The 45,214-nt window shown below is 52.5% G+C and carries 49 protein-coding genes, 1 tRNA gene and 3 pseudogenes; 45 read left to right on the forward strand and 8 right to left on the reverse strand.

What is annotated here, in order from left to right:
- Window positions 1-74: 74 nt before the first annotated feature.
- Window positions 75-638 (forward strand): annotated as a pseudogene (locus D1841_RS09595) (recombinase zinc beta ribbon domain-containing protein); the annotation flags it as partial.
- Window positions 639-923: 285 nt separating this feature from the next.
- Here the strand turns inward: D1841_RS09595 and D1841_RS09600 are convergent.
- The gene (locus tag D1841_RS09600) at window positions 924-2,837 is read right to left on the reverse strand and encodes an S-layer homology domain-containing protein (protein ID WP_160642924.1); all 1,914 of its coding nucleotides are present in this window, start codon (window positions 2,835-2,837) and stop codon (window positions 924-926) included.
- A 459-nt stretch (window positions 2,838-3,296) separates the two neighbouring features.
- Here D1841_RS09600 and gdhA point away from each other — a divergent pair, with 459 nt between their 5' ends.
- Window positions 3,297-4,628: an NADP-specific glutamate dehydrogenase gene (gene gdhA, locus D1841_RS09605; RefSeq protein ID WP_160642925.1), complete on the forward strand. Its 1,332-nt coding sequence runs from the start codon at window positions 3,297-3,299 to the stop codon at window positions 4,626-4,628.
- Window positions 4,629-4,851: 223 nt separating this feature from the next.
- On the opposite strand, the gene D1841_RS09610 is transcribed toward gdhA, so the two are convergent.
- The 3 genes from D1841_RS09610 to D1841_RS19805 all read right to left on the reverse strand — a co-directional run bounded on the left by D1841_RS09610 (window position 4,852) and on the right by D1841_RS19805 (window position 8,061).
- Window positions 4,852-5,109, reverse strand: coding sequence for a hypothetical protein (locus D1841_RS09610; RefSeq protein ID WP_160642926.1), 258 nt, complete (start codon window positions 5,107-5,109; stop codon window positions 4,852-4,854).
- 37 nt (window positions 5,110-5,146) lie between these two features.
- Window positions 5,147-6,076, reverse strand: a complete 930-nt coding sequence (locus tag D1841_RS09615; RefSeq protein WP_160642927.1) for a hypothetical protein — start codon at window positions 6,074-6,076, stop codon at window positions 5,147-5,149.
- A gap of 77 nt (window positions 6,077-6,153) precedes the next feature.
- Complete coding sequence (locus tag D1841_RS19805; RefSeq protein WP_160642928.1) at window positions 6,154-8,061, reverse strand: HIT domain-containing protein; 1,908 nt, start codon at window positions 8,059-8,061, stop codon at window positions 6,154-6,156.
- Window positions 8,062-8,365: 304 nt separating this feature from the next.
- On the opposite strand from D1841_RS19805, the gene D1841_RS09625 reads away from it, so the two are divergent.
- From D1841_RS09625 to D1841_RS19810, 4 genes are all read left to right on the forward strand, one after another.
- Window positions 8,366-8,719 (forward strand): winged helix-turn-helix domain-containing protein, encoded by a 354-nt coding sequence (locus tag D1841_RS09625; RefSeq protein WP_160642929.1) that lies wholly within the window; start codon window positions 8,366-8,368, stop codon window positions 8,717-8,719.
- Between the two features lie 173 nt (window positions 8,720-8,892).
- Window positions 8,893-9,732: an NYN domain-containing protein gene (locus D1841_RS09630; RefSeq protein WP_160642930.1), complete on the forward strand. Its 840-nt coding sequence runs from the start codon at window positions 8,893-8,895 to the stop codon at window positions 9,730-9,732.
- 147 nt (window positions 9,733-9,879) lie between these two features.
- Window positions 9,880-10,380 carry a hypothetical protein gene (locus tag D1841_RS09635; RefSeq protein WP_161879978.1) on the forward strand — a complete coding sequence of 167 codons (501 nt, stop codon included), beginning with the start codon at window positions 9,880-9,882 and terminating at the stop codon, window positions 10,378-10,380.
- Window positions 10,381-10,392: 12 nt separating this feature from the next.
- Window positions 10,393-11,592 carry a sigma-70 family RNA polymerase sigma factor gene (locus tag D1841_RS19810; RefSeq protein ID WP_160642932.1) on the forward strand — a complete coding sequence of 400 codons (1,200 nt, stop codon included), beginning with the start codon at window positions 10,393-10,395 and terminating at the stop codon, window positions 11,590-11,592.
- Window positions 11,593-11,861: 269 nt separating this feature from the next.
- On the opposite strand, the gene D1841_RS09645 is transcribed toward D1841_RS19810, so the two are convergent.
- Both D1841_RS09645 and D1841_RS09650 read right to left on the reverse strand, forming a co-directional pair.
- On the reverse strand, window positions 11,862-13,199 hold the full coding sequence (locus tag D1841_RS09645; protein WP_166554253.1) for a DUF4368 domain-containing protein: 1,338 nt from the start codon (window positions 13,197-13,199) through the stop codon (window positions 11,862-11,864).
- A 100-nt stretch (window positions 13,200-13,299) separates the two neighbouring features.
- Window positions 13,300-13,812, reverse strand: a complete 513-nt coding sequence (locus D1841_RS09650) for a CHC2 zinc finger domain-containing protein (protein ID WP_237076282.1) — start codon at window positions 13,810-13,812, stop codon at window positions 13,300-13,302.
- Between the two features lie 263 nt (window positions 13,813-14,075).
- Here D1841_RS09650 and D1841_RS09655 point away from each other — a divergent pair, with 263 nt between their 5' ends.
- The gene (locus D1841_RS09655; protein WP_160642935.1) at window positions 14,076-14,960 is read left to right on the forward strand and encodes a hypothetical protein; all 885 of its coding nucleotides are present in this window, start codon (window positions 14,076-14,078) and stop codon (window positions 14,958-14,960) included.
- A 257-nt stretch (window positions 14,961-15,217) separates the two neighbouring features.
- Here D1841_RS09655 and D1841_RS09660 read toward each other — a convergent pair whose 3' ends face one another.
- A complete protein-coding gene (locus D1841_RS09660) occupies window positions 15,218-15,592 on the reverse strand; it encodes a TnpV protein (protein ID WP_135977009.1) in 375 nt (124 codons plus the stop codon).
- 189 nt (window positions 15,593-15,781) lie between these two features.
- Between D1841_RS09660 and D1841_RS09665 the strand changes: the two genes are divergently transcribed.
- The 22 genes and pseudogenes from D1841_RS09665 to D1841_RS09765 all read left to right on the forward strand — a co-directional run bounded on the left by D1841_RS09665 (window position 15,782) and on the right by D1841_RS09765 (window position 34,509).
- Window positions 15,782-15,858, forward strand: a tRNA-Arg gene (locus D1841_RS09665).
- A gap of 287 nt (window positions 15,859-16,145) precedes the next feature.
- Window positions 16,146-16,988: a hypothetical protein gene (locus D1841_RS09670; RefSeq protein ID WP_160642936.1), complete on the forward strand. Its 843-nt coding sequence runs from the start codon at window positions 16,146-16,148 to the stop codon at window positions 16,986-16,988.
- Between the two features lie 30 nt (window positions 16,989-17,018).
- The gene (locus tag D1841_RS09675) at window positions 17,019-17,318 is read left to right on the forward strand and encodes a DUF4314 domain-containing protein (RefSeq protein WP_160642937.1); all 300 of its coding nucleotides are present in this window, start codon (window positions 17,019-17,021) and stop codon (window positions 17,316-17,318) included.
- 9 nt (window positions 17,319-17,327) lie between these two features.
- Window positions 17,328-17,660, forward strand: a complete 333-nt coding sequence (locus D1841_RS09680) for a hypothetical protein (protein ID WP_160642938.1) — start codon at window positions 17,328-17,330, stop codon at window positions 17,658-17,660.
- 35 nt (window positions 17,661-17,695) lie between these two features.
- The gene (locus D1841_RS19815; protein ID WP_334466954.1) at window positions 17,696-18,148 is read left to right on the forward strand and encodes a DNA (cytosine-5-)-methyltransferase; all 453 of its coding nucleotides are present in this window, start codon (window positions 17,696-17,698) and stop codon (window positions 18,146-18,148) included.
- The gene (locus tag D1841_RS19820; protein ID WP_334466956.1) at window positions 18,127-18,921 is read left to right on the forward strand and encodes a DNA cytosine methyltransferase; all 795 of its coding nucleotides are present in this window, start codon (window positions 18,127-18,129) and stop codon (window positions 18,919-18,921) included. Before D1841_RS19815 ends, D1841_RS19820 begins: the two co-directional genes overlap by 22 nt.
- Window positions 18,906-19,616, forward strand: a complete 711-nt coding sequence (locus tag D1841_RS09690; protein WP_160642939.1) for a hypothetical protein — start codon at window positions 18,906-18,908, stop codon at window positions 19,614-19,616. The genes D1841_RS19820 and D1841_RS09690 overlap by 16 nt, the downstream gene beginning before the upstream one ends.
- Complete coding sequence (locus tag D1841_RS09695; protein ID WP_201751275.1) at window positions 19,613-19,993, forward strand: hypothetical protein; 381 nt, start codon at window positions 19,613-19,615, stop codon at window positions 19,991-19,993. Before D1841_RS09690 ends, D1841_RS09695 begins: the two co-directional genes overlap by 4 nt.
- 124 nt (window positions 19,994-20,117) lie before the next feature.
- The gene (locus D1841_RS09700; RefSeq protein ID WP_334466959.1) at window positions 20,118-21,002 is read left to right on the forward strand and encodes a DNA adenine methylase; all 885 of its coding nucleotides are present in this window, start codon (window positions 20,118-20,120) and stop codon (window positions 21,000-21,002) included.
- 12 nt (window positions 21,003-21,014) lie between these two features.
- On the forward strand, window positions 21,015-21,266 hold the full coding sequence (locus D1841_RS09705) for a hypothetical protein (protein ID WP_160642940.1): 252 nt from the start codon (window positions 21,015-21,017) through the stop codon (window positions 21,264-21,266).
- Entirely contained in the window at window positions 21,263-21,607 is a 345-nt protein-coding gene (locus tag D1841_RS09710) for an AbrB/MazE/SpoVT family DNA-binding domain-containing protein (protein WP_201751276.1), read from the forward strand. Before D1841_RS09705 ends, D1841_RS09710 begins: the two co-directional genes overlap by 4 nt.
- A gap of 159 nt (window positions 21,608-21,766) precedes the next feature.
- Window positions 21,767-22,549 (forward strand): hypothetical protein, encoded by a 783-nt coding sequence (locus tag D1841_RS09715; protein ID WP_166554254.1) that lies wholly within the window; start codon window positions 21,767-21,769, stop codon window positions 22,547-22,549.
- Window positions 22,550-22,624: 75 nt separating this feature from the next.
- Complete coding sequence (locus tag D1841_RS09720) at window positions 22,625-27,823, forward strand: VaFE repeat-containing surface-anchored protein (RefSeq protein ID WP_160642941.1); 5,199 nt, start codon at window positions 22,625-22,627, stop codon at window positions 27,821-27,823.
- The gene (locus tag D1841_RS09725; protein ID WP_160642942.1) at window positions 27,820-28,161 is read left to right on the forward strand and encodes a DUF4406 domain-containing protein; all 342 of its coding nucleotides are present in this window, start codon (window positions 27,820-27,822) and stop codon (window positions 28,159-28,161) included. Before D1841_RS09720 ends, D1841_RS09725 begins: the two co-directional genes overlap by 4 nt.
- A complete protein-coding gene (locus D1841_RS09730) occupies window positions 28,158-28,490 on the forward strand; it encodes a DUF3852 domain-containing protein (RefSeq protein WP_160642943.1) in 333 nt (110 codons plus the stop codon). Before D1841_RS09725 ends, D1841_RS09730 begins: the two co-directional genes overlap by 4 nt.
- A 120-nt stretch (window positions 28,491-28,610) precedes the next feature.
- Complete coding sequence (locus D1841_RS09735; protein ID WP_201751277.1) at window positions 28,611-29,489, forward strand: conjugal transfer protein TrbL family protein; 879 nt, start codon at window positions 28,611-28,613, stop codon at window positions 29,487-29,489.
- 12 nt (window positions 29,490-29,501) lie between these two features.
- Window positions 29,502-29,762, forward strand: coding sequence for a hypothetical protein (locus D1841_RS09740; protein ID WP_160642944.1), 261 nt, complete (start codon window positions 29,502-29,504; stop codon window positions 29,760-29,762).
- Between the two features lie 5 nt (window positions 29,763-29,767).
- On the forward strand, window positions 29,768-30,355 hold the full coding sequence (locus D1841_RS09745; RefSeq protein WP_201751278.1) for a hypothetical protein: 588 nt from the start codon (window positions 29,768-29,770) through the stop codon (window positions 30,353-30,355).
- A complete protein-coding gene (locus tag D1841_RS09750) occupies window positions 30,336-31,139 on the forward strand; it encodes a class B sortase (RefSeq protein WP_160642945.1) in 804 nt (267 codons plus the stop codon). The genes D1841_RS09745 and D1841_RS09750 overlap by 20 nt, the downstream gene beginning before the upstream one ends.
- A gap of 16 nt (window positions 31,140-31,155) precedes the next feature.
- Complete coding sequence (locus tag D1841_RS09755) at window positions 31,156-32,988, forward strand: VirB4 family type IV secretion system protein (protein ID WP_160642946.1); 1,833 nt, start codon at window positions 31,156-31,158, stop codon at window positions 32,986-32,988.
- Between the two features lie 479 nt (window positions 32,989-33,467).
- Window positions 33,468-33,947 (forward strand): annotated as a pseudogene (locus D1841_RS19135) (CHAP domain-containing protein); the annotation flags it as partial.
- Entirely contained in the window at window positions 33,910-34,509 is a 600-nt protein-coding gene (locus tag D1841_RS09765; protein WP_160642948.1) for a DUF6329 domain-containing protein, read from the forward strand. The pseudogene D1841_RS19135 and the gene D1841_RS09765, both read left to right, overlap by 38 nt.
- On the opposite strand, the gene D1841_RS09770 is transcribed toward D1841_RS09765, so the two are convergent.
- Window positions 34,502-34,687: a hypothetical protein gene (locus D1841_RS09770; RefSeq protein ID WP_160642949.1), complete on the reverse strand. Its 186-nt coding sequence runs from the start codon at window positions 34,685-34,687 to the stop codon at window positions 34,502-34,504. The two genes, D1841_RS09765 and D1841_RS09770, sit on opposite strands and share 8 nt — an antisense overlap.
- 37 nt (window positions 34,688-34,724) lie before the next feature.
- Between D1841_RS09770 and D1841_RS09775 the strand changes: the two genes are divergently transcribed.
- The 16 genes and pseudogenes from D1841_RS09775 to D1841_RS09845 form a co-directional block, all read left to right on the forward strand.
- Window positions 34,725-35,390 (forward strand): phosphoadenosine phosphosulfate reductase family protein, encoded by a 666-nt coding sequence (locus D1841_RS09775; RefSeq protein WP_160642950.1) that lies wholly within the window; start codon window positions 34,725-34,727, stop codon window positions 35,388-35,390.
- Entirely contained in the window at window positions 35,387-35,659 is a 273-nt protein-coding gene (locus D1841_RS09780; RefSeq protein WP_160642951.1) for a DUF6103 family protein, read from the forward strand. The genes D1841_RS09775 and D1841_RS09780 overlap by 4 nt, the downstream gene beginning before the upstream one ends.
- Entirely contained in the window at window positions 35,656-36,675 is a 1,020-nt protein-coding gene (locus D1841_RS09785; protein WP_256376678.1) for an amidoligase family protein, read from the forward strand. The genes D1841_RS09780 and D1841_RS09785 overlap by 4 nt, the downstream gene beginning before the upstream one ends.
- A 13-nt stretch (window positions 36,676-36,688) precedes the next feature.
- Window positions 36,689-37,291, forward strand: coding sequence for a gamma-glutamylcyclotransferase family protein (locus D1841_RS09790; RefSeq protein WP_160642952.1), 603 nt, complete (start codon window positions 36,689-36,691; stop codon window positions 37,289-37,291).
- A 12-nt stretch (window positions 37,292-37,303) separates the two neighbouring features.
- A complete protein-coding gene (locus tag D1841_RS09795) occupies window positions 37,304-37,714 on the forward strand; it encodes a hypothetical protein (RefSeq protein ID WP_160642953.1) in 411 nt (136 codons plus the stop codon).
- Complete coding sequence (locus D1841_RS09800; protein WP_160642954.1) at window positions 37,711-38,106, forward strand: hypothetical protein; 396 nt, start codon at window positions 37,711-37,713, stop codon at window positions 38,104-38,106. The genes D1841_RS09795 and D1841_RS09800 overlap by 4 nt, the downstream gene beginning before the upstream one ends.
- Window positions 38,107-38,484: 378 nt before the next feature.
- Complete coding sequence (locus tag D1841_RS09805; protein WP_160642955.1) at window positions 38,485-38,889, forward strand: hypothetical protein; 405 nt, start codon at window positions 38,485-38,487, stop codon at window positions 38,887-38,889.
- Window positions 38,877-40,217 carry a MobP3 family relaxase gene (gene mobP3 / locus D1841_RS09810; RefSeq protein WP_160642956.1) on the forward strand — a complete coding sequence of 447 codons (1,341 nt, stop codon included), beginning with the start codon at window positions 38,877-38,879 and terminating at the stop codon, window positions 40,215-40,217. Before D1841_RS09805 ends, mobP3 begins: the two co-directional genes overlap by 13 nt.
- A 60-nt stretch (window positions 40,218-40,277) precedes the next feature.
- Complete coding sequence (locus tag D1841_RS09815) at window positions 40,278-41,276, forward strand: DUF3991 and TOPRIM domain-containing protein (protein WP_160642957.1); 999 nt, start codon at window positions 40,278-40,280, stop codon at window positions 41,274-41,276.
- Window positions 41,255-41,647 carry a hypothetical protein gene (locus D1841_RS19140; protein ID WP_237076283.1) on the forward strand — a complete coding sequence of 131 codons (393 nt, stop codon included), beginning with the start codon at window positions 41,255-41,257 and terminating at the stop codon, window positions 41,645-41,647. Before D1841_RS09815 ends, D1841_RS19140 begins: the two co-directional genes overlap by 22 nt.
- Window positions 41,589-42,194 (forward strand): annotated as a pseudogene (locus tag D1841_RS09820) (type IV secretory system conjugative DNA transfer family protein); the annotation flags it as partial. The gene D1841_RS19140 and the pseudogene D1841_RS09820, both read left to right, overlap by 59 nt.
- Before the next feature lie 13 nt (window positions 42,195-42,207).
- A complete protein-coding gene (locus D1841_RS09825; RefSeq protein WP_347563975.1) occupies window positions 42,208-42,441 on the forward strand; it encodes a helix-turn-helix domain-containing protein in 234 nt (77 codons plus the stop codon).
- 319 nt (window positions 42,442-42,760) lie between these two features.
- Window positions 42,761-43,471, forward strand: coding sequence for a LytTR family DNA-binding domain-containing protein (locus tag D1841_RS09830; RefSeq protein ID WP_160642960.1), 711 nt, complete (start codon window positions 42,761-42,763; stop codon window positions 43,469-43,471).
- 1 nt (window position 43,472) lies between these two features.
- Window positions 43,473-44,747 (forward strand): sensor histidine kinase, encoded by a 1,275-nt coding sequence (locus D1841_RS09835; RefSeq protein WP_160579359.1) that lies wholly within the window; start codon window positions 43,473-43,475, stop codon window positions 44,745-44,747.
- A 17-nt stretch (window positions 44,748-44,764) separates the two neighbouring features.
- Complete coding sequence (locus D1841_RS09840) at window positions 44,765-44,971, forward strand: hypothetical protein (protein WP_160642961.1); 207 nt, start codon at window positions 44,765-44,767, stop codon at window positions 44,969-44,971.
- 55 nt (window positions 44,972-45,026) lie between these two features.
- A partial coding sequence (locus D1841_RS09845; RefSeq protein ID WP_371721720.1) for a hypothetical protein occupies window positions 45,027-45,214 on the forward strand: 188 nt, incomplete at its 3' end.

Genomic DNA, 45,214 nt, shown 5'->3' on the forward strand with positions numbered 1-45,214 from the left:
TACTTTGTGGCATTGTAGAGGGCATAGCGCAGGTAGCGTGAGCCGCGCTTTTCCATGTGGGAATAAGCTCCATTCATACATGGCTGGCGGGGAAAATTAAGTGCGGGAACTGCGGGTACGCCCTTATGAGTATCTTCAATCCCTCCGGCAGACAGTACCTCCGCTGTACGAAACGGCTGGATAACAAAAGCTGTCCCGGCTGTGGGAAAATCATCACGGCAGAACTGGAAGCGGTTGTGTATCAGCAGATGGTGAAAAAGCTGGACAGCTACAAGACGCTGACAGGCAGGAAGAAAGCGGCAAAGGCCAATCCCAAAATCACTGCCCTGCAAGTGGGACTTGCCCATGTTGACAGCGAGATTGAAAAGCTGGTGGACAGTCTGACGGGCGCAAACAATGTGCTGCTCTCCTATGTGAATGTAAAGATAGCAGAACTGGACGGACGCAAGCAGGAGCTTCTGGCAAAGATAGCGGAGTTGACGGTGGAAGCTATCAGCCCGGAACAGGTCAGCCAGATTTCCGGCTACCTCGACACTTGGGACAGCGTATCCTTTGACGACAAGCGGCGGGTGGTGGATTTGATGATTACCACCATTGCCGCCACAAGCGACAGCTTGAACATCACATGGAAAATCTGACGGGCATTTCAGCACCCGTCAGACCGTTACCCTGTGTAGTCCCTTGTAAACTGTACTTTAGGATGTGATAAACTATTGATGTCATTCATTTGACTTTCCTCCTTGTTGTAATGTAGTGCGGTTGCCTAGACCCCTTCTATTTTGTTGCAAAGAGGTTTTCTTTCATCTAAAGATTCTTGTCCCCCCGGCAAAGCCAGGGGGACTTTGCGCTAAAGCCGTAAAAGGAGCCAACAAAACGCCTTTGCAGGAGTTTCATTGACTCTCTTTACTTGTGTGTATTTACTTTTAATGGCAGCCCTTCTGCTTGCATTTCCAGACGGCTGTGGGGTCTGTGGGATCCCACGTATGCCAGGAAGGGATCGTCAGGCCAGCAGGCTTTTTCAGAGGGCCGCTGGTCTCCTGGGAGGTGATGGTCACCTCTGTGCCCAGTTTGCAGTTGTCATATATCCACTTAGCATCCCGGCAGTTCAGGCGGATGCATCCAGCAGAGCGGGTATTCCCCAGGTGGTTATACTCGCCTACCTCTAAATCCATGTTGCTGTGGGTCCAGTTGGGTACAGAATGGAACAGGTAATTGCCAGAAATCTGGGTACACCACTGCGCCCAGGTGTTGCCAATCATTTGCAGCCAGCGATACCGGGTGGGGGTGCGGAAGTATCCTGTAGGAGTGCCGTAGCCGCAGGAAACACGCATGGCTTTTACTGGCACGTTAAAGGTGCTTCCCCCCTTTTCCTTGGCGTAGATAATCAAATAATTGGAGGGCTTATATACCTTGATATAGTAAGGCCCGGAAACCAGGCCCAGGGAGGAAATGTCATCCTGGATTAAGCCATTTACATAATAGCGCCGCCATTTTCCCTCGCTGCGAAAGCCTGTAAAAGCCGCGCCAGTGCTTCCGTCCAGCAGATATTTCACGCCCTGGATGGTCTGCATGCCTCGGAGAAATTTCCGAGTAGTGCCGTCCAGGTAATACCGCTTTCCGTCTTCGTCCTTTATCCAGCCGCTGGTGGGCTTGCTCAAATCCTCTTCATAAGCGCCCCAGGCCTCTGCGCCCTCCTCTGTCTTTGTAAACTCATGGGTAGTGGAAGCCTCTACAATGTGGGGATACATCCAGTTGGAGGGGAACACATCGTAAAAATTCTTGACAGTGGTTTTTTCCTTGATGCCCGGATCCGGCTGGCGGCCCAGCATCTTGTTCAGGATAACCACAGCCTCCCCTCGGACGATGGCGGCGTTAGGGCGGAAGGTGCCGTCCTCATAGCCGCTTATCCAGCCCTTGCTGTAAGCGGTGGCAATATATGGCGCAGCCCAGGAATCGGATGAAACATCGGCAAAGGGGCAGGCTATGTCCTGAAGGGTGTCGCAACTGACCGCCATTTTCACAAATTCTGCCCGGGTGATGGAATATTCCCCTTTGAAGCTGCCGTCAGCATAGCCCTGCAAAATACCAAAGGCAGACATCTCATTTACCGCTTGGGCATACCATTTGCTGGCAGGCACATCCGGGAATCCCAGGACGCTTTCCCCGCTGGGAGCACGTAGCAGGTTATAAAAAAGCTGGGCGGCCTCGCTGCGGGTAACATTTTTAGTAGGCTTGAAGGTACCGTTGGCGTAGCCTTTTATGTAAGCCTCGTGGGTATCGGTTTGCAAAAACTCCGCCGCTGTACGGCCCCAACGCGCTGTGTAAGTAGTATTCTCAGTAATGGGCAGTTCGGCAGGCTCCACCATTTGACCGGCTTTGTCAAACCATCCCAGCACTTGGGCGGCAGGCAGTTCCGGAATCTGAGGCGTCTCCGGCGGCAAGGCCCCATCCTCTACTGTATACTCTTTCATGCCGAATTTACCCATCTGGAAGGTTACTGTATAAGTGGTAACCTCCGGCTCCTCCGGAATGTCTGGATCCCCTTCTGGATCTTCTTCCGGATCGCCGCCATCCGGGTTCCCTGGTTCCGGCGAAGGGCTGCTGTCAGGGGAAACAGGATCCGTTGCCTCTCCCCCCGGCTGGATTCCTTCCTCTGCTGCAAGGGGCGGGAGATCCTGTTGCAGCAAGTCCTCTAAAACAGAAGCGGATCCGCTTTCCGGGATTTCAGGCGCTTCCGCCGCTGAAACAGGGGTGCCTGCCAGCAGCAAACAGCATAACAGGGCGGCAAGAGGGCGTTTGCAGGCACTGGGGCGTAAGCCCCGGAAAAAGTGGGCCATAAAATTAACTCCTTATTCCTTGAGGTGGTATAGAGCCTGAAAAACGCATTTTTCAAGCTTCCGGCTGGCTGGTCTGCTTTATAGGCGTAAGCCAGCGCCGCTCTCATAAAGGGGATTTCTTCCTCGCAATCCCCTTATCCCCGGCGGGATACAGAAAGCATTTAGATTATACCATAAGCCTGTACAAAAAGGAAGCCGAATTTTCGCAAAATCCAAAGTGATTTTTGCCTCCCCCCGAACAGGCAGAGTTTCCTTTCTGCTGCTCGCAGGGTTATGCCCCTTATGGCTTTCACAAGAAGCGGCCCCCGCCTAGTGCTATTTTTGTACAAATCCCTATATTTGAAGCTCAAAACGAAATTATACAAATTGCTTCTTGTAAATTTCCCGGGTTTATGGTAAGATATACCCATGTTTTTGCAGGATTCATGTAGTCAACTTGCAATTTGGAGGGATAGTATTATGTCTTATGTAAGCGAACAGTTGGAAATTTTGAAGAAAAAGAACGCGCACGAGCCAGAGTTCATCCAGGCTGCCACCGAGGTGCTCACCTCTCTGGAGCCTGTTATTGAACAGAATCCCCAGTATGAAGCTGCCGGCATTTTAGAGCGCATCACAGAGCCGGAGCGGCAGATCATGTTCCGGGTGCCCTGGGTGGACGATAACGGCAAGGTGCAAGTAAACCGCGGCTTCCGTGTACAGTTTAATTCTGCCATTGGCCCCTACAAGGGCGGCCTTCGGCTGCACCCCTCCGTAAACCTGGGCATTATCAAATTCCTGGGCTTCGAGCAGATTTTCAAAAACTCCCTCACCGGCCTGCCCATTGGCGGCGGCAAGGGCGGCTCTGATTTCGACCCCAAGGGCAAGTCCGACCGGGAAATTATGGCTTTCTGCCAGAGCTTTATGACAGAGCTGTTCCGCCACATTGGCCCTGACACCGATGTGCCTGCCGGGGATATCGGCACAGGCGCCCGGGAAATCGGCTTCATGTTTGGACAGTACAAGCGCCTGAAAAATGCCTTTGAAGGCGTTCTTACCGGCAAGGGCCTGACTTATGGCGGCTCTCTGGCCCGCACCCAGGCCACAGGCTATGGCCTGCTGTATTTCACAAACGCCATGCTGAAAAAGAACGGCCACGATATCAAAGGCAAGACAGTCGCCATTTCCGGCGCTGGCAACGTGGCCATTTATGCCTGCGAGAAGGCCATGGAGCTGGGCGCAAAGGTTGTCACCATGTCTGATTCCACCGGCTGGATTTACGATGCCGAGGGCATTAATCTTGCGGCTATCAAGGAAATCAAGGAAGTAAAACGCCAGCGTCTCACCGAATATAAAAACTACCGTCCGGGTTCTGAATACCATGAGGGCAGGGGCGTGTGGAGCGTAAAGTGCGATATCGCCCTGCCCTGCGCTACCCAGAACGAGCTGCTGGAGGAGGACGCCAAGGCCCTGGCAGCAAACGGCTGCATTGCTGTGGCAGAGGGCGCTAACATGCCCACCACCATGGAGGCCACAGAAATCTTGCAGAAGGCAGGCATACTGTTTGCCCCTGGCAAGGCCGCAAACGCAGGCGGCGTGGCTACATCCGCATTGGAGATGAGCCAAAACAGCCAGCGCCTTTCCTGGACTTTCGAGGAAGTGGACGCAAAGCTTAAGGGCATTATGGAGAAAATTTTCGCAAATGCCGACGCAGCCGCCGAGAAATATGGCCATCCCAAGAACTATGTGGTGGGCGCCAATATCGCGGGCTTTGTGAAGGTTGCCGACGCCATGCTGGCCCAGGGCGTTATCTGATACCCCCTTCCCCTCTGGGGGTAAATCTTGGGGCGCTGCCCCAAACCCTGCCACCTTTTTTGAGAAAAAAGGTGGACGATAAAACCATTGTACCCCGCCTCGTGGCCTTATAGGCCATGAGGCGGGGTACAGCAGTTTTTGGGTCGGCCCTTTTTCCAAAAAGGGCCGTAGGGTGTGGAACAAAGTCCCACGGTCTTAATCCCCCCAGAGGGGAAGGGGGGAATCAGAGCGCGTCAAACAAGCCCTGCAGCCAGGCGTCTGCCTCTTCCAAGCCCTGCTGGGTCATGGGAAACTCCCGTTCCTCCTTCTCCCCTGCCCGCTCGAAGCACAAATCCTTCCGCCAGGCATATGCTTTTAACTGTTCGTTTTCCTTGTCCGGCTCCACCAGATAGCGCAGCAGCAGGCCCGCCGCCAGATCCTTTGAGGCGCTTCCGGTAAAGGTGTTACCCTCCGTAAAAAAAGTAAGCTTTTGCAAATCCATATGTTTCCTCCAAAGCAGGGCTTTCCCTGCGCTTTTCTCACGTTCCTTGCCGAACCGCCTCTTCCCACCCGGCGGAAAAGGCCGCAATGGAGACAAAGCGCTCTGCCGGGGAGGGAGACACAGCCCGGCAGGCGGCGCGGTAGGCGGCGGAATTTAATTCCCAGGCGCTTTGACGGCAGGGGACAAAGCGCTTTTCGTCATAGCAGCGCTGCCTTTCAGCAGGGGTAAAATTCCCGAAAAAGCTGAAAAGCAATGCTCCCAGGGTGAAAACATTAGTGCGCTCGTCCACTGCCGCACCCAGGATATATTCCTCCGGGGCCTTAAAGCGCTCTGAACCGTAATACCCCTCCCCCGCCGTATTCACCAGCGGGGTCTTCCGGAACAGATCGATGTCGCAGATGGTTGTCCTGTCCCGGTTAAAGTCGTACAGAATGCTGGCATCATACAAATCCACCGCCACGTATCCCGCCCGGGCTGTCTCCCCCAAAAAGGAAAACAGCGTCCGGCAGGCCTCCAGCCGCTTTTCCACAGGCAGTTCCTTAAAGCGCCGGGCAGGCGGCGCCACCTCCGGGTGGGCCTCGTAGTAGTCAAAATTCCAGTGGTCGTGGAGGCAGTCCCCTTCCGCCCAGCCGAATTCCGCCACATACAGATTTCCCACTGGATAGTGCCTGCGCAGGCGGATAAGGGCCGGGTGGCGGATGTCCTCATAAACTTCCATAGCAGCTTTCAGGTTTTCCACCGCCTCCTGGGGTGTGCAGACGCTTTCCAGTGTCTCCAGCCCTGCTGCCTTAATGAACAGCTTTTCTTTTCCTGTGTCCACCCCAAAGCTGATGTTCCCGGAGTCGTTCTGGGAAAACGCCTGGAACACCCGGCCTATAGAGCTAAGCCAGGAAAAATCTGCAGGCCGCTTCAGGGAAAAGGCTGCATCGTCCAATTGTACAGTTACGCTTGCTTTGTTCTTGTTCATTTGTACCTCCCGGGTATGGCGGGAGGACTATGCTTCTTCCCTCCCTGGTGCGTTGGCGGATGACGTTTTCATAGCTGCTATCCCCTTTCTTCCATAAATTTTGGCGTATCCAAATGGTTGCTTGTTGTCTTTTGTTTTTCCTGCCCTATCATAGTCAGCTTCTTCTGCATGGCTTCCAGATCTGTTTTATGGCTTCCCAGGCTGGGCCAGGTGTTCAGGCCGTCGCCCTTTTTCCGGGGAAGTATGTGGAAATGCAGGTGGGGCACGCTCTGCTGGGCGGCAGTGCCGCTGGCGTTTAAGATGTTCACACCGTCATAGCCGCAGTCCTCCACATAGTGGCGGGAAATCAGGCGCACCGCCTCTATCAGACGGGCAGATGTTTCCGGGCCGCTTGCGAAAAGCTCTCCCTGGTGTTCTTTGGGAATCACCAGTGTATGCCCGGGGGCATCCATGGCAATATCCAGGAAGGCAAGAACAGATTCATCCTCGTAAATTTTATAGCAAGGGGCCTCCCCTGCCACGATTTTACAGAAAACGCAGTCCTCTTTTGCCTGGGGAGAGGAATCCCCGGCGCTTTCCCCAATGCAGGATTCCATATATTGGGACACTATATATTTGTATTCCACAGGGCGGTCAGGCAGTTTCTCTATAAATTGCAGCATCTCTGCTTTTGACAGCCATTTTATCTCCGAAACTTCTTCCTTTTGCAGGGAAATTTCACCGCTGTCCGGCTCTATCCGGGCGAAAAACACATCCGTAAACATCTGCGGCCCTTTTTCCAGCCAGCGATATGCCTTCACCAGGTTTTCCAGGACCAGTTCAAGGCCCAGTTCCTCCCGCACTTCCCGCAAGACGCATTCAATGGCATTTTCCCCAGCCGTCGCATGGCCCATGGTAATATCCCACTGGCCAGGACGGGAACGCTTCGTCTCTGCCCGCTTTTGCACCAGGAACCGTCCCTGAGCGTCATAGAGGAACACATGCACACCCAGCCGGAAATCGTCCTTATCCAGAGCGGCGCCCCGGGGCGCTGTCCGCCCTGTGGGCCTGCCGTCCCGGGTGTAGATATCAAAGAGTTCCTGGTTTTCCGCGTCCTCCGGCCCCTCTATGGGAATAGGCGTAAGCAGGTTAGGCTCCTCCTCTGCCTTAGGAACAGGCAGCTCGTGTTCCTTCAGACGCGGGATGAAGTTGGGCGCAAATTTTCCCCGGCCCCGGCCCATAATATACAGCATGCCAATGAAGGAAAACACCACCGCGCCGATAAAGTTTACCAGCAGATCCTTCATGGTGTCGTGCAGGCCAATATCAATATAGCCGGGCCAGGCTTCCCCATTTATGAGGATGCTTTCCACCGGCACTGTAACAGCGGCGTTACGCCCGTCGGGGTTTAACAGCACTGAGGTGACGGCTGGAATATAAGTATCCTTCTGCATGTCCATGCGGAAGAACACGTCCATGCCATACTCGAAAAATTCCCACAGCACGCCGATGGTCATGGAAAAGCAGAAAGCCACCACCGCCACGAACACTGGGGACAGCCGGATGCGGAATTTCCGGGAGCGGTTCAAAATATCCACCATGGCAAGGCCGATAGCCGCCATCAAAAAGCCGTTTAAGGTATGGAGGGCTGTGTCCCAGAAGGGGAAGCGCAGGTAATATTCCGATATTTCCCCCAGGATTTCCGCCGAAAAGATAAACAGCAGGATAATAACCTCCAGGACGTTGGGCACGTCAATGTGCAGGCGGCGCTCCACAAAGCTGGGGATTAAAAACAGGAACAGGGTAAGGCCGCAAAGGAACACGTCATACCATTCCCGGTTAAAGATTTGCAGAACCATCACAGCGATTACCAGCATCCGCAGCACTATATAGGTACCAGCCAGCACAGGATGCTCTTTTACCTCCTGCTTTAACCTGGCGCGCTCCTTTGCAGCCTGCATCTGCCTTTCTTCTTTTGTAAGCTTCAGTTTTTTCTTCTTTGCCATAATGCCATCTCCCCTTTTCCCTTTCATGCCTTATTTTAACACAAACCATAGAAAGTTAAAAGTGGAAAAAGAAATTATTCCCTTTCCGCTGGTATATTCTAAAATGACAAATTATTTCAGCCTTTTTTCTGAATTTTTTATAAATATACTTGACATAAAGCAGACTTTAAGGTTTAGAATTATAATTGTATCTATCATGGGGATGGCGTTTTAGTTAAGCGTAAAAGTGCCGGCATCCCCGCGTTTCTGCGTTCTTATGGCTGCAAAGAAGTAAGAATCCGCATGTTTTGAGGGAGGGGAACATATGCAATCTGTTTGGCTGGAGGGGCTGGAACTCCTCTGTTCTAAAGACCGGGCCACCTTGGGTGGGCGGCAGCTGGAGCTTTCCCATATGGAGCGGCAGCTTCTGCTGTTTTTAGCCCAAAACCCCGGCGAGACGCTGACCCGGGAGCGCCTGCTCCGGGAGGTGTGGGGCTATGCCGCTATGGGCGCTACCCGCACCATAGATTCCCACATAAAAAAGCTTCGCGCCCACATGGGCAGCCAGGGGAAGTACATTGTCACCGTCCGGGGCCAGGGATACCGGCTGGATCCGCCTGCCGGGCAGGTGCTCACCTGCGAGTGCAGCCAGTGCGACGACTGCTGCGCCGCTTCTTGAAAATTGCGTCTTACTTGAAGGAAGGCCGGCTGTCTGCCGGCCTTTTGCTTTTGCCCCTCCCCCATTTTACGCGCTTTGCAGGCACGCGCAAGCTTGCTTTTTCCAACGGGATGGCTTATACTTATATTTAAGAACAATAGAGCGAGAGAACAATAGAGCGAGGAGATGCTTTCATGCCCCATGACAGCAGGGTAGCCGTGCTGATAGACGCGGACAATGTTTCATCCAAGTACATCAAAATTATTTTAGACGAGATTTCCAAAGAAGATGGCGTTGCCACCTACAAACGCATTTATGGCGACTGGACGAATCCGGCGCTGGTTTCCTGGAAAAACGTGCTGCTTGACAATTCTGTGCTGCCTGTGCAGCAGTACAGCTATACCACCGGGAAAAACTCCACAGATTCCGCCATGATTATTGACGCCATGGACATTCTCTATTCCGGGAAGGTGGACGGCTTCTGCCTGGTTTCCTCTGACAGCGACTTCACCCGGCTGGCTGCCCGGCTGCGGGAGTCTGGCATGACGGTGCTGGGCATGGGGGAAAGCAAAACGCCCAGTTCCTTTATCTCCGCCTGCAACCAGTTCAAATATCTGGACATTTTAGCCGCTAACGAAGAGGAGGAAGGCGAGGAGCCTGTCAAAGCCTCAGAGCCGCCTAAGAAGCAGCCTGCCAAGCGCACTGCGAAAAAAGCGCCCCAGAAATACCGGACTGCTAAAGAGGAGAAAGCACCGGAAAAAGGAGAACCCAAGCGCCCTGAGGAGCCGCGCACCAGCCTGCGCACCCTGCGCCGGGCCTTGCGCACGATTGTCCGGGAAAACTCCGATGAGGACAACTGGATTTTCATCGGAAAGGTGGGCAATATCCTGGGCAAACGCTATCCCGACTTTGACGTGCGGAACTTTGGCTTTTCCAAGCTTACCCCCTTCCTGGACTCCCTGGATATGTTTGAGATAAAGTCGGAGCGCAAGGACAGCAACAGTTCCCCTCAGATGTATATTAAATTGAAATAAGAATCTGTAAGTCCGGGCTTCCCATGCCTCTAAGAAAATAAAAATTTCAAAAAAATTTTTCTGAGATGCATGGATTTCCCTTTTCCAAACGTATTAGAGATGAAACCGTTAAACGGCTAAACGGCAAAAAAGACTGGAGGAATGAACATGAAAAAACTTTTAACAGGATTTGCCGCAGCAGCGCTGGTGCTTACGTTTACCGCCACCAGTGCTCTGGCAGCGTCCCATCACGGCAGGGCTGTGGGCCGGGTATGCAACGGCCTTCAAACGGGGTGGACACGCCCCATCTGCTCCTTTGTGGACAGCAACGGAGACGGCATCTGCGACAACTACGGCAATGGCAACTGCCACCACGAGGGCTGTTTTGTAGACAACAACGGGGATGGCATCTGCGACAACTATGGCGGCGGCAACTGCCACCACGAAGGCAATTTCGTGGACAGCAACGGCGATGGCGTCTGCGACAACTATGGCGGCGGCAACTGCCACCACGAAGGCAATTTCGTGGACAGCAACGGCGATGGCGTCTGCGACAACTATGGCGGCGGCAACTGCCACCATCAAGGGCAGGGCTGGGGCAACGGAAACGGCAACGGCTGGGGCGGCGGCCACCATGGCCAGGGACACGGCGGCCATCATCGCTGGTAAGTTTTTCCCCGTATGCGCAGCGAGCAGGAGGCGGCCCGGGCAATAGACCTGTATGCCGATATGGTACGCAGGCTTTGCCTGATACATTTGAAAAACCAGGCCGACTCGGAGGATATATTTCAAAATGTGTTTATGAAGTATGTCCTCAGCACTGCTGCGTTTGAAAATGAGGAACATGAAAAGGCATGGTTCATCCGGGTAACCTTAAACGCCTGCAGGGATCTGCTCCGCAGCTTTTTCCGTACACACACAGTACCCTTGGAGGAATTGGTGGATCTGCCTGCCCAAGCCCCGCCGGACACCCGTTGGGTGCTGGAAGCTGTGCTGGGCTTGCCGGAAAAATACCGGGATGTGCTGTACCTGCATTACTTTGAAGGCTATACAGCCCCGGAAATGGGAAAAATTTTACATAAAAACACCAATACAGTGTATTCACTGCTGACCCGCGCTAAAAACCGCTGCGGGAAAAGCTGGGAGGTGACGGAAATGGTTGACAGGCTGCAAAACGCTTTCGCTGCTGTGAAGGCCGAGGAGTCGCTGAAGGAAAAAACTCTTGCCGCTGTTTCCCGCAGGGCCGGGAAGCGCCGGGCCGCCTCCCTCCTCTGGGCAGCGGCTTGCCTGGCAGTTTTTCTGGGGTTGGGCGGCGGCCTGTTCTTTACACCGGTTTCCGCCATCAGTGTGGATATAAACCCCTCTCTGGAGCTTTCCATCAACCGTTTTGACAGAGTGATTGGCGTGGAAGGCTACAACGAATATGGGAAGAAAGTGGCCCAAAGCGTCAGTTTGCTTTTTGCCGATTACTCCCAAGCCCTGGACACTTTGCTTGCCAGCGAAGGCATCCGGGATTGCCTGGAACGCGGAGAGGCTTTGTCCATTTTTGTGGCCTGCGACGATCCTAAGCGCAGCGGTGAAATGCTGAAAAAGGTGGAAACCTCTGCTGGTAGCGGGCGCGGTGTCCACTGCCAAACTGGAAACATGGCCGACTCCGCCGCTGCCCACGAAGCCGGGCTTTCCTGCGGTAAATATCTGGCTTTCTTGGAACTGCAGTCCCTGGATTCCTCTGTCACGCCGGAGGACGTGCAAGGACTGACCATGCGGGAAATCCGTCAATGGATAGCAGAGCTTTCCGGCGAACCTGTCTCTGAGCAGGATTATGAAACAGGCCATGGACATGGAAAGGGCTGCCGCCATCACCATGGGCAGGACACGTAATGGAGTTTATCCGCATATTAGGGCTTGTTTGAAAATAGAGAAAGTGCCGAATTTTTGAGACAAAATGGGGCGGTTTCAACGCGCGTTTTGGATAAAAAGATGGTGTTAGCGATTTTTCAAGCAATCCCTAGATAGGAAAAGGAAAGATACCCCTATTTCTTGGGTTCTTTCCTTTTTTTACAGCAACTTGCGGAATGGGTTAAACCAGATAGGGATAAAAATAGATATGTATCGGCAGGAGCATAGATTTTCTCCTGCCACGCCTATATTTAGGCGGTTTGACGTTTGGTACGCTGCATATATTCCCGTTCCATTTCCCGCATTTCCTCGTCCGTGGGGATGTCCACAATCCCGACATAGGAATAGTAGATGTCGATTTGCTGTGTCCGTTTCCCGTCCTTTTTCTCACGCTCATGGACTACGATTTTATCCACAAATGCGTTTAGGATTTCGGGCGTCAGCTCGTCGATGTGGGTGTATTTCTTGGTGACTGCTATCAGCTTGGCGACATTGGTCGCTTCTGTGTCGGCTTTGCTGACCTCGGCTGTCAAGGCTTCGATTTCCTGCTTTAGCTGTTCCTGCTCGGCTTCATATCCGTCTGACAGCTTGTAAAAGCGTTCGTCATTCAGCTTTCCGTTGACATTATCCTCATAGATTTTACGGAACAGGCGGTCAAGTTCCTTTATCCGCTTTTCGTCCTTTTCTATCTGTTTCTGCTTTGCGGATAACTCGTATCGGCGTTCCGCAAGGGTGGCGTCAATCTGCTGTTGGATAAACACATGCTCAAACTGCTGTAAATAGGAGAGGAAATGCTGAAGCTGTTTCAAGACCAACTGTTTTAATGCGTCCTCTCGGATATAGTGCTGCGTACATTCCTTTGCCCTGCTCGTCCTTTTATACATGGAACAGCGGAAATGCTCATATCCGTTTGCTGTGGCTAAGCTGAGTTTCGCCCCGCAGTCGGAACAATAGAGCAGCCCCGAAAAGATACTTGTCACGCCGCTTTTGGTCGGTCTGCGTTTATTTTCCCGTATCATCTGTACTTTTTCCCACATATCCCTGTCAATGATGAGGGCATGGGCATCCTCGATATACGTCCGCCTGTCCTTTGCGGTTGGAATACGTTTCTTGCTCTTAAAGCCTAAACGGGTGGATTTAAAGCTCTCCGTCACGCCGATATACGCCACATTTTCCAGAATGGATGCAATCGTGGCTGGCTCCCAGTTATAGGGATGTCCCGATTTTTTTGCAACGCCGATTCCCTTTGACATTTTGTAGGCTGACGGGGTAAGCACTTTATCTTCCCAGAGGGCTGTGGCAATGGCTGACACGCCTTTTCCCTGCATGCAGAGTGAGAATATCCTGCGGACGACTGTCGCCGCTTCCTCGTCCACAAGCCAACGGGTTTTGTCATCTGGATTACGCGAATATCCGTAGGGCGGTGCGCCTAAATGCTCCCCCGCAAACCCTTTTGCTTTCTTGACTTCCTTTACCTTTTTGCTCGTGCTTTTGGGATACCATTCGTTGAAAAGGTTGGTAAAGGCGGCAAATTCGTTGCTTTCAAGGCTGCCCGTGTCCACGTTGTCCATGATGGCGATAAACCTCACACCTGCTTCTGGGTAGATGATTTCGGAGTAAGAGCCGACCTCAATATAGCTCCTGCCGAAGCGTGATAAGTCTCCTTGTGTCAACTAAACACCAAATTTTTTACGGATGCCAGAGGCGGCCAACAGGTCTTTCCCAGACCGCCCCCGGCATCCGCTTTATCGTGAAGTAGAAACCTTTATGCCAGTCCTCGTCCTCTGGCTGTGGCGCATACTGCTCCTTCCAGTCACGGAGCAGATGGAGATACCCGCACAGCACCCGGTAGCACCACTCCTCTTTTTTTCGGTACTCCTGCGCCGCCGCCAGTTTGGAAATGACGGACGGCCTTCTCTGGGGCTGCCACGCTTGCAGGCCCTCATACCGCACCCCGAAATCCTCCGCCAGCTTCTCGGCGGCCCTCTTGGGGGAGAGGCCGAACAGCTTGCCCACAAAGTCGATCACATCCCCGTCCTCCTGACAGCCGAAGCAGTGGAACCGCTTATCCACTTTCATGCTGGGCGTCCTGTCATCGTGGAACGGACAGCAGGCCATGCCGTTACGCTTGACCTCGATCCCGTAATGCTCCGCCGCCGCTATTGTTGGTACGGCGTCCTTGACCGCCTCAAATAAATTCATTGTCATGCCCCCTTTCCCGATATGTAGAAAGGGCAAAAAAAGGAGGCACGGCAATCGCCGTCCCTCCTGTGCGCCTATAATGTCATCTTGTCCATGAAGCCAAATACTCCGACATCGGGATGCAGTGCGTTATTCGTATCTTGAAATATACAAGCGTGTGCAGTATAATAATTGAACAAATTGGAATGGTTTCGTTTTAAGCAAATACATTCGTATGTATGATACAAAAATGTAGATAATGTTCGGTCGAGAGAGGTGCATTAATGGATATGTACAATGTAGATATAGTAGTTTCTGATGGAAACGGGCAAATAATATGTTCTCAACCATATGATGAATTTACATATGGCACTAAAGATATTGAAATCCAGAAAATTATGTATGGTAGACAGTTATACGATTTATTAGTCGATGAATTGAATGTAATTAGATATAGCGAAAATGGGACTCTAATACTCGGTGTTATCTTACAGAGCGATATTAATAGAACCGCAATGCAGCTATTAGGTAGAATTGCCGAAGCAATTATTGTTAGAAATTGCCACAACAACATCATTATTAATCAGGAATATTTTTCTATTGCGCGCCAAAAGAGAGCAAAAGAAAAAACGGCAAGAAAATTCTATGCACTTGGAACCGGTCTAAACTATACAAAAATAAATTATCCAAAACATTATAACCCATCTGATACTCAGAGGGATATTGTATGGACTAATGATGTTGGCGAATTGACTATCATGAAAAATCAAGATAGATATTCAACTATCTCTGCCAAAATAGCCGGCCTACAGATTAAGGCCACCAAAAATGGCATTAAATATGTTTTGCCCGATATTATTCAGGGCAGATATGATGTCCCTATTATTTATTTCGATATAGAAAATGATTACCACAAGATTTTGGCTAAAGTATATAAAGATACTAATGTTGACATCGAATATGATATTATACACCCTAACGCAATAGATCCGCGAGGCTATGAAGAATTTTTGCATTATGTAGACTTGGTGTATGCAATGGTCGATGGCAAATTGCATCCAGCAGATTTAGTGATTGGAGCAGATAAATCTGACGATATATTAATGAAAAACGCTTTGCTATCGACAACTTTATCAAATATAAATAAGCCTAATCGAATCCTAATTTAATTTTTGAATGAACGGGAAATCATCTGTACAGGTGATTTCCCGTTTAGTCACCATATTTTCACGCCGCCGTCACGGGAAAGCAGGCCACCCAGAAAATCCGCCGCCTCGCTCATACGGTCATGCTCATTTCCATAGGTCCACTCTGTCACGGTATCTCCGCACATCTGCTCCCGCATCCAGTCAACCTTTCATTGATGATAATCTAAGAGAACAAACCTAAAAGTGGCAAAGTTTTTATACCTTGCCACTTTTAGCACTTATACGAAGATTATTTCGTTATTCACAATCCCCCTCGCACACGCCCTTATGTTATTCACTCTTCCTGTCCATTCTAAGGCGTTTTCTGCCTTTAACTGTTCCGTTATGCCTTGCTCCTGTTTCAAGCCCTCTATGAGCCTTTTAAAGCGTTCCTGCGCCTGCCTGTCGATGTCGGCAAGGTAGGCGTTGAGCCTGCCGCTTGTGAGAAGATTGATGTATGTAACCTTTCGGTACTTCTTCAGATAGTCCAGATGCCGCTGTCCCCATGTGCCTATCGGCTGTTCTTTTTCGGCGGATATGGTTAAGCATGGTATTAAATAATCTCCTTGCCACTCGTATTTGCCGCCTAATTCCTCAAATAATGATTTTGCCATCTTCTAGTTCCTCCAAATAAGATATTCACTCCACATTATTGTGTCTGTTGTCTTAAACGCAATTTTGAGTTTTCTCCTTATCTGGTTTCACTCATATTACAATCTCGGAAAAAATGCTTGACAAAGTTCTTTCATTGTCGTATAATATATTACGGTGATTGAAGCGAATGCTTCTGCCAAAAATCCTATGCGCCAGTAGCTCAGCCGGATAGAGTGTTTGGCTACGAACCAAAAGGTCGGGGGTTCGAATCCCTTCTGGCGTGCCATCCTAGGAAAACCAAAAAGATATTTGGGCAAAAAACCGCGTAACCACGCGGTTTTTTGCATCTCAAAAGGCTGGATTTCGAAAGTGCCGAAACGTGGATGTAAAAACGGCGTTTTGGCTTTCCGGCAGGAAGTGAACCCTCACAACAACAGAATAGAACGAAATGAGGTGGCCAGCAGAAGAAAAACTGCTGGCCATCTCACCTTAAAAATACATAGCCGGTCGCTGGAGAGCCATCTCCAAAACAAGCGACCGGCTTTTTCTATTTCATGAAAGAAGGTGTATCGAATGATTAAAGTAAAAATCACTAGTCAGGCTGGAGCGACACTCGAAAAGGAACTACCCATCAACATCCATGAACTGCACCACGCTATAGTAGAAATGGGTATCCGAAAAGCGCCCCGGAGTATCCTGCTTACGGATGACAATGCCGCTGACGTGGAGCTCACTGCCGACAACGAAATCGGAAGTGGCCTGTTGCGGGTGTTTAGCAAGGGTGACACCCTGGCTGATGCCAACACCGTAGCCTTTGCGGTATCCACCGCCAGAGAAGAAATTCTGTCAGAACTGGAGCAAAACATCATCCACAACCAGTATCTTACCAAGGAAATGCTCTTCGAGGATATCCGTGACATGACCCAGGCCGCCGGTCCGGTCAAGCTGACGTTCTACTGCCCATTGGTAGGCCAACTGGATGACGGCGAGTGCGACGAGTATGTCGAGGTGGGCAGCGGTTTCCTGGTTGCGTATCAAGACCAGATCGAGCAAGGCATCGCCGACGAGCAGGCCCCTGAAATGGGTGACATGGCGCAGTATCTGGACAGAAATCCTGGTGTAGCAGCCAAACTCATGTCCGCAGTCTGGACGGTGGAGGAAATGGACGGCAGGCTCCTGGGCCGGATCGACTGCCACCTCAAGGAACCGCTTCCCGCAGAAGAAATGACAGATCTGCGGGAAGAGATCATCGGGCAATGCTCAGATGGGCTTGGAGAGGGCTTCGAGCAGCGGCCCATCAGTACGGATGAGGGCGACCTCTACGTCTCCTACTGGCAGAGCGGCGATGGCTATTTCCTCTGCACCGAGGATGAACTGGAAGAACACTTGGATCAGCACCAGGGCATGAAAATGTAGTGTTGCATAACGCGGAAAGCGAGGTTCAATATGAACGAATGGGATCGCCTGCATCGTCAGGCAGAGAGATACAAGGCCGAGTACCCCTCCGGCATCCGGATCATGCTGCTGAGTATGGGCCAGGACATTCACCGTGTCAGCGACAACACGCGCGGGACCGTCATGGCGGTGGATGATATCGGCACCCTGCACTGCCGTTTCGACAATGGCCGGTCGCTGGGACTCATCCCCAGCGAGGACTCCTTCCGTAAGCTGACCGAAGAAGAACTGGCAGAAGAACAGGAAGAAAATCAGGATATGGACGAGGACTGCCCGTCCATGAGAATGTGAGGAATCCCTATGAAAGATATGAAAATCAGGGCTGTGTTTGAGCAGGAAGTCTATATCGACCCGGTGGAGGCGTTCAGGGCACTCAAGGCACGGCTGGGTTTTGCGCCCAGGGATGGCTTTGTCTGTGTCAAGGACGGAGAATTGGTATACGGCGAGGATGTCAGCTACCACGGCTCCCCCATGTATGAGTATGAGACCATTTCCAACAATCCAAAGTGGCTGGAGTTGTACCAGAGCGTGCAGTGCCTGGATGACTACTTCTGCCACTCAGATGAACCGCAATGGCAAAAGGAAATCGAACCGGACATGGATGAGGACGAAGATTTTGGAATGAGAATGTGAGGTGAAATTTAACTATAAGGCAGGCCGGATGGCAGATGGCTATCCGATTTTTTGATATGTTCGCGGGGGACGGCGGTTTTCGCTCTGGCCTTGAGGCCGTGGGCGGCTTTGAATGCGTGGGCCACTGCGAAATAGACAAATACGCAAATCAGGCGTACAACGCTATGTACAACACAGAAGGAGAAGTTTTCTATGCAGACGCTAGAACCATCGACCCCGGCACGCTGCTGGATATCGACCTTATTTGCGGAGGCTTCCCTTGCCAGTCTTTTTCAATCGCTGGAAAACGGCGAGGATTTGCCGACGATGCCAGAGGAACTCTGTTCTTTGAAATCGCACGTCTTGCCGCCAGTAAAGGACCTGCATTTCTGCTGCTTGAGAATGTTCCCGGGCTCTTATCTCATGACCAAGGCCGGACATTTACGACAATCCTCGCTACGCTGGATGACCTGGGGTACGATGTCGCGTGGCTGAGGTGCATGAGTTGAGCAGGCTCAACTCACACAGCAAGGATTTTGGAGTCCCCCAGTCCCGCAAAAGGGTGTATATTGTCGGATATCTTAGAGGAAAATGTGCCGGAGAAATACTTTCTTTCACAGACACAAATGGAGCGGCTCTTGAGCAAGTCCTACCTGGCCCGGAAGGGTGCCGGGTATACTCCCCCGCCGGAGTATCCATTACCCTGACCAGCACCGCTGGCGGGTTTGGCGGCAAGACCGGTCTGTACGATGTTACTCTGCCCATAAAAGTTATGACGAAAGCAGGCTATCAGCTTGCCAGGCCCGGCGACAGCATCGACCTGGCCTACGCCACCATGAATACCCGGCGCGGCAGGGTTGGGTATAAAATCGCGCACACTGTTACCCCTGGAAATAACCAGGGATATTTTTTTATCGACCTGAACGAAAACCCGGAACTGACCGAAAATGCCAGGTGTCTGCTGGCAAATCAGGATGCGGGCATCGGCAAGTTCAAGGGAGGAAAGTCAGGTGTTTTTGTAGAGGGACAGGCTCCCTTTTCCATCCCTGTGCAAGACACGGACGGCAACCTGCACTACGGCAAAGTGAGAAAACTTATGCCTATAGAGTGCTGGCGCTTGCAGGGGTTTAGTGACGAGCAGTTCCACAAAGCTGCGGATACCGGGCTGTCCAACGCACAGCTCTATAAGATGGCTGGCAACGCCGTTACGGTGCCTGTCATTTCCGCATTGGGCGAGAAAATCAAAGACATTTTTTGGAGGTCACCATGCCGAACCATGTAATAAATATTATCAAAATCGAAGGGAATCCTGCCAGGATTAACACTCTGTTTGCGGCCATCAAGAACGATGAATACGGCCTGGGTTCCATCGACTTCAACAAACTAACCCCCATGCCCGCAGAGTTGGATATTGAAGAAGGCCCCCGGACTACGCGTGGTCTGAAAGCCTACCAGGACTTCATTGAGGTCTATACCTTTAACGGCAAAAAAGAGGACTTCGACCTGCTGAACATCCCCGAAAAATCCGAGCAGGCATTCCTGCGTGTTCACCCCGACATCGACCAGACAGAATGGAAATTGGGCAAGCAGGCGTTTCAGAATGAGCAAAAATACGGCGCTGCCAGCTGGTACAAGTGGCGCACACGGAATTGGGGTACCAAGTGGAACGCCTACGGCTACGAGGGCGGTGTTCAGTTTGACGGTAAGACCCTACAGTTCCTGACCGCCTGGTCGCCGCCCACACCCATCATGGAAAAGCTGGCTGCTATGTATCCCGACCTCGACTTTGTACACCAGTGGGCAGATGAAGATATCGGTCACAACTGCGGCGAGGTGGAGTACCACAACGGAACGCCGGATGGGGAGTTCTACCCTACCGGGCAGGAGGCCGTCGACTATGCCAATGGCCTATGGGGATTTTATGGCATGGATGAAGATGAGGACGAAAGCGAAGATATGGGAGGGCCGAAGTTGTGAGCATCAAAAAGATCACTACTGACGCCCTGCGCCGCATGGGAAACACTGAGGGCCTGATCCTCCAAGGCTGCGGCGGGGATTTGCAGGAGTGGGTGGACGGCCTCAACAAAATGCTGACCGAGGAAGGTATCCTGCAAAACGGCAGCAAGTTTACGGAGTGTTCTGCATTCGAGCACAACGGCCTGACCTGCCTGCTGTTCCCCTTCAAAGATGTCAGTGTGGATGTAGGCAGACTGGCAATCTGGAGGCTGAAAACTCACGATACCTTTGGCGGGACTTGGCTGTCTGATTATGTTCCCAATTATTTGGGCGAGTTTGAAGAATCCGCAGAAATGGGGGCAGATGAGGACCTCGACAGCGGGATGTCCATGAAATAAGTATAGCAAAAATTTAGGCCGGTATCAATCGTTCAGAGGACGATGATACCGGCTTTTTTCGTTTTCTGGACAGTTTTCCGGCATAGAAAAGAGATGATAATATATCAAATCGCCGGTATCCTGGGTGGGCAATAAAGCGCCCATCCTCCCCATCATTTACAGCTTGTTTCCTCTGAAATATGGCAGGTTCGTGGAGGTGTTTGGCGGCTCCGGCAGTGTGCTGCTGGGCAAGCCACCTGACCCTTTCGAGATTTACAACGACTTTGACCGGAACCTTACGAATCTGTTCCACTGCATGAAAGAGCGCACCATGGCGACCATCCGGGAGTTGGGCTTTTGCAGCCTCAATTCCAGAGCAGATTTTATGGCTATCAAGAAGTTTTTCCAACATGAACAGTTCGACGATAAATTCCTGGCAGAAGAAATGGAGCTAACGGAGGTCCTGTTTTCACCTCCAGTAGCGGAAGAATTGCAGGCTATACGTCAGCGCATCACGAAAGATTACGATGTACGCCGGGCGGCCATGTACCTGAAGTTGCTGCGGTACAGTTATTCCAGCGGGAAGAAATCTTTCGCCTCCCAGCCCTTTGATTTGCGGCGGCTGTTCAGTTTGATTCAACAGTTAGAGGGCAGGCTGGCTAACGTGGTAATCGAAAATCAGGATTTTGAAACCCTCATCCACCATTATGACCGGCCAGACACCTTCTTCTACCTGGACCCGCCGTATTTCTCCACAGAGGATATGTACGCGGTGGAGTTTGCTTGGGCAGACCATGTGCGCCTGCGGGATACGGCGGCAGCTATGCAGGGAAAGTTCCTGCTCTCGTATAACGACTGCCCGGAGATTCGGGAGTTGTATGACGGTTTTCCTGTGTTCGATTTCACCAGGGTACACTCCATGGCGCAAAGATACGAGGCCGGGAAAGAGTTCAAGGAACTGCTTATCGGTAATTACGATTTATTTGAAAGAGAAAAAGCCAAGCCAGCGCAACTGGCATTTGAGATATAGGAAGTGATTATTTTGAAAAGTGAGCAATTTATTCTGGTGTCCGTTCCCCTGGAAATGTTCCTGGAAGCGGGCATCAACACCGAAAGCATCATCCAAGTGAGCGCCCGCGCCGGGAAAATCATCATCGACACGCCGGATACCACAGCGGATTATGTCTGCGACCGGGACTGCGAAAGCTGCCCGCTGAACGCTGTTCCCTGCGAGTTTGATTGTGAAAGCTGCCCCTGCGAGGCCAACTGCGACGGAAGGGGACTTGATGAATGAAAAAGCTACTGCGCATTTTGGGCAAGCGGGGACGTATCACGATTCCCTATGAAATCAGGCAGCGGGTGGGTTTTGCCTACAACGACGTGCTGTCTTTTACTGAGTCTGCTGACGGCAGGTCGGTGATTGTCCGCAGAGAAAAGCTCTGCGACAACTGCCAAGACAAAACTGTACAGGCCGTGACGGATGACCACGCCATGCTGTTGGAGCTACTGGACTCTCTGCCGGTAGAACTGCAAAAGGCTGCATTCGTGCAGCTTTCCGAGAGCCTGGGCAGGCTGCCCAAGAGGGAAATCCGGACCGGCCCTCCGCGCATCCGGGAAGCTGACACACCGATATAACAGGAGGTGTTCTGGATTGAAAACGATCCGCGCTCCGCCCAAATCGTCCAAAGTTTTCGGCTGAATCTTTGTTGCATATTTATTTGATTTTGGCCTGGACTTTTCGGGAGTTTATGGTATCCTTGTGGTCAAGAAAAACTCCAAGAGAGGATGAACCCTATGAAGAAAATCCTGACCACTATTTTAACCGCTGCCCTGCTGGTGAGCAGTGCTGGGTGTCAGATGAAACAGCCACAGGCCACACACTCCGAGCCGGAACCCGCGCTCCAGGCGCTTGTGCTGAATGTAGACTTGCCCAGCGATATCAGCGGGGAACGTATTGACACGAGTGCCGTCATAGAGCAGATCACGGCTGGCCTCAAGGTTAAACTGGATACGGCAGAAAGGGAAAAAGAGGCCGCACAGGTTGCAAAAGAGGACCCCAAAACCGCCCCTGCCGCTCAGCAGAAAGAAGCAAAGGAGTCAGAGGAACAGCAAAAAAATCCAGCTATAAAGCCAAAAACGGCAGCATCCACCCCTACCCCTGAACCGCCTGCCACCGAGCCTGACGCCTACCTGAAGGTGACTGTGAAAGCCACACCCACCCCACCGCCAGCGGCTACCCCTGCACCGGCGCCGGCTCCCACGCCGGAACCTCCAGCAGCAACCCCGGAACCGGTACAGTCCACCCCGGAGCCGGTCATAGAGGAATCCAGCTTCGACATCGGCTATTGGATAGGCTATGCGCAAAGCTGCGCACAGGGGCTGGGCCTACGGCTGGAAAGCTCAGCAGTAGACTGCTGGGACAATCCCCTGGGGGCCGGGCCGCGCAGCACCTGTCTGGAGCGGGACATCAGCAGCAGGCTGAATAGATATGCAAACGACCCGGATATCACCGATGTGTGGGTGTGGTATGAATCCATCGGCGGGAACAACTACAACATCTATATCGGGTACGCATGACAACCAAAAACCTCAAGGACACTACGAAAGTAGTGTCCTTTTTTTGTTGCCCATTCGGGCAGAAAAGGAGAGTAAATGACATCTATAGTTAAAAGAAAGAGCATGGCGCTGGTCATGGCCCTGCTGCTTTGCTTTTCCATGTTCGTGAGTTTCGGCACTACAGCCCAGGCCGCCGGAGAACGCTCGGAAATCTATATGGTTTCTTTCCCTCGCGACGCAGAAGCCAACCGGGATCACTGGGAACGTGACAATCTCCAGTTCATGAACGGCTGGTATATGGACGCCTATGATATGTTCGCCACCTTTGCGGTCGGCTCCTATGAGGGCAAGGTGGCGTACTGTATTGAGCCGGGTACGCCCATCGACAACGCTCATACCTTCACGGCAAAGGACGAAACTTTTTGGGATAACTATCCCTCGTCCCTCAACAAGACTATTGATGCCGACACTATAAAATCGCTCATTGGCAGGATTTTGCAGTACGGCTATAATGGGAATATCGACCCCACCTGGGTGTCGCAGAACAGCACCGCTGCCGACAAACTTGCTCACGTTTACGCAACCCAGCTGTTGATTTGGGAAACCATTGTGGGCGAACGTGACGAGAATTTCGGTCATGTCAGCACCGGCGGTAAGAATGCCGTCCTTGAATTTATCAAGCAGAGCCATCCGCTGCGCAGCCGGATTCTGGACCATTACAACAGCATGGTGACCAGTGTCCAGAATCACAGCAAGGTGCCGTCCTTCATGGCAAAGAGCAAGGGCAAAGCGCCCACCATCGAACTGGAATGGGACGGCAACCAGTATACCGCTTCGCTGACCGATACCAATAAAGTGCTGGGTAACTACACCTTTTCCTCCGATTATACTGGCATGAAGTTCACCACCAGCGGCAACACCTTAACCATAACCAGCCCCACCGTGCCTACCGGCGATGTGACTGTCAGCGCCAGCAAAAAGGACTCCAAGCGCATGGGCTTGGTTGTGTGGGATGACGGCACCTTCGGCCCTGGCGTTGGGCAGCAGAACACGGTGACCTACACGCAGTCTGTCACAGACCCCATCGCTGCTTACCTGAAACTCAATGTTTCTTACGGTTCCGCAAAAATCATCAAGACCTCTGAGGACGGCAAGGTGGACGGAATTACCTTCCGCATCACCGGAAACGGCATCGACCAGACCGTCACCACCAACAGCCGGGGCGAGGTGCAGATCGACAATTTGCAGCCGGGCGAGTATACTGTGAGTGAGCAAATGGCCGGGGACTATGTCCCCCAGGAGCCGCAGAAGGTAACCGTGCAGGCCGGGCAGACAGCAGCCGTTTCTTTCAACAACACTCTCCAGAAGGGCAGCTTGACCGTTACCAAAAACAGCGAGGATGGCCTGAATTCTGGTGTTCGTTTTCATCTCTATGGGACTTCTTCTACCGGAGAAACTGTTGATCTCTACGCCACCACCAACGGCTCTGGCGTAGCGCAGTTCACCGATGTACCCACCGGCAGCGGGTATACCTTGGAGGAAGTGGATACGGCTGTCCGTTACGTTGTGCCTGCCACGCAGACCACCAATATTGAGTGGGAGAAGGTCGCCAACGTATCTTTCCGCAACGTGCTGAAAAAGTTCAATATCACTCTGAATAAGGTGGACGGCGAAACGACTGCGCCCCAGGGTGACGCCACTCTGGCAGGGGCCATCTACGGCGTGTACAAGGACGGCAAGCTGGTGGACACCTACACCACAGATTCCGAAGGCCATTTCACCACCAGCTACTATGTGTGTGATTCTGGCTGGACGGTGCAGGAGATCAGCCCCAGCGAGGGCTACCTGCTGGATGAAACCGCCTACCCTGTAGGTGCAGACCCCAAACAGTATGAGGTGGAGTTCAACTCCGTCCCTGCTGTCACCAGCCCCGAAACCGTGCAGAAGGGAAAAATCACCCTCATCAAGCACTGCGACGATGGCTCCACCCAGATTGAGACTCCCGAGGTGGGTGCTGAGTTTGCTGTATTTTTGAAATCTGCTGGTGATTACAGCAGCGCCAAGGAATCCGAACGTGACTACCTGACCTGCGACGAAAACGGTTACGCCGAAACCAAGCTGCTGCCCTACGGCGTGTACACCGTCCGCCAGACCAAAGGCTGGGATGGGCGCGAGCTCATGAAGGATTTCGACGTGTTCATCAATAAGGACGGCGGCGTGTACCGCTATCTTATTAACAACGCGCCATTCACCAGCTACGTCAAGGTAATCAAGACCGACGCCGAAACCGGCAAGGCTATCCCCTACGCCGGAGCAGGTTTTCAGATTTACGACCCCAACGGGCAGCTCGTCACCATGCAGTTCACCTACCCGGCAGTAACCACCATCGACACCTTCTACACCACCACTGACGGTACCCTCATTACGCCGGAAGTTCTGCCTTACGGCACAGGCTATTCTCTGGTGGAGGTGCAGGCTCCTTACGGCTATGTGCTGAACTCGGAGCCTGTCTATTTCGATATCACACCCGACAATTCCACTGAGGAAAGCGCTGTTACTGTGGTAGAAGTGGAGCGATCCAATATGCCGCAAAAGGGCACAATCTCCCTCAACAAACTGGGAGAAGTGTTCTCCTCCGTGACAGCTTTGGGTGGCGCGGCCACCGACGAGGCTGGCAACGAAGCCACCTTCCCCGTCAGCTACCAGCCGGTCTATGAGGAAAGGGCTCTGGCAGGTGCGGTCTACGAGGTGACCGCTGCTGAGGACATCATCACCCCGGACGGTACTTTGCGCTATGCGGCGGGCGAGGTGGTGTCCACCCTTACGACCGCCCAGGACGGCCCCGTTGCCACCGAACCCCTCTACCTGGGGAAGTACCAGGTGCGGGAAATCGAGGCCCCGTTTGGCACCGTGTTGGACACAGAAACGCATCTGGTGGAGTTAACCTATGTAGGACAGGAAATCGATATCACCGAAACCAGCACCACTCTTCATGATGACCGGCAGAAGATCAAAATCAGCCTGGAAAAGGTGCTGGAACAGGACAAGCAGTTTCAGATCGGCATGAACGGCGAGATCATTACGGTACAGTTTGGTCTGTACGCCAGCGAGGATATCGCCGCCGCAGACGGCTCCGTCATCCCCGCCGATGGCTTGATTGAAACCATAAACTGCTCCGAGGACGGTACTGTTACCTTTGCCACTGACCTGCCCCTGGGCAGCTACTATGTGAAAGAAATCAGCACCGACAAGCATTACACTCTGCCAGACACTGTGTACCCGGTTGTGTTCGATTACGCCGGGCAGGATATTTCTGTTGTAGAAATCGCCCTGAACGATGGTGAACCTATCACCAACGAACTCATCTACGGCAGCATCAAAGGCCTGAAAATTAACCGGGAAAATCAGGAAACCATCGCCGGTGCGCTGTTTGGATTGTTCCGTCCTGATGCATTACAGTTCACTTCGGACACCGCCATACTGACATCCACGTCAGACGAGGATGGTGTGTTCTCCTTTGAGAATGCCCCTCTGGGCAACTGGATCGTGCGGGAGCTGCAGCCTGCCGACGGGTATCTCCCCAACACGGATGTCCACCATGTGCAGGTGGAGCGGGACGAGCAGGTTATTGAAATCACGGTTGTTAATGACCGCATCCCGGAACTCAGCACAACTGCATCCATTGATGGCGAAAAGGAAGTCAACGCTACCGAAATCTTCACGCTGGAAGATGTAGTGGAGTACACCCATCTGGTGCCGGGCAAGGAGTATGTTGTCAAGGGTGTGCTTATGGACAAATCTACAGGCAACCCTCTGAAAATTGCTGGCGAGAAGGTAAAAGCTGAAACTGTTTTTACACCCGAAACGCCTAATGGTTCTGTAATTGTCTCTTTTGAGTTCGACGCCAAGTATATCAAAGCCGACACAGATATCGCGGTGTTCGAGAATCTGTATCAGGATGGCCGGAAATTGGCTGTCCATGCCGACCTGGACGATGAGAACCAGACGGTCACCGTCCATGTGCCTGAGATCGGCACCCAGGCCACCATCGGAGAGGAAAAAGAAGTTACCGTCGATGGCCCCATCACCATTGACGATGTGGTCGCTTATAAGAATCTGACTCCCGGCAAGGAGTATTCTGTGTACGGCATCCTTATGGACAAGACCACTGGCGAGGCCCTCAAGGTGGACGGCGAGGAAATCCATGCCGAGAGCACTTTCACTCCCGAAACCGCAGACGGCGAAACTGTAGTACAGTTCACCTTCGATACCACCGGGCTGGTGGATTCCACCGAGATTGTGGCCTTTGAGAGCCTGTCCCGTGAGGGGATCGAGCTGGCGGCTCACGCCAACATTGAGGACCCTGCTCAGACCGTCAAAGTGACTGTCACCGGGCCGCGGATCGGCACGAAAGCCACTGTGAACGGCAAGAAAGAGGTATCCGACGAGGGTCTCATCACCATTGAGGACGTGGTGTCTTACAAGGGCCTGACTGCTGGGAAAGAGTACAAGCTGACCGGTACGCTCATGAACAAGACCACCGGCGAACCCTTTAAGCTCAACGGTGAGGAAATCCGCGCCGAGGTTGTGTTTACGCCCGAAAAAGCTGAAGGAGAGGTCACAGTCTCCTTCCCCTTTGACACCTCTTGGGTGAACTCCACTACAGATATCGTGGTGTTCGAGAAACTGTCTCTGAACGGCAAAGAAGTCGTTGTTCATGAGGATATTGGCGACAAGGAGCAGACCGTTACCATCACTGTCACCAGGCCGGAGATCGGCACAAAGGCCACCATCGGCGGCAAAAAAGAAGCCGCTCCCGCAAAAGAAATCACCATTGAGGACGTGGTGTCCTACAAGAACCTGACCCCTGGCTTGGAGTACAAGCTGGCAGGCGTTCTCATGGACAAAGCCACAGGCGAACCCCTGAAGATTGACGGTCAGGAGATTCGGGACGAGGTTGTTTTCGCTCCCGAAAAGGCAGACGGTGAAACTGTAGTGCAGTTCACCTTTGACGGCAGCGGCATCACCCAGGCCACGGAAATCGTTGTGTTTGAAACTCTGTATCAAGGCGAGGTAAAAATCGCCGCCCATGAGAATATCAACGATGAGGGGCAGACAGTGAAGATCGTGCCGCCCACGCCGGACAAGCCCACCACTCCCAATCCCGGCAACCCTCAGACCGGCGACCGCTCCATGATGGGCTTCTGGCTGGGCCTGGGCGCAATCGCCTTGGGCGGCCTGGTGTCCGGTATCATTATGTACAGCAGAAAGAAAAAGGAGCAGGATTTTGAATGATGAAGAAGGTGTATATCTGTGCTCCCCTGGGCGGGGACGTGGCAGGCAATCTGGAAAAGGCAAAGCGGTATAGCGAATACGCACTGAGGTGCGGGGCGGCTCCGGTCACCCCGCATTTTTATGCGATGTGTTTGAATGACAGCATCCCCAAGGAGCGTGAAATGGGCATTGCGGCCGGGCTTAGCCTGTTGTGGTTTTGCGATGAGGTCTGGGTGTTCGGGGATGAAACCACGGAGGGCATGGCGCAAGAAATCAAGCTGGCGCACAATCTCAATATCAAGGTTAGAATTATCAAGGAACATGAAATCAAAAAAGTGATAGGAGATGTTTTGGCATGAGAAAAAGATGGGAAAAGTTTTTGCTCTGCACTGTGTTTGCGGCCCTGCTGGTGCCGGTTCTGGCGGTTCCCGCTATGGCGACCGGCGACGTGGCAGGGGCAATTCAGAGCACATGGACAACGGCACAAACCCAGATCCGGGCGGTGGTGGACAACGTGGTGTTCCCCGTCATAGACATGATCCTGGCAATCCTGTTCTTTGTTAAACTTGGAACTGCATATTTTGAATACAAAAAACATGGGCAGTTTGAGTTTACTGCTCCTGCCATCTTGTTCGCCTGCTTGATTTTCATGATGACGGCGCCGCTCTATATCTGGACTATTCTGTAATTTTTTGACCGGGAGATGGGCGGCGTGCGCCGTCCATCATCCCTACATTTTTAGGAGGTGGTCAACATTTTTGATTGGTTAGGCGACATCCTCGGAGGTATTGGAAGTGCCGTAGGCGGGGTGTTCGATACGATTGGAGAGCAGGTGTCTGCTGCCATATGGGACGCCATGATCCGATGGTTTTACAACACGATTTTTGACGCAGCCAGCGATTTCTTCACCATGATGGGAAACATGGGCGCGGATATTTTCGACCTGAACTGGGTCAGCGCGACCATATCCCTGTTTACCATGTTCGGCTGGTCGCTGTTTATCGCCGGAACCGTAGTAGCTGTGTTCGATATAGCCATAGAATACCAGACCGGCAGGGCCAGTGTCAAGACTACTGCAATAAATGTGCTGAAGGGCTTTTTCGCCTGTTCATTGATTGGGATTGTTCCTGTAGAACTTTATAAGTTCTGCATCAATTTGCAGAACACCTTTGCCGGTGATTTGACACGGATATTTTCCGGGCAGCAGGCGCAAGGGCTGTCGGAGCAGAGCATTGCTATCCTAACGGCGAACTTTGTACTGCCGCAGAATACCGTAATAGGGCTGTTTGAATTGCTGGCCCTCATAGCTTTTGCGTACTGCGTGATGAAAATTTTCTTTGCTAATATCAAGCGCGGAGGAATTTTATTGATTCAGATGGCGGTAGGAGCGCTCTATATGTTCTCGGTTCCCAGGGGATACACCGACGGCTTCAACCAATGGATAAAGCAGATCATTGCCCTGTGCCTGACGGCATTTTTACAGACAACCTTGCTGTTCCTGGGATTGCTGACTTTCTCGGATAATATGCTGCTGGCCCTGGGGATCATGCTGGCAGCGGGCGAAGTGCCGAGGATCGCCCAGCAGTTTGGGCTGGATTCCAGCGTAAAAGTCAATATGATGAGTGTTGTCCATGCCACCAGCACGGCGGTCAACATGACCCGGTCTGTGGCAAAGGCACTCGCATAAAGGAGGCATCAAATGACGACCTATTTATATCCGCAAAACCTGAAAGCGACGGCGAATCTCTGGCTCTGGGGCCTGCGTGACTTCGCCATCTTGTGCGTGGCGGCGCTGCTGTCCGTGCTGGCGCTGGTGCAGCTCCACTTCATGGTACCGGCGGCAGTGACGCTGTGTTTTGCTTTTCTCACCATCCGCATGGATGACACCACGGTGCTGGACTTCCTGCGGTATGCCGCCAGCTACTTTATATCCAGCCAGCAAACCTACGATTGGAGGTAATGAAAATGGGCATAAAGAAGAAAGGCCGCTCCACCCAGGAGCTCATGGGGATTCAGAATTTCACCAGATACGGGCTTGCCACCAGCCGTGGCGAGCTCTTATTTTTTCTGGTGTCCCCCACCAATATCTCGGTGCTGTCCCACACGAACATCGAGATAAAGATACGCCACCTCATGATGGTGCTGTCCGCCATCCCAGATATCGAGATCACCTGCACCGACTCCTGCGAGTGCTTCGATGACAACCAGGCATATCTGCAAGGGCGGCTCCACGAGGAACGTAACCCCCAGGTGCGGCATCTCTTGGAACAGGACATGGATATGCTGGACCGGGCGCAGGCGGAGATGGCGACGGCCCGGCAGTTCCTGTTCATAAGCCGGTGTAAAGGGATGAAGTCTGAACAGGTATTCCAGGCCGTGAACCGCATTGAAAAGGTGATCTCCGAGCAGGGCTTTGAGGTGCGGCGCATGAGGAAAAGCGATATCAAGCGATTCCTTGCTATCTATTTCGATTCCAGCATGAACGGCGACCAACTGCCGGACACCGACGGCGGCCAGTTTTTCGAGGTATACTATGACGAGCCGGAGGATTAAGTTCGGCGTTTTTGCTATTCTGTTGTTGGGTGTTCTGATGGTCTGCGGCACTATGGTGGGCCGGGAATTGCTCTTACGGCAGAAAGAAAAAGAGGACTTCGAGCAGCTCGTTAAGCTTGTGACTGTGGAGAATCTCGATGTGAATTCCACGCCATCGGGATCTCCTGCTATCACTGAGCAGCCAGGGGCCACCGCAACTCCTACCCCGGATAATGAGGAAGAATCCCAAGAGCAGCGTCGTGACCTCTCTGAATTGTTTGCAATGAACGGTGATTTTGTGGGCTGGCTGTGCATCCCCGGCACTGACATTAACTACCCGGTTATGCACACGACAGACGATCCCGAGCGGTACCTGCGCCGGAATTTCCACGGCGAGTACAGCGAATCGGGTGTGCCTTTTCTGGATTTTCGGTGTAGCCTGGACAGCGACAACCTCATCATCTACGGCCACAACATGATGAACGGCACCATGTTTGCGGGACTGCGGGGTTATGTACAGAAGGATTTCTGCGACCAGCACCCCATCATTGAATTTCAAACAGCGGACGGCTGTGCTGAGTATCAGGTGTTCGCTGTCATTCAAGTGAAAAGCAACGATGAGTGGTATAAGTTTGTAGGTGCCGATAACGCAGAAGATTTCAACAACGCTGTTGAGAAAATTGCTGGCAAAGCGCTGTTCACCACCAATCCTATCCCTAAATATGGACGGCAGCTTTTGACCCTGTCCACCTGTTATGATTCCGCCCACAACGGCAGGCTGCTGGTCATAGCAGCAAAAATATAGAAATGGAAGTGTTTATATGTTCAAGAAAAAACGCAAAAAGATGAATCCGGCCCAGCTTGAGGCTGTCCGCACCAAGGACTTCTTCGACTGTATCCTGCCTGGTGCTGTTCGGTTTATGAGCGACTATTATATCGTGGGCGACAGTTACCGCAGTGTGTGGGTAGTGCGGGAGTACCCGCCCAGCACCGAGGAGCAAGCAATTTTGTCCCAGCTCGCCGACCGCAGCGGCGTGACCCTGCGCATCTATCACCGGCTGGTGGAGCCTATGGAGCAGCGCAAAATCATGCAGAATGCCACTAGAAAAAATAAGCTCCTGTCCGGCGGCAACGATGTCAATGAAACCATCGAGGCTCAGGGGAACCTCCAGGATGTGGTAGAACTCCTCGCCAACCTGCGGAAGAATAAGGAACCCCTGCTCCATTGTTCCGTCTTTATCGAGCTAAAGTCACGTTCGCTGGACAAGCTGAAGGAACTCCAGAGCGAGATATCCATGGAACTGACCCGCTCCAAAATCTCCGTCGACAGGTTGACCCTGCGCCAGAAAGAGGGCTTCCTTTCTGTTCTGCCGGTGGGCGCCAACCAGTTTGGAGCGCAATATGAGCGGGTGCTGCCTGCCAGTTCTGTGGCAAATCTGTACCCCTTCAACTTCTCCGGCAAGACAGACCCCCATGGCCTTTATATCGGGCGGGACAAGTACGGCTCCAATGTGCTGGTCGATTTCGACCGCAGGGCAGAAGATAAGACAACCAGCAACATCCTCATCCTGGGCAACTCCGGGCAGGGAAAGTCTTACCTGTTGAAACTCATTTTAACAAATATCCGGGAAAGTGGCAAGACCTGCATCTGCCTGGACCCGGAGTCCGAGTATGAGGAACTGACCTGCGCCTTGGGTGGATGTTATATCGATTTCATGTCCGGGGAGTACACCATCAACCCGCTGGAACCAAAAGCATGGACAGACGGCTCCGGGGATGTGGACGCCGCTACACCGGATGCTTTCAAGCGAGTCACCCGTTTGAGTCAGCATATCGCCTTCCTCAAAGACTTCTTCCGGGTCTATAAGGATTTCAGCGACCCTCTAATTGACACGATAGAAATCCTGCTCATGAAACTTTACGCCCGCTTCGGCATCACGGACAGCACCGACTACTCCACAAAGCGGCCCACGGATTTCCCCACCATGTCCGACTTCTATAAGCTGTGCCAGGAGGAATTCAACACCTACGACAGAGAAAGGAAGTATCTCTACACCGAGGAAATGCTCCAGGAGGTGTGCCTGGGCATCAACTCCATGTGCGTGGGCGCGGAGAGCAAATATTTCAACGGTCACACCAATATCGTAGATGACAAGTTCCTGTGTTTCGGAGTCAAGGGCCTTATGGATACCAACAAACGCCTGAAAGACGCCATGCTGTTCAACATTCTTTCGTATATGTCCAACGAACTGCTTGGCAAGGGCAACACCGCCGCCAGCATCGATGAGCTGTATCTGTTTCTCACCAATATGACGGCAATCGAATATATCCGCAATGCCATGAAGCGTGTTCGCAAAAAAGACTCCTCGATCATCCTGGCCAGCCAGAATATCGAGGATTTTTTGATTCCCAGCATCCGGGAGTTCACGAAACCGCTGTTTTCCATTCCAACCCATCAGTTTCTGTTCAATGCCGGGCAGATCAACCCCAAGGATTTCATGGACGCCTTGCAGGTGGAGCCCAGCGAATTTGAGCTGATAAAGTACCCGGAGCGCGGTACCTGCCTGTACCGCTGCGGCAATGAAAGGTACCTGCTCCAGGTAATTGCGCCGGATTACAAGTCAACCCTCTTTGGAAAGGCCGGTGGCCGATGAGCGCAGCTCTCGGTGCAGCCCTCAAGAAAATAGCTGTTGCTCTGCTGTCAGACCCAAAAACGCTGAAGAAAGTGGTCGGCATCGTGCTGACATTATTGGTGGCGGTCATCATGCCCATTGCAGCGGTAATCGCCATTTTCAGCTCTGATTTTGAGATCGATGTGGACGAGTTCCAGCGCCTGACTGTGCAGAATCTCACTGCCGAACAGCGCGCCGACCTGCAATTCATGGAGGATACCGGCAATGCCATCCAGACGGAATTGACCGGCAGAGGACAGGAAAAGCGGCTCAAAGAGGCGCTGGTGCTGTTCGTTTTTGCTCTGGGTGACTTCGCCCATGAGCCTGACTTTGCAGCAAAACTGGCGGGCTGTTTTGTTGAGGGACAGACCCATGCAGGACTCATCGCCGCTGTGAATGCTGCCTTTGGTACGGACATCGACCCGGATGATTTTAAAAAAATCATGTCTTTTGTGAACCGGCAGATCGTGGACGTGGCCCGCTCCCAGCTTGGAAACGTAGGCGGTGAACCGTACTGGAGTTGGTATGGGTTCCCCTCGCGGGTAGAATGGTGCGCCTGTTTCGTTTCCTGGTGTGCAGACCAGTGCGGGTATATCGACAGCGGCATTATGCCTAAGTTTTCAGGCTGCAGCCAGGGGGTGAACTGGTTTCAGGCCAGAAACCTTTGGATGGATGGCTCCGCCACACCCACCTCTGGCATGATAATATTCTTCGATTGGCTGGAAAACGGAACCCAGGACGGCAGCCCAGACCATGTGGGTATCGTGGAGAAGGTGGAAAATGGTAGGGTGTACACCATAGAGGGAAACTCCGGCGACGCCTGCCAGCAGAACAGTTACCCCATAGGATACTTTGAGATCCTGGGGTACGGCGTGCCAAAATATGAAATCGGAGGTACAGAAGATGATAGTGAAAGTAATTCCCCAGCGCAAGGAGCCTGAGATAACGGCCCAGCCCTGGGTGGTCGAGCATACGGTGGAGCTGTCTCCCGGCGAGTTCCGCTATTTAAAGGAACACCTGCTGTGGGATCACCCCTGCATTGCGGAACACGCCAGCGAACTGCACATGGATAAGCATGGCATCACCAACGGAATGCTGGTACTGTGCGAGGGCATCGATGATGGCATCCTCATGAATTCTGAAGGGGCTTCCTACGCCCGGTATGCAGCTTACCTGTCCGGCGCAAGGACGCTGTCCCTCATGGACCGCTACCCTATCCTGCGGGATTTCTGTGTGCAGATGGACGCTCTGGTGGATAAATATGTCCACCAGGCAATCTCCGGCCAGGAGGATGGGCAGTTCACCATCTCCTATCCAAACGTGGATGCTGATATTGAAAATGAGATTTTCAACGATAACCTTACAGCTTTTGACTGGCGGCTGTTCCTGGATATGCTCTCGGCGCGCCCGGAAATCGATGATATGGATACAACAAATAATGAAATATGCCTGACGGTTGCCCCGGAGTTTGTGCAGGAACAGGCTCCGGGGATGTCTATGTGAAACCGCCATGCTGGTAGAAGAAACGCTCTTCGGCAGGCATGACAAGGTGCAGGTCTCCATCGACCGGCTCCGCACCTTTGAGCCGCCGGAAGAATATTATCTGGCGTTCAGCGGCGGCAAGGACAGCCAGGCCGTCTACCATCTGTGCTGGGAAGCCGGTGTGAAATTCGATGCCCATTACAGTCTGACCACCGTTGACCCGCCGGAGGTTATCTATGTTTATGCGGGAGCATTATCCCGACGTTGTTGTGGAGCGTCCCGGTATCACCATGTGGGATTTGATCGTCAAGAAAGGTATGCCTCCGACACGCATAGTCCGCTACTGCTGCGACCAGCTCAAGGAGCGCGGCGGCCAGGGGCGGTTTGTAATAACCGGCGTTCGCTGGGCGGAAAGTGCCAGGTGCAAAAATGGCTGGGGCGTGCTGGAGCTGAACAGCCACAGCAGCGTGCGTATCAAGCTAATGAACGACAACGATGAGGCCCGCCGCCTGCTGGAATCCTGCGTGATGAAAAGCATGCACACCCTCAATCCCATCATCGACTGGCTGGAAGAAGATGTGTGGGAGTATCTGGAGTCCCGTGGCATCTCCCACTGCTGCCTCTATGATGAAGGGTACTCCCGGATCGGGTGCATTGGCTGTCCCCTTGCCGGGGCCAAGCAGATGCGCCGGGAGTTTGCCCGATATCCCAAATATGAGCGGGCGTATCTGCGGGCCTTTGACCGTATGCTCCAGGCTCGGATCGATAACGGCAAGCCCTATTTGAAATGGCACTGCGGGCAGGATGTCATGGACTGGTGGCTCAGAGAGAGCAGCCATTCAGTACCTGAAAACCAAATAACTTTTGAAGATATCTCAGCAGAAGGAGTTGATACACTATGAAAAAAGATTCTATCACCCTCCCTTATGACGAAGAAAAGCTGGCGGCCCTGCGGCTGTACTTGGAGCAAAAGGGACAGTCGGTTGAGCAGGAAATGGTCTCTGCCGTGGATGCGCTCTACGCCAAGTCCGTCCCCGGCAATGTTCGTGAGTTCCTGGACCTGCGCTCCGGCATGGAGGTGAAACCTGCTGAGCGGCGCAAACGGCCCAGGCCGCAGGCAGAACAAGAACCTGTTTCGGCGCCTCTCTCAGAAAGCAGTGATAGCTTTTGAGAACCCAAAAATTTGGCATAGAGATTGAGATGACCGGCATTACCAGGGCCGCAGCCGCCCAGGTGATTGCCGGTCATTTTGGTACCAGCGCCACCCACGTGGGCGGGATGTACGACGCTTTCGCTGTCCGTGACGGTGACAGCCGCCAGTGGAAAGTTGTATCGGATTCGTCAATCCGCAGGGAGTCCCGGCGCGGCGAATCCCGCAATGCGGCCTATGCGGTGGAGTTTGTGTCTCCCATCTGCAAGTACGAGGACATCGGGACGATTCAGGAAATCATACGCAAATTGCGCTCTGCCGGGGCAAAGGTCAACAGTTCCTGCGGCATCCACATCCACATTGACGCAACACCCCACGACGTGAAAACCCTCCGCAACATTGTGAATATCATGGCGGCGAAGGAGGACTTGCTCTACAAGACCCTCAAGGTGGATGTGCATCGGGAACATTACTGTGCCAAAGCTGACACACGGTTCCTGGATGAACTGAACAGCAAGCGCCCATCGTCCATGTCCGACTTCGAGCATATCTGGTACAATGGGCGGTCCGGCAGGAATTATCACTATGATGAGAGCCGGTACCATGGCTTGAATCTGCACTCGGTATTCTCTAAGGGTACGATAGAATTTCGGCTATTCAACTCCACGCTTCATGCTGGAGAGATAAAATCGTATATCCAGCTCTGCATGGCGATAAGCCACCAGGCGCTGGTGCAGAAGTCTGCCTCCAGAATCAAGACCCAGAGCAGTAATGAGAAATATACCTTCCGGGTTTGGCTCCTGCGGCTGGGGCTGATTGGCGATGAGTTCAAGACCGCCCGCCATCACCTGCTGAAGAATCTGGAAGGTAATATTGCTTGGAAACACCCTGCCCAGGCCGAGGCTCAAAAGCAGCGTTTGGCCGAGAAACGGCTGGCGGCATCAGTTGCCCAGGCCATGGAGCAAGCACCCGCTCCGCCGGAATCGATAACAGAAAATGAGCAAGACGAGTCCCACGAGATGGGCATGAGAATGTGAAAGGACGTTTGATATGGCTAAGAAATTATACGTTGCCTACGGCAGTAACCTCAATAAGGGGCAGATGAAATACCGCTGTCCTACTGCAAAATTTTACGGTACCGGCGAATTGCAGGGCTATGAGTTGCAGTTTAAGGGCCGGGAACACTCAGCCTTCGCCACTATCGGTCGCAAGGACGGGGTCGCTGTTCCCGTGGGCCTCTGGGAAATCCAGTCCAGGGATGAGAAGGCTTTGGATATGTACGAAGGTTTTCCCAGCCACTATTTCAAGCGGGATGTGCAGGTGCAGATGGATGGCCGGGAGGTCAGCGCCATGGTGTATATCATGAATCCGCGCATGAATTTCAACCTGCCGTCCCCCAGCTACTACGCTACGGTGCATCAGGGCTACCGGGACTGCGGACTGGATACCGCTGCGCTGGAACGTGCTTTGCAGAGCAGCACCCAGCATTATTACGATGTTGCTTCGATGTACCAGCAGCAGTCTCTGTTCGATTATGACGATGACGAGCCGGAGGAAGATGAGGATTTGGAGGATGAGGAAGAAGATGAATGGGAGGATGTGGATGACGATGAGGACGAAAGTGAGGGGTACGATTTTCACTTTCATATGTGAGGGGGAAACAGCGTGAATCGAGTTAAAAAGTTGAAATGCACCCTCGGCAGCGAATATGCATATCAGCGGTTCATGAGTGACCGGGAGGTGTCACGCCTGCGGCGGCAGACTCCACAGCACATGGAGGATACCGTTGCCGCCAGTTTGACTGTGGGATGCATAAAGATAAACGCGGTGCTGTTCCAGGCAGATTGCTCCCTGCGGTTGGGCTATGACGTGTATGTCAAGGATTCCCCTGGCTCCTCTGAGTGGATCTGTTTCGACAGTCCCAGCACCCCCGCCAGCCTGAAAGAGTCAGATATGCTGGCAGTTCTGGACAGGATCGTTTCGGAGAATGGCCTGTCCTACACCGAGTGCTGCTTTGAGAAATTGGATGGGCGGCAGGTAAAGCCATACGAAAAACTTTTGGAGGACAGAAAATGACGGCTGAAAAGTTTGCGGAATTCGTAAATGCTATCCGGCCCAACAGCGATCCGGCTGTGGCAGTCTGGCTGGAATGGGCCGATGAGCTGGAAGAATATGACAGCAGCCATGGCGAAAAACCAGCCGGTTCCTATAAGACTTCCGAGATATTTCTGAATGAGTTCGCGCAAAAGTTCTCGGTCATCCGGGAACTTCATGGTGACGCCGTGGCTGAAAAAATGATTTTCCTGGCGGAGATTGGCGCCTGCCCCTTCCCCTGGGAGATGAAACTTGCGGCAGAACATCTGGCGGCAGGCGGGAGCATCCACGATATCGCGGCGATGGAAGAATCCGGGGTACTGGAGGATTTTTCGGATATTTTGCAGGAGGACGGCCCCTCCATGAGGATGTGACCGGCTGTCGGCCCATGTGCGGCCCTGTGTCGGGGTTCGCGGGGCTGGGTGGGGAAAGCACTCGGCCCTGCACCGGCGCAGGCCGTGTCGGGCCAGTGTGGGGCTGGTTTGGAAAGGTGCTGGTTTTGAGGGAATTTGGGCGGTTTGAGCAAGGTCGAAAAGCAAGCGGGAGAAAGTGAGGTGGGTTGCGACGCAACCCTCTCACGGTTCACCGCGTCCGGTAATGCCGGTCGCGTCGGGCGTTTTCGGGCTTTTGGTCATGCGAATTTCAGGGTAGGTTGCTGTTGGAGATACCAGCAGAATGGGTGGGTTGTGGTGCGAAAAAAAGCCAGAAATGCGCCATTTTGAGTAGGGTTGCGGCAGAAAGGGAGTGAAAATATGCCTGCACCAAAAGGAAAGAAGAAGTTTTTGCTATGGGCGTACCCGAGTACGCTGGAGCTGGTCAAAAACAACTACAGAAAAGACAAGAGCAAGAGCCAGTCGGAGTTTATCGACCGGGCGATTTGCTATTATGTCGGGCACATCACGGCAGACGAAGATACTTCGTATTTGCCTAACGCGCTCCTCTCCAACATGAAAAGTATTGTGGCCGAGAGCGATAACCGGCAGAGTAAGATGCTGTTCAAGTTGGCGGTGGAGCTGGCCATGCTCATGAATGTGGTCGCCGCCAGCAGTGAGATCGACGAGATATCATTGGCACGGCTGCGTGGGGAGTGTGTGCAAGAGGTAAAAAGGCTCAATGGTAATTTTAGATTTGAGGATGCGGTCGAGTGGCAAAGCTAGTCACGAAGTTTAAATTTTTGAAACCGGGCGCCCGGCAGGGGCGCGGCGGGTACGCAAAGTATATTGCCACCCGTGATGGTGTGGAGAAAATCGATGACAGCAAACGGTTTGCGCCTGTCACTTGGAATCAGAAACAGCTAATTGCAAAAATTCTTCGTGACTTTCCTGATACCAAAGATATGCTGGAATATGAGGATTACCAGCAGAAACAAACCGTGGAATCAGCATCGGAGTTCATCTCTCGCGCGATTGAGAACAATGCCGCTGTTGCGCTGAATGCGAAAACCTACGCTGATTATATTGCTACCCGACCCAGCACTGAGCGGTTCGGTCCCCATGGACTTTTCACTGATGACGGTGTGCAGGTAAATCTTAAAAAAGTATCGCAAGAATTGAATGACTACGGCGGCAATGCATGGACGGTCATTATTTCTTTGCGGCGCGAAGATGCGGAACGTTTAGGTTTCGATAACGGTTCCCGCTGGCGGGATATGCTGCGCACTCAGACCCAGGCGCTCTCGGAAAATCTGCGTATTCCTATGGGACACCTAAAATGGTTCGCGGCGTTCCACAATGAGGGACACCATCCCCATGTGCATCTCATCGCTTACTCTACGGAAGAAAAAGAGGGATATCTTACAAAACAGGGTGTGCAGAAGTTGCGTTCTGCTTTTGCCAAAGATATTTTTGCGCAAGATTTGCTATGCGTCTACGAAAAGCAGACCGAGCATAGGAACCGATTACGTTCTGAGAGCAGGGATGTACTGGCTGAAATCGTTTCGCAAATAAATGCTGGTGGGTATTCAAATCCCCATCTCGAAGAACTGCTGTTGCAGCTTGCCCGGCGGTTTTCCCGCACCAAGGGCAAGAAGGTGTATGGGTATCTGAAAGCAGATGTGAAAGCGATTGTAGATTCTATCGTGGATGAATTGGCAAAGGACAACCGCGTCTCTACGCTTTATGATTTATGGTATCAGCAAAGGGAAAATGTGCTACGCACCTACAACAGCAACCTACCGGAGCGGGTACCGCTGTCGCAGAATAAGGAGTTCAAGTCGATAAAGAACGCAGTTATCCAGGCGGCCATGAATCTGGTGTTGGATAATCACCAAGGGCAATCCGCCACAGAGGATGATATAGAACCCCAACACAGGCGGTCTCCCACCGTGAGCAGTGCTGACATCGGGATGAGTGCGCTGCGCCTGCTCCAGCAGACCAGTCAAATATTGCAAAATGAAGTTCAACCCATCTATCAAGATAGACGTGTCGACCGCAAACTGCGCCGGAAGATCAACGAGAAAAAGCAGGCGCAAGGCTTGCGGCAATAATAATTACTGTAAGAGGATGCCGCGCCGCAAGGTGCGGCGTTTCTCTTGGAAAGGAGTTTCATGTCAGGATATATTCCCTTCACAGACGAGCAGAAAGAAAAGGCACGGCGCACGGATTTAGCTGGCCTGCTCCGCAGCCAGGGTGAAACCTTACGCAAGTCAGGCTCGGAGTTCGAGTGGCTGGACGGCTCCCAGAAAGTTACCATCCGGGGTAACCTTTGGTTCCACCAGTATGAGCAGGTGGGCGGCGACTCCATTGACTTTGTAAGAAAATTCTACCACAAATCTTACCCGGAAGCAATGAAATATTTATTGGGGCAGAGTGGTGGTATGTTATCTGTCATGCCGCCTGCAAGAAAGGTTATGCCCAAGTTCGAATTGCCGCCTGCTAATGATAATATGCGGAGGGTGTTTGCTTACCTGCTGAACCGGCGCGGTATCGACAAAGATGTGCTTTACGCTTTTGTCCACAAGAAGATGATTTACGAATCCGCACAGTACCACAACGTAGTGTTCCTTGGATTTGATAAGGACGGTATCCCCCGCCACGCCAACAAACGTGGTACGAGTTCATCCTCCACCTACAAGGGTAATGCCGTGGGAAGTGTACCGGAATACAGTTTTCACTGGAACGGCAAAAGTGACCGCCTCTATCTATTCGAGGCTCCCATTGATATGCTGTCCTTTATCTCCCTCTACCACAAATCTTTGGCCTTTTCCGCTGAAAGTGGAAAAGGCGGGTACACCGCCGGTAATCTACCGGACTGTACAAAGTTTGGGCGGTGTACTTGGCGGGATCACAGCTATGCGGCGGCCTGCTCTGTTTCAGACAAGGTGCTGTTTCAATGTCTACACGATAATCCAAACATCAGGAATGTGTCCATTTGCTTCGACAGTGACGAACCAGGCCAGCTTGCCGCCCAGCGGATTACTGCAAAACTCATAATGCAGGGTGTAGAATCAGAAATCCTCGTGCCGGTCAACAAAGACTGGAACGAGGATTTGTTATCCGGCGGAGAATTGGAGGTGGAGGAATCATGCCAAATATTGCGCCGTTGATTTTTGTGGCCGTACTCATGTTTTGTGTTCTCAGCGGGGTGACATTACTGGCGCACATCTACAGCCTGAACAATATTAAGGCAAAAACTGTTGGCGATGGTCAGCACGGCACCGCACGATGGGCTACGAAAGCGGAGATAAAAAAAGTATACCGGCACGTTCCCTTTACACCGGAGCGTTGGCGGGAGCAGGCGGCTCATGGGAAGAAACCCTCTCTTGAAAATGGTGGAGCACTCCCCCAGGGCATCGTCATGGGCTGCACCGGCAGAAAGGAAACCATCGCAATGGTGGACACTGGCGATGTTCATGCTCTCATTTGCGCAGCTGGAAAAGAACTACGGCAAAGAGGGCGCAGAGATTATAGTCGATAATTTGCAGGATATAATCTTCGGCGGGTTTGCGCCCAACAGTAATTCCGCCGAAGTGCTGTCCAAGGCCCTGGGCAGTCGCACGGTCATGTCCGGCTCCGTTTCCCGCAGCAAGAACGATCCCAGCCAGTCCTTGCAGATGATTGAACGGCCCCTTATGACGGCAGACGAACTAAAGTCTATGCCCAAGGGTCAGTTCATCGTGATGAAAACGGGCTTTTACCCAATGAAAGTCAGGCTCAAGCTGTATTTTGATTGGGGTATCCAATTCGACGAACAATATGCCGTACCAGAGAACGGCAACCGCAAGGTGTCCTATGCGGAAAAGAATGAACTGCTCCAGGCCATTGTGCTGAAGTACCATCCTGACTGGTTGAAGGAGGATGATACGCCGGATGGTGGACAGAAGCAAGATACACCTGACAAAAAGCAGCACAAGAGGTCATCCACAAACAAAAGACCCAGCAATTCCAAGAACAGGCCGCTGAAAGAGGTTGCTCCCCGTAACCGAGAATCCGAATCAGAGGTAGCACCGGATGGGCCGGTTTGATTTTCTGTATAAGATGGACCTACACCACAGAGCAGTGGCTGTCTATATTTATCTAGCTGACCGGTCGAATAAGAATAGTGAGTGCTGGCCCGCCATTCCCACTATTGCCAGGGAGCTGAAACTGTCGCAGTCTACGGTGCGCAGGGCTTTACAGGATTTAAGAAAAGCAGAGTTATTGGAAACGGAGCAGCGTTACCGGGTTAAAGGTGGCAAAAGCAGCTTGCTTTTTCGCCTAAATAAGATGTGACAGAAAGCACCTGCCGCCAGGGAACCTTTGCGCTCTCCCGGTGGCAGGTGCCTCCTGTCATGGTGGCGGGTCTAGGGAATTACCCAAAGGAAGATACTGTCGGCAGAAAAATAGAAATAGCGCATCTATACTAAACTTAACCAGCTACCTCAACCCAAACAAATAGTCTGAGCGCAAAATTTTTTCGTTGACAACATCCCCTGCTAGGAATATGCTATATCTGCCGCCAAAAACATTTCGTGACGGATTTTCAACATTTCATTACAAATGGGTTGCCCCTTTGCCGTCTCTTTGTTAATCTAAAAACAGGGTGATATGCATGATAAAGTTTGCTATCTGCGATGACGAGCCACAGATGGCCCGAGAAATTGCGGATCAGCTTGCAGGCTATATGAAGGAAACGGACTGTGACTATTCGGTTGACTGTTTCTCCAGCGGGCATGCGCTGCTGAAGTCCTCAGATGAATTTGACGTTATTTTTCTGGACATCCAGATGGAGCGCCCGGACGGGATGGAAACAGCCGCGCTCCTGCGGCGGCGTGAGAGCCGCAGTCTGCTGATTTTTGTGACGGTGCTGAAAGATCGCGTGTTTGATGTGTTCCCGCTGGAAGCTTTCGATTACCTGCTCAAGCCCCTGGATAGGGATCGGTTCAGGCGGACAATGGACCGGGCCTTGCGCTGGCTGGAGCGGGACGCGGCAAAAAATCTGGTGATACAGCGAGGCTCCGGCTGCCAGGTCGTTCCTCTCTCTGACATCCTGTACTGCGAGGTGCTGGGCAGGAAAATTTTCATCCACAAAAAGGATGGTACTGTTTTGGACTACTATGACAGGCTGGAGGATTTAGAACAGCGCGTGGATAGCCGCTTTTTCAAGTGCCACCGCAGCTACCTTGTGAATCTGGACTATGTGGGAGGGTGCCGAGATGGGCAGGTCCTGCTGTCCCAGGGAGAGCGCATCCCGGTTTCGCGGCTGCGGGAGCGGGAATTGACGCAAGCCCTTTTGCGCCATATGAAAGAGAGGTGTATCTGATATGGATTATTTCAGCCTGATTATGGACGGGATCAGCATCCTTGGGCAGGGTATAATGCACATCTTTTTTGTCAGCCGCCTTACTGGGAAGGGGCGCAGGCTTTGGCATTTTGCGGTCTATTGCCTTGCCCTCTGCGTCATTCAGTGTCTGTCGCTGGGCTTTAAAGACGATGGGATTATCTCCATTGCCGCAGGAATCCTGGGGCTGTACACCCTCAGCCGCTTTGCGCTGGGGAACCAGCGGCCCATTTCCTGGGTGGCGGCGGTGCTGGCCTTTTATGTTTCGCAGCTCTCTTTTGGAATTATCAACTCTGTGGAGGTGGCCTTCTTTCCCGGCTTTATCGGGACCCCTCAGTTATATCTGCTGCTTTTGGTTGCACAGGCCCTCTATTTTGTGGCATGCATTGGCTGTTACCGCGCTGTGCGGAAGCTCCTGGCCTGGACGCAGGACAGCCAAACGCCTTATATCGGGCTTCTCCTGCTTCCTGGGTTGTTTTTCTTTGGGGCGGAGCTGTACATCCTCCAGACCGCCTACAGCTTTTTTGTCCCCTCCGTTTCCCTGGAGGATGTTGGTAAGCACGGCACGCTGTTCTTCCTGCAAATCACGGGGCTGGCGGCGCTGCTGTGCACCCTGTACGCCTACCGGCAGCTCTGCCGGGGCTTTCAGGCTCAGGTTGAACTGCAATCGCTGACCCAGGCAGCCCAGGCTCAGAAAGTTTACATTGCTGAGGCCCGGGCCCGCTATGAGCAAACGAAATCCTTTCGTCACGACATCAAGAACCATCTGTCTGTGCTGGACGGCCTGCTCAAGAATGAGAAGCTGGACGAGGGCCGGGAGTATCTGAAAAAGCTGGAAACCGTCTCGGAGGCTCTGTCCTTCCCCTACCAGACCGGCAACCAGGTGGTGGATATTCTGCTGGGGGAGAAGCTGGGGCTGGCCAAAGAGATTACGGCAGAGGTGTCCCTGGTTTTGCCAAACCCCTGCGGGATCGATGATTTTGATCTGTGCGTGCTCTTTGCCAACGTCCTGGACAATGCCATCACTGCCTGCCGCGCTCAGGACGGAGCAAAATCCATACGCATCAGCGGCAAGCGTCAGGGAGATTTCTATATGCTGACCTTTGAGAACACCTGCTCGCAGGAGCCACTTCCCCCGGCAGGTACCGGGTTATCCAACATCCGGGTGGTGGCGGAGAAGTACCATGGGGCGGTGCTGACGGAGAAAACAGGAGGCTGGTTTTCGCTGAATGTGCTGCTGAATGTCGCGGCTGTGTAGAGAAATGGAGGAACTTCATGAGTAAATACGACGCTCTGTGGGCCTATGTGCAAAAGGATGGAAGCCCGACCCTCAAATTGACCTTTGCGCAAATCCAGGATATCGCGGGCATTCCCATTGACCACTCGTTCCTGAGATACAAAAAGGAATTAGCGGACTATGGGTATCAGGTGGGGAAAATCTCCATGCGGGAGCAGACGGTTGTTTTTCAAAGGAGCGTTTAGCGGCCAGGGTTGCGCTATAATCAAAGCGGTAAATGGGAATTTACAGGAGGAAAACGTGAAAGTTAAAAGGTGCGTAAAGGGGCGGCGCTTGTGCTTTGCAATATTCGCAATTTGCCTCTCGGCTAGGTTTATAGAGTATTTTTTAATTGAAACAGACAAAACGGCGATTGGAGAAAATGTGCTTCACAAAGCCGTCGGAATTATTCTATTGGCAGTGGTATTAAAACGTACAAACCTGACATG

This window comes from Neglectibacter sp. X4 (genome assembly GCF_009917365.1).
Taxonomy (GTDB): Bacteria; Bacillota; Clostridia; order Oscillospirales; family Acutalibacteraceae; genus Acutalibacter.

Coding starts and splice junctions, on each gene's coding strand:
- D1841_RS09600 (WP_160642924.1), bottom strand. CDS start 2,837: ATGGCCCACTTTTTCCGGGGCTTACGCCCCAGTGCCTGCAAACGCCCT.
- gdhA (WP_160642925.1), top strand. CDS start 3,297: ATGTCTTATGTAAGCGAACAGTTGGAAATTTTGAAGAAAAAGAACGCG.
- D1841_RS09610 (WP_160642926.1), bottom strand. CDS start 5,109: ATGGATTTGCAAAAGCTTACTTTTTTTACGGAGGGTAACACCTTTACC.
- D1841_RS09615 (WP_160642927.1), bottom strand. CDS start 6,076: ATGAACAAGAACAAAGCAAGCGTAACTGTACAATTGGACGATGCAGCC.
- D1841_RS19805 (WP_160642928.1), bottom strand. CDS start 8,061: ATGGCAAAGAAGAAAAAACTGAAGCTTACAAAAGAAGAAAGGCAGATG.
- D1841_RS09625 (WP_160642929.1), top strand. CDS start 8,366: ATGCAATCTGTTTGGCTGGAGGGGCTGGAACTCCTCTGTTCTAAAGAC.
- D1841_RS09630 (WP_160642930.1), top strand. CDS start 8,893: ATGCCCCATGACAGCAGGGTAGCCGTGCTGATAGACGCGGACAATGTT.
- D1841_RS09635 (WP_161879978.1), top strand. CDS start 9,880: ATGAAAAAACTTTTAACAGGATTTGCCGCAGCAGCGCTGGTGCTTACG.
- D1841_RS19810 (WP_160642932.1), top strand. CDS start 10,393: ATGCGCAGCGAGCAGGAGGCGGCCCGGGCAATAGACCTGTATGCCGAT.
- D1841_RS09650 (WP_237076282.1), bottom strand. CDS start 13,812: ATGAATTTATTTGAGGCGGTCAAGGACGCCGTACCAACAATAGCGGCG.
- D1841_RS09655 (WP_160642935.1), top strand. CDS start 14,076: ATGGATATGTACAATGTAGATATAGTAGTTTCTGATGGAAACGGGCAA.
- D1841_RS09660 (WP_135977009.1), bottom strand. CDS start 15,592: ATGGCAAAATCATTATTTGAGGAATTAGGCGGCAAATACGAGTGGCAA.
- D1841_RS09670 (WP_160642936.1), top strand. CDS start 16,146: ATGATTAAAGTAAAAATCACTAGTCAGGCTGGAGCGACACTCGAAAAG.
- D1841_RS09675 (WP_160642937.1), top strand. CDS start 17,019: ATGAACGAATGGGATCGCCTGCATCGTCAGGCAGAGAGATACAAGGCC.
- D1841_RS09680 (WP_160642938.1), top strand. CDS start 17,328: ATGAAAGATATGAAAATCAGGGCTGTGTTTGAGCAGGAAGTCTATATC.
- D1841_RS19815 (WP_334466954.1), top strand. CDS start 17,696: ATGGCTATCCGATTTTTTGATATGTTCGCGGGGGACGGCGGTTTTCGC.
- D1841_RS09690 (WP_160642939.1), top strand. CDS start 18,906: ATGCCGAACCATGTAATAAATATTATCAAAATCGAAGGGAATCCTGCC.
- D1841_RS09710 (WP_201751276.1), top strand. CDS start 21,263: ATGAAAAAGCTACTGCGCATTTTGGGCAAGCGGGGACGTATCACGATT.
- D1841_RS09715 (WP_166554254.1), top strand. CDS start 21,767: ATGAAGAAAATCCTGACCACTATTTTAACCGCTGCCCTGCTGGTGAGC.
- D1841_RS09720 (WP_160642941.1), top strand. CDS start 22,625: ATGACATCTATAGTTAAAAGAAAGAGCATGGCGCTGGTCATGGCCCTG.
- D1841_RS09725 (WP_160642942.1), top strand. CDS start 27,820: ATGATGAAGAAGGTGTATATCTGTGCTCCCCTGGGCGGGGACGTGGCA.
- D1841_RS09730 (WP_160642943.1), top strand. CDS start 28,158: ATGAGAAAAAGATGGGAAAAGTTTTTGCTCTGCACTGTGTTTGCGGCC.
- D1841_RS09740 (WP_160642944.1), top strand. CDS start 29,502: ATGACGACCTATTTATATCCGCAAAACCTGAAAGCGACGGCGAATCTC.
- D1841_RS09745 (WP_201751278.1), top strand. CDS start 29,768: ATGGGCATAAAGAAGAAAGGCCGCTCCACCCAGGAGCTCATGGGGATT.
- D1841_RS09750 (WP_160642945.1), top strand. CDS start 30,336: ATGACGAGCCGGAGGATTAAGTTCGGCGTTTTTGCTATTCTGTTGTTG.
- D1841_RS09755 (WP_160642946.1), top strand. CDS start 31,156: ATGTTCAAGAAAAAACGCAAAAAGATGAATCCGGCCCAGCTTGAGGCT.
- D1841_RS09765 (WP_160642948.1), top strand. CDS start 33,910: ATGATAGTGAAAGTAATTCCCCAGCGCAAGGAGCCTGAGATAACGGCC.
- D1841_RS09770 (WP_160642949.1), bottom strand. CDS start 34,687: ATGGGCATCGAATTTCACACCGGCTTCCCAGCACAGATGGTAGACGGC.
- D1841_RS09775 (WP_160642950.1), top strand. CDS start 34,725: ATGTTTATGCGGGAGCATTATCCCGACGTTGTTGTGGAGCGTCCCGGT.
- D1841_RS09780 (WP_160642951.1), top strand. CDS start 35,387: ATGAAAAAAGATTCTATCACCCTCCCTTATGACGAAGAAAAGCTGGCG.
- D1841_RS09790 (WP_160642952.1), top strand. CDS start 36,689: ATGGCTAAGAAATTATACGTTGCCTACGGCAGTAACCTCAATAAGGGG.
- D1841_RS09800 (WP_160642954.1), top strand. CDS start 37,711: ATGACGGCTGAAAAGTTTGCGGAATTCGTAAATGCTATCCGGCCCAAC.
- D1841_RS09805 (WP_160642955.1), top strand. CDS start 38,485: ATGCCTGCACCAAAAGGAAAGAAGAAGTTTTTGCTATGGGCGTACCCG.
- D1841_RS09815 (WP_160642957.1), top strand. CDS start 40,278: ATGTCAGGATATATTCCCTTCACAGACGAGCAGAAAGAAAAGGCACGG.
- D1841_RS19140 (WP_237076283.1), top strand. CDS start 41,255: ATGCCAAATATTGCGCCGTTGATTTTTGTGGCCGTACTCATGTTTTGT.
- D1841_RS09825 (WP_347563975.1), top strand. CDS start 42,208: ATGGACCTACACCACAGAGCAGTGGCTGTCTATATTTATCTAGCTGAC.
- D1841_RS09830 (WP_160642960.1), top strand. CDS start 42,761: ATGATAAAGTTTGCTATCTGCGATGACGAGCCACAGATGGCCCGAGAA.
- D1841_RS09835 (WP_160579359.1), top strand. CDS start 43,473: ATGGATTATTTCAGCCTGATTATGGACGGGATCAGCATCCTTGGGCAG.
- D1841_RS09840 (WP_160642961.1), top strand. CDS start 44,765: ATGAGTAAATACGACGCTCTGTGGGCCTATGTGCAAAAGGATGGAAGC.